This window comes from Sphingobium sp. MP9-4 (assembly GCF_005281675.1).
Taxonomy (GTDB): domain Bacteria; phylum Pseudomonadota; class Alphaproteobacteria; order Sphingomonadales; family Sphingomonadaceae; genus Sphingobium; species Sphingobium yanoikuyae.
In genome coordinates this window covers 1-55,827 of the sequence record NZ_LUFI01000029.1, presented here as the reverse complement: position 1 = coordinate 55,827, position 55,827 = coordinate 1, and the positions used below count along the sequence as shown (strand labels likewise).

The window sequence follows — 55,827 nt, the reverse complement described above, 5'->3', positions numbered from 1 at the left end:
AGTTTGAGCCCATTATTGCGTTACTGATTTTAGAGCGGCCATTCCGATCATTCGTTACTTTTAATCACGAATGATGATCGATCCGCTGCATCAGTGTGAGTGGAGAGATGGATGTGACTCTCCGCTCGCATTATGCGATAATGATTTGCATGAGCAAAATTGAAGCTGCCATCGGTGTGCCAATCCGACAGATAGTCCACCCGCTGCAGCTGGCAATCGGTGGCGCCATCACCCTGTCGGGCATCGGGATTTTGCTGGCGCAGGCCGTCCGCCTGCTCTGACGGGCAACAGGGGCGACCAGCGGCCACCCCTGCGGATCGAAACTTAGTTGGCCAGTTCGGCCTTCGCGAAGTCGCGAATATGGGCGCCGATATCCTCGCGCTCCAGCGCCAGGGCGAGGTTCGCCTCGATATAGCCGGCCTTGGAGCCGCAGTCGAAACGGCGACCGTCGAAGGTGACACCGTGGAAGGGCTGCTTGCCGATCAGCGAGGCCATGGCATCGGTCAGCTGGATCTCGCCGCCCGCGCCCTTTTCCTGGGTTTCCAGGATCGTCATGACGTCGGGCTGCAGGATATAGCGGCCGGGCAGGATGAGGTTGGAGGGGGCGGTGCCGAGCTTGGGCTTTTCCACCAGACCCTTCACTTCGGTCAGGGCACCGTCGCGCGCGCCCGGATCGATCACGCCATAGCTGGGCGTCTGGTCCATCGGGATTTCGAGCGCGCAGACCAGATTGCCATCGACCTTTTCATAGGCCTCGACCATCTGCTTCATGCAGCCATTGCCGGGCGCACCCTTCATGAACTCGTCGGGCAGGATGATGGCGAACGGCTCGTCGCCGACGATGTCGCGGGCACACCAGATGGCGTGGCCCAGGCCCAGCGGCTCCTGCTGGCGCAGGAACACCGCGTCGCCGGGCGCTAGGCGCGTCCCTTCGAGCGCCGAAAGATCCTTGCCGCGCTCGCGCTGGGTGATCTCGCATTCGAAGGCGATGTCGAAATAATCCTCGATCGCGCCCTTGCCGCGTCCGGTGACGAAGATCATCTGCTCGATCCCGGCCTCGCGCGCTTCATCCACGGCATATTGGATCAACGGACGGTCGACCACGGGCAGCAATTCCTTGGGCACCGACTTGGTGGCGGGCAGAAAGCGCGTGCCAAGTCCGGCGACAGGAAAGACGGCTTTGCGAATCGGCTTGTTCGACATGGGACTCCGTTCTCGATGGATACCGGTCCGCTGGGGATCGCGAACCGGGAGGAAAAGGTCAAGTGGTGCGACTACTTGTCTTTTATCTGTCAGATATTCAGCAGACGCTGCGCCACTTGTTCAAGCGCAGCGATTTCTTCGTCCAAATGTTCCAGACTGACATGCTGAGCATTATTACGTAGGTCGCGGCAGAGAAAGCCGTCGGGCGCCGGTTGCTGAAAGCCGCCGATGATCAAGGAGCGAAACCGGTCGATACGCTGGAGATCGCGTTCGACCTCTGCAATCTCGGTCAATGCGGCCGCATTGCGACGATCCCGCATCGCGACGGTGGTGCGTAACTCGGTCATCAGCTTCGTCATGGTCGGCCGCGTGCGGGCGCCCATGGTACGCACGTCGCCCATGGTTTCCCGCAATTCGGCCAGCCGCGCCTCCAGACTGTGCTCCAACATCGTCCAGGCACAAACCAATCGTCCGATGCCGCACAATAATGCCGCATCTTCCGGCGCATAGGCCGCAACCGGCTTCGTCACCTTGTCGTCCTGCGCCAATTCCGCGCTCACGCCCCGCATACTCCTCATGCCCCTGAATCTGCGCAGACCCGGCCGGAAAGGCCAGAGCATGGGGTCGCGCTCGCCCGCTAGCCGGGCACGGGCCAGCGGAATATGTGCTGAAACGTCGGCAAGCCGAACAAGTTGCGTTCAGCGGTGGCCGATCGGAAGTCGCCAAATCAGAAATCTATGGCGATGCCCTTGCGCTCCCAGTCGCCATAGCGGACCGGGCTGAGTTCCTCGTCCAGCACCGGCTGCTGGTCGACCGGATCGGGCTGGGGCACGGGCGGGCTCTTGGAGAGATGCTCGGGGGCCTTCACATGCGCCGGGCGCTTGCCGTTGAAATGTCCCATGTCGGGCCTTTCGATTGCGGAGCGCGCGCGGCAACCCCATATTCAGTAGAAGGCCCGCTATCTGGGCCGCAAAGGAGCGATGTGCAAGTGAGTGGTTTTCGCACGGTGATGCTGTTGTCGGCGCTGACGGCGCTGTTCATGGCGCTGGGTTATACGCTGGGCGGCAGCGGCGGCGCGGTGATCGCCCTGCTGGTGGCGGCGGGCATGAACCTGTTCACCTTCTGGAATGCCGACAAGATCGTGCTGTCCATGCACAATGCGCGCGAGGTGGATGCCCGGAGCGCGCCCGAATTTTACGGCCTGGTCCAGGCGCTGAGCCAGCGCGCCGGCCTGCCGATGCCGCGCGTCTATGTGATCGACCAGGATGCGCCCAACGCCTTTGCCACCGGCCGCAATCCTGAAAATGCCGCCGTCGCGGCGACCACCGGCCTGCTCAACATGCTGACCCGCGATGAGGTGGCCGGCGTGATGGCGCATGAACTGGGCCATGTGAAGAATCGCGATACCCTCATCATGACGATGGTGGCGACCATTGCCGGTGCCATTTCGATGCTGGCCAATTTCGGCCTCTTCTTCCGCGGCGGCAATGAGGAGAATGGCCATAGCAACATGATCGCGACCTTGCTGGCGGTGATCGTCGCCCCCTTTGCCGCGATGATCGTGCAGATGGCGATCAGCCGCACCCGCGAATATGGCGCCGACCAGGCAGGGGCGGAGATCAGCGGCAATCCGCGCGCACTTGCCTCCGCCCTGGCCAAGATTTCCGGCCGGGCCGAGCTGATCCCCAACCCGGTGGCCGAGCGCAATCCCGCCGCTGCGCAGCTCTATATCGTACCGGTGCATGTGAGCGAGTTGTTCTCGACCCACCCGGCGACCGAGAAGCGTATCGCCGCGCTGGAGGAAATCGCGCAGGATATGGGGCAGAAGGACGGCCCGCCGCCCATGACTATGCCGTCGCAAACTTCGACGCGCGCATCGGCCCTTTCTCCGGTGGCGTCGCCAGTGGCAGCGCCCAAGCGTCGGCGCAGCGCCCTTGATCCACACGGGCGCTGATGCCGGTCGACGAGATTGGCGAGATCGCCTTCCGCGCCGCCGGGTTCGTGGCGCGCGAGGCGGCCGGACTGGTCGTCGACATCGCCGTCGACTATATCTTTTCCCGCCACACGCCGCGCCTGTTCCATGCGATCGGCCGGCGGACGATCGCGATCGCTACGCTGGGTCGCAAACGCATCCCCTCTTCCTTGCGGGTCGTACCGAAGCGGATGGTGCCGCGCCCGCGCCGGTCGGACTGGTTGGCGCTGTGGGTCGGCGTCGCCACCAGCATCGCCCTGGTTGCGGCAGCGATCTACACGGCCGTCTGCTTCGTTTGAAGATGACCCCAGGGCCAAAAGCGCGTAGGGGCCGCTGATGTCCCGTCGTCCCAACGCCCGTTCCGGTGCCCCGCGCGCCGATGATGTCCCCGGCCTGCCCGCGCGCCGCGCGGCCCTGAAGCTGCTGGACGCCGTCTTGCGTCGGGGCGATCCGCTGGAAATCGCGCTGCATGGCGCGACCCAGGGGCTGGCCGACCGGGCCGACCGCGCACTGGTTCATGCCATCGTCGCCGAGACGCTGCGCCATTTGCCCGATCTCGACGCGCTGATCGACGGCGCCACCAAGCAGCCCCTGCCCGACGATGCCAAGGCGCGCATGGTGCTGCGCATCGCGCTGATCCAGGTGCTGGCGCTGGGCACCGCGCCCCATGCGGCGATCGCCACCGCACTGCCGCTGGTCGATGGCGGGCCGCGCAAACTGGTCCATGGCGTGTTCGGCACGGTGACCCGCGCCGAGCCGAGCCTGCCCGTGCCGCCCACCCTGCCCGCCGACGTCGCCGAACGCTGGACCGGGCAATGGGGCGAGGCGATGCCGCTGGCCGCCGCCCATGCCTATGCCGTGCGCCCGCCGGTCGATGTCAGCCTGCACGATCCGGCCGAGACCGGCAAATGGGTCGAGGCGCTGGGCGGCAGCAGCTTTGCGCCCGGCCATGTCCGTCTGCCCGAGGGGGCGGTCGTGCCCGACCTGCCCGGCTTTGCCGAGGGCGCCTGGTGGGTGCAGGATCTGGCCGCCTCCTGCCCGGCCCGACTGCTCGGTGCGGGCGAAGGCCGGACCGTGCTGGACCTGTGCGCAGCGCCGGGCGGCAAGACGATGCAACTGGCGGCCGCCGGCTGGACCGTGACCGCGGTCGACCAGTCGAAAAAGCGGCTGGAGCGGCTCAGCGAAAATCTGGCCCGCACCGGACTGTCGGCCGATGTCGTGCAGGCGGATTTGCGCCAATGGGCACCCGAGGCGCCGGTCGATGCGCTGCTGCTCGACGCGCCCTGCACCGCCACCGGCATCTATCGCCGTCATCCCGACGTGCTGCACCGCATCGGCCCGCGCCAGATCGCGGAACTGGCCGAACTGCAGGGCGAACTGCTGGCCCGTGTCGCCGACTGGGTGAAGCCGGGCGGGACGCTGATCTACGCCACCTGCTCGCTGGAACAGGCCGAGGGCGAGGCGCAGCTGGCGCGCTTCCTGGCGGTGCGCCCCGATTTTCAGCTCCGGCCAGTGCAGGCAGGCGAACTGCCCGACGGCATGGCGCCCAGCGCCGACGGCTGGCTGCGCACCCTGCCCGACACGCTGGCGGAGCAGGGCGGCACCGACGGCTTTTTCGTTGCAAGGATCGTGCGCATCGGGAACTAAGGCTTAACCATGAGGGGCTTAAGGTGAGGCCCTTCGCTGGAAAGGCCCGTCTTGCGTCCGACCGAACCCCTGCCCCTGCATCATAGCTGGCCACTCTACGACCTGCGCGAGCATCTCGCGCCGGTGGTTCTGGACCAGGATATTGCGGGGAATGAGGCGGCGCTGGCGGACCGGGGGCTGGGCCTGTGGCATTGCAATCTGGCCGACAACAGCATCAGCTGGACCCAGGGCGTCTATGACATATTCGGGCTGGAGCCGGGCAGCATCGTGCCCCGGCCACTGTCGGTGTCGCTCTATGCGCATGACAGCCGCGAAGCGATGGAACGGCTGCGCGCCTATGCCATCCGCCACCAGCGCGGCTTCACGCTGGACGTCGACATTCGCCGCCCGGACGGCAGCGACTGCGCGATGCGGCTGATCGCCGCGCCGGTGCTACTGGACGGCGAGACGGTGGCGCTGCACGGGGTCAAGCAATGGCTGCCGAAGGATGTCGGCGCGCCGGTCCGACTGGAACCCACGACCTTCTTCATCCCCTGACGCGACTCATCGCCGCACCGCGCAAATCATGCGTTGCCCTCGCCCCAAGGGAGGGCTAATGCGAGCGGTCAAATGACCCATCCCATTCTCATCTCTCCGTCCATCCTGTCCGCCGATTTCGCACGGCTGGGCGAGGAAGTCCGCGCCATCGACGAAGCCGGTTGCGACTGGATCCATATCGACGTGATGGACGGCCATTTCGTGCCCAACATCACCATCGGTCCGGCCGTGGTGAAGGCGCTGCGCCCGCACACGAAAAAACCGTTCGACGTGCATCTGATGATCTCGCCGGTGGACCAGTATCTCGACGCCTTCGCCCAGGCCGGCGCCGACATCATCACCGTCCACCCCGAGGCCGGCCCACACATCCACCGCACCGTGCAGCATATCAAGTCGCTGGGCGTGAAGGCCGGCGTGGTGCTGAACCCCGGCACCCCGGCCAAGATGCTGGACTATCTGATCGACGATATTGACCTGATCCTGGTGATGAGCGTCAATCCCGGTTTCGGCGGCCAGAGCTTCATCGAGAATCAGCTGCGCAAGATCGAGGCGTGCCGCAAGATGATCGAGAAGAGCGGCCGTGACATCCGCCTGCAGGTGGATGGCGGCATCGACATCAACACCGCGCCCAAGGCGATCGCGGCGGGCGCCGACGTGCTGGTCGCCGGCACCGCGACCTTCCGCGGCGGCCCGGCCGCCTATGCCGACAATATCAGGACGCTGCGGGGCGGGTGACGAACCAGCGGCGCCAGTCCTCCCCTGTCGCGGTCGAGGCCGGTCATGACCCGGCCGACGACGGCATCGAACAGGGCAAGCGGCTCATCCGCGTCGCGGATGACAAGGGTCTGTCGCTGGCCGAGCGGATCGCCAATCATTTCTATCGGCTGAGCTGGAAGACGCCGCTGCACAGCCGGCGGCTGAAGGGCAAATATCCGCTCAAGTTGTTGGCGGTGCCGGACGATGTCGTGCCCGGCGACCCGCGCGCCGGCCAGGCGATTCGTGCCGGCTATTTCCTGTTCCGGGGCCAGAAGCTGGCGATCGACACGATCGATTTCGGCAAATTGGCGGTCGGCCCGGCCTTCACCGACTATCTGCACAGCTTCCGCTGGCTGCGCGACCTGTCGACCGCCGCGACGCGCGAGCAGGGCGCGCCGGTGGCCGAGGCGCTGATGCGCAAATGGCTGGCCGCCCATGCCGAAACGCCGAGCGACCCGGCCTGGCGCGCCGACAATGCGGCCTGGCGGCTGCTGTTCTGGACCGCCCATGCGCCGCTGATCCTGTCGTCGAGCGACCTGGTCTATCGGTCGCTGGTGCTCAACTGCATCGCCCGCACCGCGCGCCATCTGGACCAGAGCGCGGACAAAGCCGCGCCGGGCCTGCCGCGCCTGGTCGCCTGGGGCGGGATCGTCGCGGCGTCGATGCTGATGCCCGGCGGCAATCCGCGCAAGCTGTTCGGCGAAGCGGGCCTGAAGCGCGCGATCGACAGCGCCTTCCATGGCGATGGCGGCATCATTTCCCGGTCGCCGCTGGCGCAGCTGGAAGGCGTGATGCTGCTGGCGATGGTGGTCGCGGTCTATGAGGTGCGGCGCGAGCAGGTGCCCGGCTTCCTGATCGACGGGCTGAGCCGCGCGGTGCCGGCCTTGCTGGGCCTGACCCATGGCGATGGGGGGCTGGGCAACTGGCAGGGCGCGGGCGCGGTCGACCCCGACATGGTCGAGGCGCTGGTGCAGGCCAGCCGGGTGCGGACCCGGCCGCTGCGCCAGGCGCGCGACTGGGGCTATCAGCGGATCAGCGCGGGCAATACGGTGGTGCAGATCGATGCGGCGCCGCCGCCGGTCGCACGCCTGGCCGCAGCCGGCTGCGCCTCCACCGGCGCGATCGAGATCAGCGACGGGCGGCTGCGGCTGGTGATCAATTGCGGCGGCGCAGCGCTGGAAGGCGCCTATATCCCGCGCGATCTGGCCCAGGCGCTGCGCTCCACCGCGGCGCACAGCACGCTGGTGCTGGACGACAGCAATTCGACCGCGCTGATGCCCGACGGCACGCTGGGCAAGGGCGTGACCGAGGTCGAGCTGAACCGGCAGGAGCTGGACAATGGCAGCCGCGTGGAACTGAGCCATGACGGCTATGTCCGCCGCATGGGCTATGTCCACCGCCGGCTGCTGATGATGAGCGGCGATGGCAAGGAAGTGCGCGGCGAGGATATGCTGACCCCGGCGACGCGCGGCAAGAAGCCGGTCAAGCGGCCGGTGCAGCTGCGCTTCCATCTGGCGCCGGGCGTGGAACCGACCCTGACCGCCGACAGCCAGGGCGCGTTGCTGCGGATCGAGCTGGGCGCGCTGTGGCAGTTCCGGACCGGCGCCGGCGTGCTGAGCGTCGAGGATAGCCTGTGGGTCGATGGCGACGGCCGCCCCCACCCCACAAGGCAGTTGGTGGTCACGAGCGAAGCACTGCCGGGCGGCTCCAGTATCGGCTGGCTGTTCAAGCGGGTCGGCTGACCCGCATCGCATTGGCCATCACGCGGGCGCTATTGTTCAGCCGGCTATCGATGTCCGTTTTTTCCTATGAACGGCCCGGACAAGGGCGCATGCAAGAGGGGCGACCCGAGGCCCGTTTGCTACCAATCAACGACCTCGCTCTCAGGCCCGGCCACTTTCAGCGGCCGGGCCGCTAGCGCCTCCCTCCCTTAAGCCTAATCCGATCTTCATTCTTTCATCCTAGGCAGTCCGCATGATGGCGGGGCTTTACGACCGGATGGGATCGATCCCGACCGCGCAGTTGCGACGGATTGCGCATATATGGTGCGTGGTCGCGGGCACACTGTTCCTGGCCTATCTGGCGCGGCAGCTACGCCAGGGCATGACCGATGGCGCCGGCCATCCCTTTGGCGAGGATTTCCTGAATTTCTGGTCCGGCGCGCATCTGGCGGTGACGGGACAGGCCGGCATCATCTATGATCTGGCCGCTTTCCATGCGTTCGAGATCGGAATCGCCGGCGCGCCCATCGACCTCTATCATTACAGCTATCCGCCGGTGATGTGGCTGATCTCCGCCCCGTTCGGCCTACTGCCCTATCCGCTGGCCTGGGCCGCCTGGCAATTGCTGGGATGGGGCGCCTTCGCGCTGGCGGTGCGGCGACTGGCGGTTTGGCAACTGGCGCCGGCGCAGTGGCTGCTGGTCGCGCTGGCGGTGCCGGCGGTGTTCATCAATGCGATGGGCGGTCAGAATGGCTGCTGGACGGCGGCCATAATCGGCTGGGGCCTGATCCTGTTGCGCGAGCGGCCAGCGATGGCGGGCATGATCCTGGCCCTGTTCGTGGTGAAGCCGCAACTGGGCTGGCTGACCCCGCTCGCCTTGCTCGCCGGGCGGCAATATTGGGCGCTGGCCGCGTTCATCGGGACGGCGCTGGCGCTGATCCTCATCACCCTGCCGCTGTTCGGGATCGATGCCTGGATCGCCTATGTGCAACAAGGCAGTCTGCTCAAGAGCGTGATCCTGGAATATGGCGACGGCACATGGCACCGGATGCTGTCCATCTTCGTGCTGGTCCGGCATGTCGGCGCACCGATCCCGCTGGCCTATGCCGCGCAGGCGATCGCCAGCCTGACCGTCGCCCTGCTGGTGCTGCGGGTCTGGCACCGGGAGGGACCGACGGCGCGAGCCAAGGCGCTGCTGGTACTGGGTGTGCTGGCAGGGTCGCTCTATGTCAGCGACTATGATTGCGTGATGGCGCTGCTCGCTGCGCTATGGCTGGGGCCACAGGCAACGGCAGGGCTGCGTGGGCGGATGGTGTTGCTGCTGGCGATGCCCTTGTTCGCCGCGCCGCTGGCACTGATGAGCGGGGTCGCGCTGGGCGCTTTGGCCTTGTGGCCGGCGCTGCTAGGCGCCAGCCTGCAGCGCGCGCCCTATCTGGCAGGCGACGGCCTGAGATAGGTATCGAACCAGGCGACGGTGCGGGTCAGCGAGTCGAGCTGATTCTCCTTCTTCTGGAAGCCATGGCCCTCGGCCGGATAGAAGATCGTTTCCACCACATTGCCCTTGGCCTTGAGGATATCATGCACCTCCTGCGCCTGGCCGCGCGGCACGCGAATGTCGTTTTCGCCCTGGATGGTAAGCAGGGGCGCCCTGGCGGCGCGGATATAGGTGAGCGGCGAGGCGGCGTCATAGACCTGGGGATCGCTGTCGGGCGTGCCCAGCAGGCTGCGCTGATAGGCCTTTAGTTCCTCATCCTGATCGCGATACATGGTGCGCCAGTTGATGATGCCGAACCACTGGACGGCGGCGGCGAACTCGTCGGGCGCCCGGCCGATCGCCATCAGGGTCATGAAGCCGCCATAACTGCCGCCGAAGATGCCGACCCGCTTGGCATCGACATAGCCGCTATCGACCAGGAAATGCTTGGCCGCGACCGTGTCCTTGAGGTCGGCGCCGCCCAGATCCTTGACGTTGCCGTCCTGGAATGCCTTGCCATAGCCGGTCGAGCCGCGGAAATTGGGCTGGATCACGACATAGCCGCGGCTGGCAAAGGCGGTGGCGTAGCGGCTGTAACCATCCTGCGCCTGACCGGTGGGACCGCCATGGGGCAGGACGATGGCGGGGTTGCTGCCGTCGCGCTTCAGATTAGCGGGCATGGTCACGATCGCGCTGATCAGCGTACCGTCGAAGCTCTTGTAGGTGACGACATCGGACTTGGGCAGCGCGGCGGGCTGGAGGCTGGCGATGGCGAGCAGTGTCGCGGGACGCGCGGTGCCGGCCGCGAGGTCATAGAGATAGAGGTTGGCCGGCGAGTCGGCGCCCGAATGGTTGAGCATCAGCATGGCGCCGTCGGGCGAGCGCGGCTCGCTGCCGACCAGATAATTGACACCCGGCGGGATGGCGAGCGGTGTTTCCGCGCCGCTCGCCAGGTCGAAGCGATAGAGGCTACTGCGCGCGTCGGCGTTGATACGGAAGATGAGCGCCCTGCCGTCGCGGGTGAAGCTGGCCGGCACCTGTTCCCAGGGCGTGGATTTGAGCCAGCGCCATTTGCCGGTGGCGGCTTCGAGCAGGCCGCCATGAATCTGGCCGCTGCCTTCATCCGTGGAGACGGCGATCCATTTGCCGTCGGCGGTCGCATCGGTCGCGGCATAGACGGTGTCGGCCTTGCCGAGCAATTTCGCCGCCTTGCCGCTGGCGACGTCGATGCGCCAGATTTCGCTGACCTTGGAATCGATCCGCATGCGGTTGGCGATCAGTGCCTTGCCATCCGCGATCCAGGCGACCGGTGACCAGCCGAACTGCGGGTCGGCCTCCTGCGTGAGGTCGCGCACCCTGCCCGCGCCGTCCATCACCGCGACATTGGACTGGCCCTGGGTCTTGTGCTTGGTGACGAGCGCGACCAGCCCGCCGCTGGGGCCGACCAGCAAGTCGCTTTCGCGCCGGTCGGGGGTGTTGGTGAGATTTTCGACCGCGCCGCCGTTCACCGGCACGCGGTAGATGTCGCTATATTCATTGCCGCCGACATCCTGCTGGAACAGCAGGTAGCGTCCGTCAGCCGAGGCGGCGAGGCCGGTCTGGGCATCATCCGACTGGGTCAGTTGCACCGGCCAGCTGCCGGCGGTGTCGGTGCGCCAGATATTGGTGCGGCCGGTGAGGTTGGTGGCGACGAAGATCTGTTTGCCGTCGGCACTCCACGCCGCGCTCGACAGGCTGCGCGAGGCCCCGATATCGGCGAGCGGCACGGCGCGGGCGTCGGGATTGACCGGCGAGGTCAGGCTTTTGGGATCGGTAACTGCCCGTTCCGGCGCCGGAATTTGCGCCAGCACCGGAAAGGCGGCGAACAAGGGCAAGGCGGTGGCGGCGAGCAGATAGCGCATGTCAGATCCCCCAACTGTTATGCAATCACAATACAGTAGCGGCAAAGGCCCGCAAGATCGGGAAATTCCCTGCGCTTGAGGACTGTATTTTTGCGCCGCGCGCGACTAGAGGGCTGCGGCAAGCCTGAAGCGGCATCCCGAACAGCAGGAAGCATCCCCATGACCACCGACGTCACCATCAAGCGCGCCCTCCTTTCCGTATCGGACAAGACCGGCCTCATCGAACTGGGCCAGGCACTGGGCCAGCATGGCGTCGAACTGGTGTCCACCGGCGGCACCGCCAAGGCGCTGCGCGAGGCGGGCCTGGCCGTGAAGGATATTTCCGAGCTGACCGGCTTTCCCGAAATGATGGACGGCCGCGTCAAGACGCTGCACCCCAAGGTCCATGGCGGCCTGCTGGCGGTGCGGGGCAATCCCGAGCATGTCGCGTCGATGGACGAGCATGCAATCGGCGCGATCGCCCTGGTGATCGTCAACCTCTATCCCTTCGCCGCGACCGTGGCCAAGGGCGCCGACCGCGACGAGATCATCGAGAATATCGACATTGGCGGCCCGTCGATGGTCCGTTCGGCCGCGAAGAATCATGAGAGCGTCGCGATCGTCACCGATCCGGCCGACTATGCCCGCCTGATCGCCGAAATGGCCGAGAAGGGCGGCGCCACCAGCTATGATTTCCGCCGGATGCTGGCGGCCAAGGCCTATGCCGCCACCGCCGCCTATGATTCGATGATCGCCAGCTGGTTCGCCTTTGCCGACCAGGGCGTCGCCTTCCCCGAAAGCCTGTCACTGTCGAGCAAGCTCAGCACCACGCTGCGCTATGGCGAGAACCCGCACCAGTCGGCGGCGCTCTACCTGCCCAACGGCCCGACCGCGAATGGCATCGCCCAGGCCAAGCAGATCCAGGGCAAGGAACTGAGCTACAATAATTATAACGACGCCGATGCGGCGCTGGAGCTGGTCAGCGAATTCCGCGACGGCCCGCCGACCGTGGTGATCGTGAAGCACGCCAATCCGTGCGGCGTCGCCACCGGCGATACGCTGATCGAAGCCTATGAAGCGGCGCTGGCCTGCGACAGCGTGTCGGCATTCGGCGGCATCATCGCCGTCAACCGTCCGCTCGACGGCCCGACCGCCGAAGCGATCAGCGGCATCTTCACCGAAGTCGTCGCCGCGCCCGACGCCGATGACGAAGCCAAGGCGATCTTTGCCAAGAAGAAGAATCTGCGCCTGCTGCTGACCGGCGAACTGCCCGATCCGGCCCGCCCCGGCCTGATGGTCAAGAGCATTGCCGGCGGCCTGCTGGTCCAGAGCCGCGACAATGGCAAGGTCGATCTGGATGCGCTCAAGGTCGTGACCAAGCGCGCGCCTACCGAGCAGGAGTTGAAGGATTGCCTGTTCGCCTGGACCGTGGCCAAGCATGTGAAGTCGAACGCGATCGTCTATGCCAAGGGCGGCAGCACCGCCGGCGTCGGCGCGGGCCAGATGAACCGTCTGGAATCGGCGCGCATCGCCGCCTGGAAGGCGAAGGACGCGGCCGAGAAGGCCGGCTGGAGCGAACCGCGTACCATCGGTTCGGCGGTCGCCTCCGACGCCTTCTTCCCCTTCGCTGACGGCCTGCTGGCGGCAGTGGAAGCCGGCGCGACGGCGGTGATCCAGCCGGGCGGCTCGATCCGTGACGAGGAAGTCATTGCTGCAGCAGATGAAGCGGGCCTGGCGATGGTCTTCACCGGCATGCGTCACTTCCGCCATTAAGGCTTGTTTCCCAACGCGCTAGATGGCGCGTTGGGACGATATCGCGATCAGGTTTATGCGGGTGCGAAACGATCCTGTTCGCACCCGCAAAATCGCAGAAAACTGCCATTTTTTGGCAATTGGCCTCTTTTCAATGTCACCGGGCAATCCTATTTAGGATGACGACCCCGCACCCACGTCAGGCGTTGGGCACGACATAAGAAAAAGCATGTTCGACAGGAGAATAGGATGACCAAGAAGACGCTGGTGGCGATGGCCGCCACCCTGGCCCTTGCGCTGCCTGGCATGGCTATCGCCGGCAACAGCAGCAACGAAGTCGTCGTTGACGGCACCACCGGCCTCACCACCCGCACCATCGCCGTATCGGTGGCCGACCTGAACCTGGCCAGCAACAATGGCCTGCGCCGCGCCGATTATCGCATCAGCCGCGCCGCCAAGCAGGTGTGCGGCTGGGTCAACGGATCGATCCTGCCGGCGACGCCCGACTATCGCGACTGTGTCGGCAGCGCTCTGGACGGCGCACGCAGCGACCTCAACGCGCTGGCCCAGCGCCAGGGCTGATCTTCACCCATCCCGCAAGGGAAGCCTTCCCCGTCACGGGGACTGCAGGGGGCCGTTCCGCACATGCGGGGCGGCCCTTTCCTGTCGGCGGCTCATTCATGCTTACCGGCGATTAACCACTCCTTAGAGGATTTCCTTCACTCAGCGTGACACGAAGGACCATCCAGGGGATATAGAGCATGTCGCGTGTCGACCAGAGTGTGGACGTCGCCATCATCGGGGCAGGCCCGGCCGGCCTGACCGCCGCCTATCTGCTGACGAAGAAAGGCTTTTCCGTCACCGTCATCGAGAAAGACCCGGTCTATGTCGGCGGCATCAGCCGCACGGTCGAACTGGATGGCTATCGATTCGATATTGGCGGCCACCGCTTCTTTTCCAAGTCGAAGGAAGTGGTCGACCTGTGGAACGAAATCCTGCCGGACGATTTCATCCAGCGCCCGCGCATGAGCCGCATCTATTATGAGGGGAAATTCTACTCCTATCCCCTGCGCGCGTTCGAGGCGCTGTGGAATCTGGGTGTGTGGCGCTCGACCCTGTGCATGGCGAGCTTCGCCAAGGCCAAGCTGTTCCCCAACCGCAATGTCCGTTCCTTCCAGGACTGGACCGTCAACGCGTTCGGCCACAAGCTGTTCTCGATCTTCTTCAAGACCTATACGGAAAAGGTCTGGGGCATGCCGTGCGACGAGATGTCGGCCGACTGGGCGGCGCAGCGGATCAAGGGCCTGTCGCTCTGGGGGGCGGTGGTCGATGGGCTGAAGCGCTCGCTGGGCCTCAACAAGAAGCCCAATGACGGCATGGCGACCAAGACGTTGCTCGAAACCTTCCGCTATCCGCGCCTTGGCCCCGGCATGATGTGGGAAGCCGCGCGCGACCGGGTGATCGAGGGCGGCAACCAGATATTGATGGCGCACAGCCTGAAGCAGCTGGCGCAGGATCAGGGCACGGAGCGCTGGCGCGTGGTGGCGGACGGCCCGGACGGCGATGTCATCATCAACGCCGCCCATGTGATTTCGTCCGCGCCGATGCGTGAGCTGGCCGCGCGCATCCATCCGCTGCCCGAAACCCTGCCCGAGGCGATGGAGCTCAAATATCGCGATTTCCTGACCGTGACGCTGATGATCAAGTCGGAGGATCTGTTCCCCGACAACTGGATCTATATCCACGACAGCAAGGTACAGGTCGGCCGCATCCAGAATTTCCGCAGCTGGTCGCCCGAAATGGTGCCCGATGAATCGGTCGCCTGTGTGGGCCTGGAATATTTCTGCTTCGAGGGCGACGGGCTGTGGGCGTCGGCCGACGCCGACCTGATCGACCTGGCCAAGAAGGAAATGGCCATATTGGGCCTGTGCAATCCCGACGATGTCGTCGGCGGCGCGGTGGTGCGGCAGGAAAAGGCCTATCCGGTCTATGACGATGCCTATGCCGACCATGTGCTGGCGATGCGCACCGAGCTGGAAGCCGTCGCCCCGACGCTCCATCTGGTCGGCCGCAACGGCATGCACCGCTATAACAACCAGGATCATGCGATGATGACGGCGATGTTGACAGTGCGCAACATCGAGGCCGGCACCCGCGTCTATGACGTCTGGGGCGTCAACGAGGATGCCGAATATCATGAATCGGGCGAGGAGGGACAGGATGTCGAAGGACAGCGCGCCGCCCTTGCCAGCGAACGACTGTTGCCTTCCCGCCTGAAGGCCGCATGAGCCGATGGGCGAACCGTTGCGCGCCCTGACCGCCCGGCTGGGCGCCATCGCCACGCGCTTCATGTTCGCCCGCTACCTGCTGGCCAGCATCTGCGCGCTGTCGAGCGACATGGCGGCCTTCCTGATGCTGAGCCGAGCCGGTACAACGCCGATGCTGGCAGCCTTTGGCGGCTATGCGATCGGCCTGGTCGTGCATTGGGTGATCAGCATCCGCTTCGTGTTCGACACGGGCGCCGGCCCCAGTCACGCCCAGCGGTTCGGCTTCGTGGCCAGTGCGCTGGTTGGCATGGAGATCACCATGGCCATGGTTGGCGGGCTGAGCGCCGTCGGCATTGCCCCGGCGATCGCCAAGCTGATATCGGTCCCCGCCAGTTTCCTGAGCGTCTATGCGATCCGCAAATATGGCATTTTCGCGCGCAGTTGAGCGTCATGGCCGCTGGCTGATCCTGCTCGCCTGGCTGGCGTGCAGCGCGGTCATGCTGTGGCTGTTCCATGGCGATTTCGCCGCGCTGGGCTTTCGCGACCCCGACGATGCGATGCGGCTGGTGCAGGTGCGTGACTGGATCGGCGGACAGAACTTCTGGGATGTCAGCCAGCATCGGGTGAACCCGCCACTGGGCGGACCGATGCACTGGTCGCGCATCGTCGACATGCCGGTGGCAGGGCTGATCCTGCTGGCACGGCTACTGCTGGGGCCTGCGACCGCAGAACTGGTCGCCTGCATCACCGTGCCGCTGCTGTTGCTGGGCGGGTTGGCCGGCACCGTGCATCTGGCGGCCCGGCGGCTTGGCGATCCTGTTCTGGCCCTGATGACCGTGGCCTTGCTGCTGACGGCACCGTCGATCCTGGTGCAATTCACGCCGCTGCGGATCGACCATCATGGCTGGCAGATCTGGATGGCGACGATCGCGCTGGCCGGCGCACTGGATAGCAGCCGGGTGCGTGGCGGCGTGACGAGCGCGCTGGCGCTGGCAGTCTGGTTGCAGATTTCGAGTGAAGCCCTGCCCTATGTCGCGCTGTTCGCCGGACTGTTTGCGCTGCGCCAATGGCTTGATGGCCGGGAAGCGCCGCGCTTCATGGCCTTTGCGGCGACGCTGGGCGGGGCGGCGCTTGCGCTGCTGGCCTTGCTGCGCGGAAAGGCGGCCTTGCTGCATGACCAATGCGACGCGCTGTCGGCCGCCTATGTCTGGCCGCTGGTGGCAATGGCGGTGCTGGTGCCGCTGGCCGGCAAGCTGATCGGCACGGCCAGCATGTCCCGGCGCTTCCTGATCGCCGCGATCGGCGGCGGGGCCGCCATTGCGATCCTGCTGGCGATCGGTGGTCCCTGCCTGTCAGGCGATCCGTTCCAGGCGCTCGGGCCGCTGGCCTATAAATATTGGTATTTGCAGGTGATGGAGGGCCGGCCGATCTGGGTGCAGAGCCTGTCGCTGCGCGGCGTGATCCTGTTGCCCGCACTGGTTGGGCTGGCCGGCGCAATGGTCGCCGCGCGGCAAACCGTAAACCGCGATGCGCGCATGCGCTGGTTGGCGCTGGGCCTGTTGCTGCTGGGGGCGATGGCGGTATCGCTGCTGGTTATGCGCGCCGTGTCGGTCGCCCATGTCTATGCTCTGCCCGGTGTCGCCTGGTTGCTGATCGCCCTGTTCCGCAAGGTACAGGCATCATCGCAGGCGCTGGTGCGCGTCCTGGGATCGGTGGCGCTGATCCTGCTGACCCCCGCCGGGATCAGCGCATTGTGGATTGCCCTGATCCCCAACGCCCCGTCGGCCAAGACCAGCGCCGTCAATTGCCGGGCCGCCGCCACGCTGGCGCCGCTGCACACCCTGCCCCCGTCCACCCTGTTCGCGCCGCTGGACCTTGGCCCCGACATATTGGTGCAGACGCCGCACCGCGTGATCGGCACTGCCCATCACCGCAACGCCGCCGGCATTACCGCCGTGATCGAAGGATTCATGGCGACGCCGGAAAAGGCGCGCGCGGTGATCCAGTCGGTCAATGGCGGGCGTGGCGCCGACTATGTCGTGACCTGCGCGGGCCTGACCGAATATGCGCTCTATGCCAAGGATCATCCCCAGAGCCTGTCGGCGCACCTGATGCGGAGCAATGTGCCCGACTGGCTGCAACCGCTGCCCACCAAGGGACCGCTGCGCATCTACAAGGTCAGGCGGGACTGAAGGCCAGGGCCACGCCGTTCATGCAGTAACGCAGGCCCGTGGGCTTTGGCCCGTCGTCGAACATATGGCCGAGATGCCCGCCGCAGCGGGCGCAATGGACTTCGGTCCGGGGCACGCCCAGGCTGAAGTCGCGCGACGTGCCGACGGCGCGGGGCAAGGGCGCATAGAAGCTGGGCCAGCCGGTGCCGCTGTCGAACTTCGTCTTCGAACTGAACAGATTCTGTGCACAGCCCGCGCAGGTGAAAATGCCGGCGCGATGTTCGCGGTTGAGCGGGCTGCTGTCGGGAAACTCGGTCGCGCCCTGACGCAGCACCTTATAGGCCCAGGGGCTGAGCTTGCTGCGCCATTGCGCGTCGGTCAGGCGATAGGGATAGGCGGCTTCCGCCGCGTCGGGGCGGAATTGCCACAAGGCCAGTGCAGAGGCGCCGGTCGCGACGCCATAGAGAAAATGCCGCCGGTTCATTCCATCTCCCTAGCCTGCTCAGCCTGTCGAGCTCCTGAACAACTGCTTCCACCAGCGACCGCCCGATTTGAGCACATGGCGACGGAACAGCAGCACGCCGATGCGGATGATGAGGGCGACCCACGCGCCCTGCCACAGGATCGCCACCAGATGCGGCCAGAGCGCCGCATCCTGCGCCGCCCGCGCGATCATCGCGAAGGGCGACGAGAAGGGAAAGACCACCGACGCCACTTCCAGCGGCGATCCCATATGGTCGACCGTGTAGGAGACGAAGAAGAAGATCATCATCTGCCCCATGGTGATCGGCATGTTGAGCGTCTGCACCTCGCGCACGGTCGCCGCCTGTGCGCCGATGCCCAGGAACAGCGAGCCGAGCAGCGTATAAGCCATGGCGAAATAGATGATGCCGAGCGCGATGAAGGCAGGCCAGCCCACCGCCGGATCGGGCAGGGCCGTGCCGGGCGCCTTCAACGCCATGAAGATGGTGAAGGCGGTGGCGCCCCAGAAGGCGATGCCGACGAAGCTCATCCCCAGCATGGCGATCAGCTTGCCGAGGAAGATCGCGTCGACCGGCACGGCAGCGGCCAATATCTCGATAATCTTGTTCGTCTTTTCCTCGACCAGATTGGACAGGATCATGCCCGCCAGCAAGATGGTAAGGAAGAAGATGACGATCTGGCCGGTGCGACCGATCAGCAGACGGGCCTGAGACTGGGCGCCGAGACTGGTCGCCACTTCCTGTCGCTCGACCTTGACCATGTGCAGCACCTTTTCGGCCTGCGCCGCGCTGGCGATCAGGCTGAGATCGCCCTGCAGCCGGTCCAGGTCCTCGGGCTTGCCGGTCAGGACCGGGCGGGAGACCGTGCCCGAGAGAATGGCGACGACGTCCGATTCCGGTCGGGCCAGCAAGATGCGCGGCGGGGTATCAGGAGAAACGGCGTGAAGCCGCGGCAGCGCCTGTGGCCCCATGCGTTCGGTCAGGCGCTTGTGCGCCCGTTCGAGCGCGCCGACATCGGCGGGCGCCATGGCGATGCCGACAACCGGGCGCAGGTCGGTGCTGGAAATCTTCTGGGTGAAACCGGCAAAGACCATGCCGATGACGATCGGCACCAACGGCCCGATCAGGAACAGGATGAAGGTGCGGGACAGGACGACGGCAGTGAAATCCCGCCGGGCGATCACGCTGGCGGCGCGCAGCAATTCCTTCATGCCCCGGCCTCCTGCGTGGCGTCATCGCGCATCTGGCGGGCGGTAGCCTCCCCCGCGATCGCGACGAAGGCGTCATGCAGGCCCGGCCGTTCGATCGACAGGCTTTCGATCCCGGCCTGACCGTCGAGCAGGGCCCGCAGCAGCGGTTCTATGCCGTCATCGGGCAGCGCGAAATGCCAGGCGCCATCCTGCGCCAGTGTGTCGGTCGGCAAGGCGCGGCGCCAGGCACCGTCGCTCAGCCGTGTGCGCAATGTCACCTGGGGCGGCAGCCGGTCGCGCGCATCGCCGACCGATCCTTCGAACCGGATGCGGCCGCCCGCGACAATGGCGATGCGTTCGCACAATCGTTCGGCATGGGCGATGACATGGGTGGAAAAGAGGATGGTGACGCCCTTGCGCGCCTGATCACGGATCAGCGCCTCCAGCTTTTCCTGATTCATCGCGTCGAGGCCGGAGAAGGGCTCGTCGAGGACGATGAGGCGCGGTTCATGGACGATGGTGCCGAACAATTGCACCGTCTGGGCCATGCCCTTGGAGAGCTGGCGGATCGGCTTTTCGACCGAGGCACCCATGCCATAGTCCTGGAGCATGGCGCGCGCCCGTTCGCGCCCGACATGGAGCGGCAGGCCGCGTAGCGCCCCCATGAAGGCGATCGCCTCATAGGCCTTCATCGACGGGTAAAGGCCGCGCTCCTCGGGCAGATAGCCGACCTGCTTGGCCATGCGCAGCGGCGCCGGATCGCCCAGCAGGGTGCGGTGGCCCTCGTCAGGGTCGATGATGCCGAGCAGGGTGCGCAGCAAGGTCGTCTTGCCCGCGCCGTTCGGCCCCAAAATGCCATAGATGGTGCCGGCGGGCACGGCGATGTCGACGCCATCCACCGCGCGAAAATCGCCGAACGCCTTGACAAGAGCATGGCCTTCGACGGCATAGGGGGCGGCAGGAGCCGGAGTGTCACCGATCATCCGCCCCTGATAATCCCGGACCATGCCAGTGCAAAACGAAACATTGGAGCAGCGCCTGAAAGCGCAGGCCGCGCAGTTGGGCTTTGCCGCCTGTGCGATCGCGCGCGCCGATGCCGCGCCGCGCACGGCCGAGCGGCTGCGCCAATGGCTGGAGGCCGGCCATCATGGCGACATGTTGTGGATGGAGGAGCGGGCCGAGCAGCGCGGATCGCCCACGGGCCTGTGGCCCGAGGCGCGCAGCGTCATCATGCTGGGGATGAGCTATGCCCCTGGTCGTGATCCGCTGGCGCTGGCCGAGGTCGGCGATCGGGGCCGCATTTCCGTCTATGCGCAGGGTCGCGACTATCATGATGTGGTGAAGAAGGCGCTGAAGGCGTTGGCCCGCTGGCTGGTCGATCAGCAGCCGACCGCGCTGAAAGTGTTCGTCGATACCGCACCCGTGATGGAAAAGCCGCTGGCGCAGGGCGCGGGGCTGGGCTGGCAGGGCAAGCACAGCAATCTGGTGAGCCGTCAGCATGGCAGCTGGCTGTTCCTGGGCGCCATCTATACCGAGATCGCATTGGAACCCGACGCGCCGGAGGTGGACCATTGCGGCAGTTGCACGGCCTGCCTGTCATCCTGCCCGACCGATGCCTTTCCCGCGCCCTATATCGTCGATGCGCGGCGCTGCATCTCGTACCTGACGATCGAGCATAAGGGACCGATCCCGGAAGAGTTCCGGGCACGGATGGGCAATCGCATCTATGGCTGCGACGATTGCCTTGCGGCCTGCCCCTGGAACAAGTTTGCGCAGGGGGCAGCGGCCAACCGCGCCTTCATCGGCCGGGCGGAGCTGGCGGCACCGGCGCTGGGCGACCTGCTCGACCTGGACGATGCGGGCTTTCGCGAGATTTTCTCCGGGTCGCCGATCAAGCGGATCGGGCGCGACCGGATGGTGCGCAATGCGGCGATCGCGGCCGGCAATAGCGGCGACCTGGGGCTGGTCGACCGGCTGCGGCCGCTGACCTCCGATCCCGATCCAGTCGTGGCGGAAGCGGCCGAATGGGCGCTAGGCCAATTGCTCAGCGCTGCTGGAGCGTAGCCGCGCAGGAAGCGTGGTCGACGTCTGTGCCGGCGGGCGTGCGGGCATCGACATGGGTCACCACCGGCTCCTTCCCCTTGCCGGGCGAATAAAGATAGGCGTCGAGCACGCAGCGACCATTGGCGAATTGCAGCTTGCGCACGGTCGTTTCGCGAATGTCGAGGCGCGGCGTGCCGAACATCTGGGTCAGGCGTTTGGCATCCATGCCCATCAGCGGTCCGGTCTTGGTGAAGGCGCTGGCCGGCGGACCGGCGGGCGGCGGGGTGTAGCTGGTGGCGGGCGGGACGACGCCGCCACAGGCCGCAAGCGGCAGCGACAGGAGCGCGGCGAGCGCGAAACGGGGCGACATCAGACCGGCTTCCTCTTGGACCCTAGCAACATGTGGACCGCCATAGCCGCGCTCCAGATCGGCGCAAGCAGGTTGACCAGGGGAATGAGGAAGAGAAGCGCCGAAACGAGGCCCATGAGCCACCGGTTGCCACGGCCAATCGGCGGCAGGCCGGGATGGCGCGGCTCGACCATGTCGGCAAGGTCGCGGCCGAGCAGATAGGCGTTCACCGCGAGGAACAGCCCGATTGTGCCGAACCCTGTGACCAGCAGCAGCACATAGCCGGGGAGCGCCAGCAGGTTCCAGCCGAGCGTTCGGCCGACCGAGCGCAGTGCATAATGGAAACTGCGCGCATAGCCCACCGGCCGGCCTACAGCCTGTGGATAAGTATCGCGCTCCACCGCCTCGATCACATCATCGGCGAACAGGCCCATGACCAGCATGGCAATGGTGCGGAACAGCAGCCAGCTGGCCGCGATCATGGCAAGGCCGGTCGCTGCCGCCTCCGCCATACCGCCCCAACCGTCGCCCTCGCCCCAGCCGAAATGCAGGCGCGTGGCGTGAAAGGCCGCCCATAGCCCGACGCCCAGCAGGGCGAAGAGCAACAGGGTCAGCGCCAGCGTCTTGACCAGCAGCCGGCGGGCGGCGGCGTGGAAGATCAGGGGGAAGGCGCGCAGCGCCGCGGTGATGATCATGGCCCGATATCCTGCGCGCCGGCGGCTCCGTCAATCAGCAGCGTTGCGCCAGCGCCCCCGGACCGGTAGAGACGGCCCAATTTACCGCTATTTTCCTATCATCTTTCACAGGAGCCCGCGTGACTTCTTCCCCCACGCTTGACGTTGTCGCGATCGGCAATGCCATTGTCGATGTTCTGGCCCGCAGCGACGACGCATTTCTGGCGCAGCATGCGCTGACCAAGGGCGGCATGCAGCTGATCGACGCCGAAATGGCCGAGACCCTTTATGCCGACATGCCCCAGGCCAAGGAAATCAGCGGCGGTTCGGCCGCCAACACGCTGGCCGGCCTCGCCGCGCTGGGCGCCAAGTGCGGCTTCATCGGCCAGGTCAATGACGACCAGCTGGGTGCGGTGTTCGCCCATGACGTGCGCGCGCTGGGCATCAAGTTCGACACGCCGGTGATGCAGGGCGACATTCCGACCGCCCGCTGCCTGATCCTGGTGACGCCGGACGCGCAGCGCACCATGAACACCTTCCTGGGCGCCTCGCAGTTCCTGCCCGAAGCGGCGCTGGACCTGGAACTGATCCAGTCGGCCCGCATCCTGTATCTGGAAGGCTATCTGTGGGATCCCGAGCAGCCGCGCGCCGCGATGCGCGCCGCGATCGACGCCGCCCGCAATGCCGGCCGCAAGGTCGCCTTCACCCTGTCCGACAATTTCGTGATCGACCGCCATCGCGCCGACTTCATCGACCTGATCGAACAGGGGCTGATCGACATCCTCTTCTCGAACGAGGGCGAGATCCAGTCGCTGGCGCAGGTCGATGATTTCGATGCAGCGCTGGCCCGCTTCGCCGACAAGGTGCCGGTGCTGGTGTCGACCCGCAGCGAAAAGGGCGCGGTCGCCATCGTCGATGGCGTGCGTCACGAGGCCCCGGCTGCGCCCGTCAGCCAGATCATCGACACGACCGGCGCGGGCGACCTGTTCGCCGCCGGCTATCTGGCCGCACATCTGGAAGCGCGCAGCGTCGAGGATTGCCTGGCGCTGGGCGCGGCGGCCGCCGCCGAAGTGATCTCGCACTGGGGCGCGCGTCCCGAGGAAGATCTGAACCTGATCCGCGCCAAGCTGTTCGCCTGATCGCGACAGACACTGACAAAAAAGCCCGCCTCTCCGGTCGAGAGGCGGGCTTTTTTATTGGGTGGATCAGGCCGGGTTCTTTTGCTTGCGGAACAGGGCACGGTCGTCCGGGCCGAAGCCCCAGCGCCAGATGACGAAGCCATAGGCGCCCAGGATCGCCCAGACGCCGACCGCCAGTTCGACCCATTCGAAGCGCGCAGGCAGGGCGACGAAGGCCGCACCAACGATGCAGGCGACGCCCGAGGCACTGAGCAGGGGCCAGCGCCAGGCATTGACGCGGGCGTGGAGCAGGCTGGAGAGCAGCCGCGCCTTGACGAAAGCGCCAGCGCCGAGCGCGATGCAGAGGCCCAGAGCAGGTGCGGCGGCCAGTTCCTGCGGTGTGAGGCCGAAGCGCTTGCCGAGTAGGATCAAACCGAAGCTGAGCGCCGCCTGCAACGCGATCATGCTGAGCGAGATCATCAGATTGCGGTGGCGGGCGATATAGACCAGCGCGGATTCGCTGACCACGGCGGTCGCCGCGACCACTTCGGCCAGCAGCAGGAAGGCGAGCGCGCCGGTGCCGCCGACGAAATGCGGACCAACCAGGCCCATGACGGCCTCACCCGGAATGCCGAGCGCCAGCGCGATGCCGGCCTGCGCGGCGATGATCCAGAAGCCGACCTGGCTGACCTGGCGCGCGATCGCCGCCAGATTGCCCTCGGCCAGGTTGCGGGTGATGACCGGGCCCAGGATGGGGTCGAAGCTGGTCTTCAATTTCTGCGGCAGCGAGGCGACCTGCTGCGCGACATAATAGATGCCGACGATCGCCGGGCTGACGAACAGGCCCAGGATCGCCATGTCGAGCCGGCGCGAGCCCCATTCGACGCCGTCCGCAGCGGCGAGCGGCAGGTTGCGGCGCGCCAGACGCCAGAGCCGCCCGGCATCGGGACGCCAGCCATGCGGCCGGCCATAATGACGCCACATCGGGATGATCGAGGCGATCATCGCCGCGACCATCGACACGACATAGGAGAGGATCAGACCGTCGCGCAGCGAATAATAAGCGAAACCGAAGGCGCCGATGCTGATCGCCCAGGGTTCGATGATCGAGCGCGCGCGGACCGTCGCGCCGATGTCGAAGCGATAGGCGCAGGCGGCCAGCGCAACGTCGGAGGTGGCCACGGCGATGACGATCAGCGCCAGCAACCGGTCCAGCCCGTTGATGCCGCTGTTGGGGAACATCGCCTGGGGGAAGGCAATCAACAGGCCGGCCCCCAGCAGCGACGCGATCAGCGTCACCACCATCGCGTCGGTCACGACATGGCTGTGCGGCCGTTCGGTCTGGGCGAGCGCGCCGGCAAGACCGCGCTTGAGACCCAGCGTCGCGATCTGGGCGACGAATTCCACCACCAGCACGGCATAGGCGAAGCGCCCCAGCGCATCGGCGCCATACCAGCGGCCGGCGATGAACAGGAAAGGCAGGCGCGCAGCCAGGCGCAGCAGGAAGCCGAAGACGTTGGTCCGTCCGCCCTTGGCCAGGGCGGCGATGTCATCCTTCTGTTCGGCAGGGGTCGCCTGCGCGGTCACAGGACCCTGGTCCCCCTCGATTGTCATGCTCATGTCTATAGGCGATCTATTGTGTCGCGGCGATGCTTATTCAGGCCGCAGCGGACGCGCCAGCAGCGCGTCGATGACCTGTGCCAATGGTGCGGCGTCGCCGAGCAGGGCGCAGACGGCTTCCACCACCGGCATTTCGACGCCGGCCGCGCGGGCTGCATCGCGCAGCACCGGCGCGGTATGCGCGCCTTCGGCCACGGTGCGACGGTTGGAGAGAAGCTCGGCTGCGCTCTGCCCCTCGCCCAGCCCCTTGCCGAGCGAGAAGTTGCGCGAATTGGTGGAGGAACAGGTGAGGACGAGGTCGCCCAGGCCCGACAGGCCGCCCAGCGTTTCGGCGCGGGCGCCACGCGCCAGGCCGAAGCGGGTCATTTCGGCAAAACCCCGGCTGATCAGCGAGGCGCGCGCATTGAGGCCGAGGCCGGCCCCTTCCGACACGCCGCAGGCGATGGCGAGCACATTCTTGACCGCGCCGCCGATTTCCGCGCCGACGACATCGTCCGACAGATAAGGGCGGAAGGTTGGGCGGGCGATGCGCGCCGCCAGCTTTTCGGCCAGCGCCTGGTCGGCGCAAGCGAAGGTGACGGCGGTCGGCAAGCCCTTTGCCACTTCATGGGCGAAGGTGGGGCCGGAGAGGACGGCGATCGGCGAGCTTGGCTGCGCCTGCGCCGCGACTTCCGACATCAACAGACCGGTGCCCGCCTCTATCCCCTTGGAACAGAGAACCAGCGGCACGCCGGCCGGCGCCTGCGCGACGACGCTGCGCAGATGCTGGGCCGGGCTGACCACCAGAATCAGGTCGCGATCAGCCAGGTCCGACAGGACGCCGGTCGCCCGGATCGAGGGCGAAAGCGGCAGGCCGGGCAGATAGAGCGGATTTTCATGGGCGCCGTTGATCGCGTCGACCACGTCGGCTTCCAGCGCCCAGAGGCGCACATCCTGCCCGTCGGCCGCCAGCAATTGCGCCAGCGCGGTGCCCCAGGCGCCTGCTCCGATGACTCCCGCCTTCATGCCTTCACTCCTGCTCCACGCGCCTTTTCCGCCGTCGGATCGAGCGGCCAGCGCGGCCGGGCGGGGATGGTGAGATCGTCGGTCATGCCCGCAGCATAGCGCTCCGCGCCGGCCCAGGCGATCATCGCCGCATTATCGGTGCAGAGCCACAAGGGCGGCGCGACGAAGGGCAGGCCATGATCCTGCGCCAGCGTGGTCAATGCTCCACGCACCGACTGATTGGCGGCGACGCCGCCAGCCACGACCAGTGCGGTCACGCCTTCGCTCGCGGCGAGCGCGCGGCGAGTGCGGTCGAGCAGGCAGTCGATCACCGCCTGCTGGAAGCTCGCGGCGATATCCTCGACCGCATATTGGCCCGACTGCGCGGCGCGCATCACCGCGCTCTTGAGGCCGGCGAAGGAGAAATGGGGTTCATCGGTGCCGACCAGCGGGCGCGGCAGCGGCACGGCGCGCGGATTGCCCTGCGCTGCCGCCTTTTCCACCGCCGGGCCGCCGGGGAAGCCGAGGCCGAGCAGCTTGGCAGTCTTGTCGAAGGCTTCGCCAGCAGCGTCGTCGATCGTGGTGGCAAGGCGGCGATACTGGCCGACGCCCTCCACCCTGAGCAACTGACAATGGCCGCCTGACACCAGCAGCAGCAGATAGGGGAATTGCAGATTCTGGTCGGCGAGGCGCGGCGAGAGCGCATGCCCCTCCAGATGATTGACCGCGACCAGCGGCTTGCCGCTGGCATGGGCGAGCGCCTTGCCGGTGACGAGGCCGACCATCACGCCGCCGATCAGGCCGGGGCCGGCGGTGGCGGCGATGACATCGACATCGGCCAGCGTCATCTTTGCGTCGGCCAGGGCCGCTTCGACCAGCGGGGCCAATGCCTCGACATGGGCGCGGGCCGCAATTTCGGGCACGACGCCGCCATAGGGACGGTGCGCGTCTTCCTGCGTGGCGAGGCGATGGGCCAATATCTGCCCGTCGGCCGTCACCAGCGCCGCCGCGGTTTCGTCGCAGCTTGATTCCAGGCCGAGGATGATGGTCATTGCCGCTTCCATCTAGTGCCCGTGGCCATTAGAGCAAGCCGCTTATGAAAAGACCCGAACGACCGTTGCGCCTTGGCACCAGGGGATCGCCGCTTGCGCTGGCCCAGGCCCATATGACCGCGCAGGCGCTGCGCGACGCCCATGGCTGGGATCAGGACGCCATCACCACCGTCATCGTCCAGACCAGCGGCGACCGGATCCAGGACCGGGCGCTGGCGGAAATCGGCGGAAAAGCGCTGTGGACCAAGGAACTGGACCGGGCGCTGGCGGAGGGCGAGATCGATTGCGCCGTCCACAGCATGAAGGATGTCGAGACGATCCGGCCCGATGCGATCCGCATTGCCGCGATGCTGCCGCGCGCCGATGTGCGCGACCGGCTGGTCGGCGTGGAAAATTTTGCCGCGCTGCCGCCGCAGCCGATCGTCGGCACCAGTTCGCCGCGCCGTGCCGCGCAGGTGAAGCGGTTACGCCCCGACGCGCAGATCATATTGTTCCGCGGCAATGTCGCCACCCGGCTGGCCAAGCTCGAATCCGGCGAAGCCCATGCAACGTTGCTCGCCGCCGCCGGGCTCGACCGGCTGGGGCAGGCGGACATTGGCGCCACGGTCGAAATCGACACCATGTTGCCGGCGCCGTCGCAGGGGGCCGTCGGCATCGAGACGCTGGCCGACAATGACGACATGCTGGGCTGGCTGGCGGCGATCAACCATCGCGACACGTTCGATTGCGTGATGGCTGAACGCGCGGTGCTGCGGGGCCTGGGCGGCACATGCCATTCGCCGATCGCCGCGCTCGCGCTGCTGGAGGGCGAACAGATTCATCTGCGCGCCGAGATCATCAGCCCGGAAGGGGACGAGACGGTGCGGGACGAGGCACGGCTGGCGCGCGGCGATTTCGACGCAGCCGAGGCGAGCGGCCGGAGCCTGCTGGAACGGGCAAGCCCGGCGCTGCGCAGCCTGTTCGAGGGGTGAGACCGCTTATCATCCTGCGGCCCGCGCCCGGCGCCGGCAGGACGGCGGACAAGGCGATGGCCATGGGGCTGGCGGTGCGGCTGTGTCCGCTGTTCGCGGCCGAGGCGATGACCTGGACGCCGCCACCCGCCGGGGATTTCGATGCGCTGCTGGTGACGAGCGCGCAGACGGTGCGATTCGGCGGGGCCGCGCTGCAGGCCTATCGCGCCTTGCCGACCTATGCCGTGGGCGCGGCGACCGCCGAGGCGCTGCGGGCGGCGGGATTTGCCGATCCGGTCGCGGGGGATGGCGATGCCAGCGCGATCGCCGCGCGGATCGGGGCCGACGGGCTCCGGGCGTTGCTGCATCTGTCGGGCGAGGCGGTGGCGCCGATGGACGCGGGGCCGCTGCGGGTGACGCGCATCCCGGTCTATCGGATGATGCCCCTGCCCTGCGATCCGCTGGACCTGAGCGGCGGCGTGCTGCTGGTCCATTCTGCGGCGGCCGGCGCCCGGCTGGCGGAGATATTAGCCGAAAATCAGCGCGCAACCAGCGACGTGGTGGCGATAAGTCCGGCGGCGCTTGCCGCCTGCGGCAGCGGATGGCGCAGCGCGCAGGCCGCCGATGCGCCCAATGATGCGGCGGTACTGGCCCTCGCCCGTCGATTGTGCGAATGAAACCGCGGTCGCAAACGAGAGAGACTTGATGAACGAGCAGGAGAGTGTGGAAATTCAGCAGGAAACGCCGCCGCCCGCGCGCCGACGCACATCCTGGCTGACGCCCGTGCTGCTGCTGTTCGCGTTTCTGATCGGCATCGGCGTCACCATCTGGGCGATGCCGCAGATCGAACGGCGCTGGGGCAAGGACGAGGCGGCGACGCCCGCCCTGCCTGCGCCGCTGCTGGGCAGCAACGCCATCCCGTCGGGCCGTCCGCTGACGGCGGATGCCGCGCAGATGCTCGACGCCCGCGTGATCCAGCTGGAGGAGCGGCTCAACCGCATCACCGTCGAGGCACAGGCCGCGTCGGGCAATGCCGCGCGCGCCGAAGGGCTGCTGGTCGCCTTTGCCGCCCGCCGCGCGCTCGATACCGGCGCCCCGCTCGGCTATGTCGAGGGGCAGTTGCGGCTGCGTTTCGGCCAGGCCCAGCCCCGCGCCGTCGCCACCATCATCAACGCCGCGCGCGAGCCGGTGACGCTGGCCGACCTGCGCGCCGGCCTGGTCGATGTCGCCGACCGCGTCACATCGCCGCCGGCCGATGCCAGCTGGTGGGACAGTTTCGAGCATGAGGCGCGCGAGCTGATCATCATCCGCAAATCCTCCACCCCCTCGCCGCGGCCGCAAATGGCGATGCAGCGGGCGCTGCGCTACATCGACGCCAGCCGGGTCGGCGCGGCGCTGGCCGAGGTAGAGCGCATGCCCGATCGCGCTGCGGCCGATCGCTGGATGCAATATGCCCGCCGCTATCTGGAGGCGCGCCGGGCGCTCGACCTGATTGAGACGGCGGCGATATTGGAGCCGCGCCAGCTGCGCACGACCGAGGGCGCCAGCGTCGCCCAGACATCGCCCCTCGCCCCCTGAGCTTCATTTCCTGAGACACACCGTTCATCGCTTGCGATGAAACCCATGGACGCACCCTGCGTTTGTCACGAGAATGTCACCTTTCCCGCCCGGTTCAGGACAATATCTCTCGTGCCACCCTATGCCGATGCCATTGCCAGCTTCTGGAAGGGCCGCCTTGCCAGCGGTCCGCGTGCGTCCGCGCGTCCGTCGCTGTCGCATCTGCTGGGCAATGCCTCGGTGCCGTTCGACATCAACCGGACCAAGGCCCAGGCCGAACAACTGAGCCGCGCGATTCGCGGCGACGGGCGGCATATATTGCTGGTGCCCGGCCTGATGGCGTCGGAACATCGGATGGAGCCGCTGCGCGCGATCCTGAACGCCGCCGGCTATCAGGCGCATGGCTGGGACATGGGGCGCAATTTCGGGCCGCGCGCCGATACGCTGGAGAAGATCGACGCCCGCGTCGATGCGATCCGCCGGACAAGCGGCAAGCCGGTGACTTTGGTCGGCTGGAGCCTGGGCGGCCTTTATGCGCGCGAATATGCCAAGTTCGCGCGATCCAAGGTCGGCGGCGTGGTGACGATGGGCACGCCCTTTTCCGGCGATCCGCGCGCCAACCATGCCTGGCGCCTCTATCAACTGGTGTCGGGCTTCCCGGTCGACACGCCGCCCTTCCCCTGCACCCGCGAGGAGAAGCCGCCGGTGCCGACCGTCGCGCTCTGGTCGCAGCGTGACGGCGTGATCCTGCCCGAATGCGCAAGGGGCCGAGCGGGCGAGCGCGACCGCGCGATCGAGGTCGACTGCACCCATATGGGCTTCGCCGCCGCGCCGGAGGGGATCTTGGCCGTCGGCAAGGCGCTGGAGATGATGGCCGCCTGAGCGGTCAGTAACGGACTGGTTCACCCTCCACCGTCAGCAGGCTGGGATCGGTCAGCCGCACATGGGTTTGATAATAATATTTGTCGGTTGGCCGGCCATCCGCCAGAAAATGAATTTTCACCCGCTTCGCTTCGCCGCGGACCGCGATGGTCTTGCCCGTCAGATATTGATCGAGTTCCGCGCCGAAACGCTGTGCCAGTGCATCGGCCATGGCACCGGGAATGGCGATCGTCAGGTTGCGGGGATCGCGATAATCCTGCTGAGAATTAAGATAGAACCAGCCGCCCTGGCGCCCAGTGGCGCGGACAGGCAGTTCGAACACCCCCTTCACCCCATCGGGGGCGACAGCCGCGGCATTCATCACCGCCTGTTCGGGAAAGATATTATAGGAAGCAGACGGCGCTGCGGCTCCCATGAGCAGCAGGCCGGACGACAGGATGAGAGCATAACGCATCAGGCTGGCCTCCAGAATGGTCCGGTCCGGCCAGCCTAACCCGATCAATCGGCCACCGCCAGCCTCTTCAACGCTTCTTCCCGGCCGATCAGCGGCAGGAGCTGGCCCATGTCGGGGCCGTGGTCCAGGCCCGTGAGGGCGCGGCGCAGGGGTTGGAACAGGGTCTTGCCCTTGCGGCCGGTTTCTTCCTTGAGCGCGCCGGTCAGCGTGCGCCAGATGTCGGCGTCGAAGGGGACGGCGGACAGGATGCGATGGGCGGCGGCGAGGAAATCGTGGTCCTCTTCCGCCGCTTCGGGTGCCGCGATCGGGCCGGTGACGATCTGCCACCAAGCGGTGGCGCCCGCCACCGTCTCCAGATTGGGGCGGATCGCGGCCCAGGCGGCGGCGTCCATGCCCGCGGGCAGGCGGTCGGCAACCGCTTCATAAGGAAGCGCGTGGACGATCTTCTGGTTGAGGCTGGCCAGTTCGGCTTCATCGAAGCGCGCGGGGGCACGGCCGAAATGGGCGAAGTCGAACGTCTCGATCAGCGGCGTACGATCCGCAAAGGGCTCGATCGGCTGCGAGCTGCCGAGGCGGGCGAGCAGTGAGGCGATCGCGGCCGGCTCCAGCCCGATCTCGCGAAAATGGGCGACGCCGAGCGAGCCGAGGCGCTTGGACAGCTTGCCCTCGCTGCCGGTCAGCAGCGCTTCATGCGCGAAGGCGGGGAGCAGTGCGCCGAGCGCGGTGAACATCTGGATCTGGGTCGCGGTGTTGGAGACATGGTCCTCGCCGCGCAGCACATGGGTGACGCCCATGTCGACATCGTCGATGACCGAGGGGAGCATGTAGAGCCATGAGCCGTCGGCGCGGCGGATCACCGGGTCGGACAGCAATTTGGGGTCGAAGCGCTGCTCGCCCCGGATCAGGTCGGTCCAGACGATCGGCTGGTCATGGTCGAGCTTGAAGCGCCAGTGCGGCGTGCGCCCTTCGGCCTCATAGGCAGCGATCTGGTCCGGGGTCAGCGACAGGGCGGCGCGATCATAGACCGGCGGCAGGCCGCGGCCCAGCAGCACCTTGCGGCGCAGCTCCAGCTCCTGCTGGGTTTCATAGGCGGGGTAGACATGGCCCGAGGCCTTGAGCGCCGCGAACCGCGCTTCATAGAGAGCGAAGCGTTCGGACTGTTTTTCCTCGCCGTCCCAGTCGAGGCCGAGCCAACGCAGATCAGCCTTGATCGATTCCGCATATTCGGGGCGCGAGCGCTCCAGGTCGGTGTCGTCGAGGCGCAGCAGGAATTGGCCACCGGACTTGCGCGCCCACAGCCAATTGTGGAGCGCGGCGCGGATATTGCCGACATGGAGATGGCCGGTCGGCGATGGTGCGAAGCGGGTGATGACAGTCATATCTTTATTTCCAAACCCGTGCGCCCCGAACGAAGGGGCTTCGCCATGCTCAGCCTGCCCTTCGACTTCGCTCAGGGCGAACGGATGTTACTTATACGCTGCGGAAGGCGTTGGTGATCGGGTAGCGGCGGTCGCGGCCGAAATTGCGGATGCCCAGCTTCACACCGGGCGGCGACTGGCGACGCTTATATTCGGCGATGTAGAGCAGATGCTCGATCCGGGTGACGACCACCTTGTCGAAGCCGCGCTCGACCAGCTGGGCCACCGACAATTCCTCTTCGACCAGGCCATAGAGGATCGGGTCCAGCACCTCATAGGGCGGCAGGCTGTCATCATCCTTCTGATTGTCGCGCAGTTCGGCGCTGGGCGGCTTGGTGATGACGCGTTCGGGCATCACCGGGCCGGCCGGGCCAAAGCCTTCGCCGAGCGAGGGCATATTGTCGTTGCGCCAGCGGCAGAGGTCGAACACCGTCGTCTTGTAGGCGTCCTTCAGCACCGAATAGCCGCCCGCCATGTCGCCATAGATGGTGGCATAGCCGACCGACATCTCGCTCTTGTTGCCGGTGGTCAGCAGCATATGGCCGAACTTGTTGGAGAGCGCCATCAGCGTGAGGCCGCGAATGCGCGACTGGATATTCTCTTCGGTGAGGTCGCGCGCCTTGCCCTCGAACACCGGGGCCAGCATGGTGTCGAAGGCGGCAACCGCCGGCTCGATCGGGATGGTGTCATAGCGAACGCCGAGCAGGCGGGCGCATTCGACCGCATCGTCCAGGCTTTCCTGGCTGGTGAAGCGCGAGGGCATCATCACGCACCAGACCCGGTCGGCGCCCAACGCATCGACCGCGACGGCGGCGGACAAAGCGGAATCGATGCCGCCCGACAGGCCCAGCACGACGCCGGGGAAGCGGTTGCGGTTCACATAGTCGCGCAGGCCCAAGACCATCGCATTATAGATGTCGGCCGGGCGCGGATCGAGTGCATGACGCTCGCCGGGCAGGCAGACCCACTGGCCGTCCCATTTCTCCCACTGGGTCAGCACCAGCTTTTCTTCCCAGTCGGGCAGTTGCTGGGCGATGGAGAGGTCGCCGTTCATGACGAAGGAGGCGCCGTCGAACACCAGTTCGTCCTGGCCGCCGACACGGTTGAGATAGACGAGCGGCAGGCCGGTTTCGCGCACGCGGGTGCCGGCGACGACGTTCAGGCGGCGATCATCCTTGTCGACCTCGAACGGGCTGCCATTGGGGCTGATGAGGATTTCCGCGCCCTCGGCCCGCAAATGGGCAGTGACGAAGGGGAACCAGATATCCTCGCAGATCGGCACGCCGATCTTCACGCCGCGAAACGTGATCGGCGCGGGCAGCGGGCCGGGGGCGAACAGGCGCTTTTCGTCGAAGGTGCCGTAATTGGGCAGTTCGCGCTTCTGGCGGATCGCGGTGACGGCGCCATTTTCGATCAGGGCGACGACGTTGAACAGCACGCCCTGCGACGCGACGACGGTGCCGACCAGCATCGCCGGGCCGCCATCGGCGCTTTCCTGCGCCAGCCGGTCGAGATGATAATTGGCCTGGTCAAGCAGCGCGGGCTTGAGCACCAGATCCTCGGGCGGATAGCCGATCAGTTGCAGTTCGGGAAAGACGATCAGGTCCGCGCCCCTGGCGCGGGCGCGCCATTCCAGCATGGCGTCGGCATTGGCCCGCGGGTCGCCCATGGTCTGGGTCATCTGGGCGAGCGCGATCACGAGTTTGTCGGTCATGCACCGCGCCCTAGAGCATTTTGCCTATTTGCGAAAATGCTCTGTTTTCCGATGCCGCATTTTCGAACCGAACACCCGCTTCGCGCGTGTTCTGAAAATGCGGGGGCCATTTTGTCGCAGGGCGCAAAAGCGCCTTTCCACATGGGACATGCGCCGCTAAAGGGGCCGCGTTTCGCGCATCGTCATCAATTCGTCACGCCAATTAGCCTGGGGATTTTCGCCATGAAACTCATGACCGGCAATTCGAACAAGCCGCTCGCGGCCGCCATCGCCGACTATATCGAAATCCCCCTGACCGAGGCCAGCGTCCGCCGCTTTGCCGACGAAGAAGTTTTCGTGGAAATTCATGAGAATGTCCGCGGCGAAGACGTGTTCGTGATCCAGTCGACGGCCTATCCGACCAACGACAATCTGATGGAATTGCTGATCATGATCGATGCGCTCAAGCGCGCGTCGGCCAAGCGAATCACTGCCGTCGTTCCCTATTTCGGCTATGCCCGCCAGGACCGTAAGCCCGGCCCGCGCACGCCGATCAGCGCCAAGCTAGTCGCCAACCTGATCACCACCGCCGGCGCCGATCGCGTCCTGTCGGTCGATCTTCATGCCGGCCAGATCCAGGGCTTCTTCGACATCCCGACCGACAATCTGTTCGGCGCCCCGGTGATGTCGGCCGATATCCAGGCGCGTTTCGGCGACAAGAATATCATGGTCGTGTCGCCCGACGTCGGCGGCGTGGTGCGCGCCCGTGCGCTCGCCAAGCGGCTCGACAACGCGCCGCTGGCGATCGTCGACAAGCGTCGTGAACGCGCCGGCGAGTCGGAAGTGATGAACATCATCGGCGACGTGAAGGGCCGTTTCTGCATCCTGATCGACGATATCGTCGATTCGGCCGGCACGCTGTGCAACGCCGCCGCCGCGCTGAAGGCGCAGGGCGCCGAGGAAGTCGTCGCCTATGTCAGCCATGGCGTGCTGTCGGGCGGCGCAGTCGCCCGCGTCGAGGCATCGGAACTGCTGGAACTGGTCATCACCGACTCGATCCAGGGCACCGACGCGGTGAACGATGCCAAGCGCATCCGCCACCTGCCGATCGCCCCGCTGCTGGGCGAAGCGATCAAGCGCATCGCGGACGAAAGCTCCGTTTCTAGCCTGTTCGACTAAGACGCGCATGCGCGTCCTGCTGGTTGGGGCCTATGGCTTCATCGGCAGCGGGATTGCGCGCGCGCTGATCGCGGCGGGGCATGAGGTCATCGGCCTGGGCCGGTCCGAACGGACCGCCCGCCGCCTCTTCCCCGCCCTGTCCTGGCATTTCGCCGACCTCAACCACATGACCCAGCCGGCCGACTGGGCCACGGCGCTGCACGGCGTCGACGCCGTGGTCAATGCCAGCGGCGCGTTGCAGAGCGGCGGCGGCGAACGGCTGGAGGCGATCCAGGGCGCCAGCATCGCCGCGCTGATCGACGCCTGCGCCGCGCAGGGCATTGCCCGCTTCATCCAAATTTCCGCGCCCGGCGCCACGGCAAAGGACGCCAGCCCCTTCCTGTCGACCAAGGCGGTGGCCGACGATCATCTGCGCGCGTCCGCGCTGCACTGGGCGATCCTGCGCCCCGGTCTGGTGATCGGCCGCAATGCCTATGGCGGCACGTTGCTGATCCGGGCGCTGGCGGCGATGCCGCTGCGGCTGTTCAGCGTCCATGGCGACAGCCGCATCCAGAGCGTCGCGCTGGACGATGTGGCGCAGGCGGTGGTCTGCTGCCTGGCGCCCGACGCGCCGCGCGCAATCGACATCGACCTGGTCGAGCGTGAGGCATCGACGCTGGACGCCATTATCGTCGCCCATCGCCGCTGGCTGGGGATTGCGCCCGTTCCGGTTATCGCCCTGCCCGGCCGGATCGCCACGCCGGTCAGCGCGGTCGCCGACCTGCTTGGCCATCTGGGCTGGCGATCGCCGCTGCGCAGCACCGCCATGGCCATGATCGCGCGCGACGTGACCGGCGCGCCGGAAGGCGGCGAGGCGCTGCTGGGCCGGCCGCTGCTGACGCTGGACCAGATATTGGCGCGCCACCCATCGGGGCTGCAGGATCGCTCGCAGGCGCGGCTGATGCTGCTGATGCCGTGCCTAGTGGCGGCGCTGTCGCTGCTGTTCCTGCTGTCGGGGCTGGTCGGCCTCGCCCGGCTGGACACGGTGGCCGGCGAATTGCAGGGGACGCCGGTCGCAGGAGTCGCCATGGCGCTGAGTATCGCCGGCAGCGTCGCCGACCTACTGCTGGGCGCGGCAATCCTGGTGCGGCGTTGGGCGCAGCGCGCGGTGCTGGGCATGGCTGGACTGACTGCCGCCTATCTGGTCATGGGCAGCTGGGTGCGGCCGGACATGTGGGTCGATCCGCTGGCGCCGCTGGCCAAGGCACTGGTGGTGATGATCGCCGCGCTGATCACCCATATACTGCTGGAGGAACGATGAGCGATGTCCTGATCCTGGCGCTGCGCTGGGCCCATGTGCTGGGCGCCTGCGTACTGATCGGCACCGGGGCGGGCATCGCCTTCTTCATGCTGATGGCACACCGCACCGGCGACGCGCGGGTGATCGCGGCGGTCGCACGGATCGTGGTGATCGCCGACATGCTCTTCACCGCCAGCGCAGTGGTGGTGCAGCCGATTACCGGGCTGGCGCTGGCCCACGGGCTCGGCTGGCCGCTCGACACGCCCTGGCTGCTGCTGTCGGTTGCGCTCTATCTGCTGATCGGCGCCTTCTGGCTGCCGGTGCTGTGGATGCAGGCGCGGATGCGCGACCTGGCGGCAGCCGCCGTCGCCGGCGGTGATTCGCTACCATCCGCCTATCATCGACTTTTCCGCTGGTGGTTCGCCTTCGGCTTTCCCGCCTTTGGCGCGATTCTGGCGATCGTCTGGCTGATGCTGGCGCGCCCGGCGCTTTAATGCGTCGGGAACAGGATGATCGGCAGGGCGAAGACCAGCGCCAGGCCGGAGACGATGCGCTGGCCGCGCGAGACGCCCAGCGGCAGTTCGCGCCATACCATCGGGCAGGCGAGCAGGGCGAAGACGACGAGGATGTTGGAGATCGTCACCGATCCGCCGATCGGCATGTCCTGCCGCAGCGCGAGGCCCGCGAACAGGCAGATGAAGCTCAAGATCCAGCCAACCAGCGCCATGACGGCCCCCTTTCTTCCGGGAGGCTAGAACGGCACGGTTTCCAAAAGCTTAATCGCCCTCTTCGGGGATCGGCTTCCAGGGGTCATAGCTGCCGAAGCTCCAGACATTTCCTTCAGGGTCGAGCGCGGTATAGCCGCGCCCCGGATAGCCCGGATTGTCATGCGGTTCGTCGACCACCACCGCGCCTTCGTTGCGGGCATGGAGGCAATGGGCATCGACATCGGGCACGACCATATAGACGCAGGCGGTGATGCCGCCGAGGTCGCGCACCGTCGACCAAGTGTAGAGCGACTCGCCCTCCATATCCTTGACGCTGCCCAGCATCACCATGCCCTCGCCCAGGACAAGCTGGGCATGATGGATGATGCCGTTGTCGAGATCGTCGGGATAGACGGCGTGCCGCTCGAAACCGAAGGCGGCGCACAGGAAATCGATGGCGGCGGGCGCATCGGCATAGCGCAGGCACGGGATGACGGGTGAACCGGGCATCTTTCCTCTCCCCTTCGGTGAATCGGGTCGCTCCTGTCTAGCCTATCGCGCCCCGACCGGCTAGGCGAAGGGGCATGACGACCCGCGATGACCTGGCCCTTGCCAACCGCCTTGCCGACGCCGCCGGCGCCGCCATCCGTCCCTTTTTCCGCGCGCGCTACGATCTGGAGATCAAGGCCGACAAGTCGCCGGTGACGGAGGCCGACCGCGCCGCCGAAGCCGCGATCCGCGCGATCCTGGAAAAGGAACGGCCGGACGACGGCATCATCGGCGAGGAATATGGTTCGGTTCGCACCGATGCCGAGCGGGTGTGGATTCTCGATCCGATCGACGGCACGCGCAGCTTCATCGCCGGGCGGCCGATCTTCGGCACGCTGATCGCGCTGACGCAGGCGGGTTGGCCGACGATCGGCATCATCGACCAGCCGATCGCGCAGGAACGCTGGGCCGGGATGAGTGGTCAGCCCACAACCTTCAACGGCAAGCCGGTGCGCACCCGCGCGTGCAAGGCGCTGGAGGGCGCCGGCATCGCCACCACCAGCCCGCATCTGTTCGCCGAGGGCGACGTGCCCCATTATATGGCGCTGGTCGGCGCAGTATCGGGCGGGGCGCCGCGCCAGGGGCCGGTCTATGGCGGCGACTGCTATAATTACGGCCTGCTGGCGTCGGGCTTCCTCGACATCGTCATCGAATCCGGGCTGCAAAGCTATGACTTCGCCGCTTTGGTGCCGGTGGTCGAGGGCGCGGGCGGCCTGATGTGCGACTGGAATGGCGAACCGCTGACCGCCGACAGCGAAGGCCATGTGCTGGCACTGGGCGATCCCGCGCGGCTGGAGGATGTGCTGGAAGCGATCCACGGCGCGGGTGATGGGCATGACCATGGGCATCATCACGATCATTGAGGCGCCTGCAAGCGACCAAGAGCGGTCGTTCCTCCCCGGCACGGGGAGTTCAATGGAGACACGCGTCTCCATTGAACAGGCGCGGAGCGCCTGACGGAGGGGCAAGTGTCTATTGGTACTACGCTATCCGGCCTGTGCCCCTCCACCACTCGCTACGCGAGCGGTCCCCCTCCCCGTGCCGGGGAGGAATGTCTTGTTCACACCCTAATCCCCCGCCACAGCATCCCTGACAGCGGCGTCGTAGAGAGCGCGATTGTCTTCGTCGAAGCAGACGAAGAGGATATGGTCGAAGGCATCGGGATCGCGGCGCAGCGCTTCCGCCACGGCGCGGGCGGCAACCTTGGCGGCTTGCGCCCTGGGATAGCCATAGACGCCGGTCGAGATCGCCGGGAAGGCGACCCTGCGTAGGCCATGATGGCGGGCGAGCGACAGGCTGTGGCTGTAGCAGCTGGCGAGCAGGTCGCGCTCGCCCTGATTGCCGCCCTGCCAGACCGGGCCGACGGTGTGGATGATATAGCGGGCCGGCAACCGGTAGCAGCGCGTGATCCGCGCCTCCCCGGTCGGGCAGCAGCCAATGCCCCTACATTCCTCCAGCAGCTCCGGCCCGGCGGCGCGGTGGATCGCGCCATCCACGCCGCCACCGCCGAGCAGGCTGTTATTGGCGGCGTTGACGATCGCGTCGACCGCGCAACGGGTGATGTCGCCCGTCACCACGTCCCAGCGCGTCGTCCCGACCATCATAGCCTCAGTCCCTGATCGGCCCGCCGATCGACCAGACATGGCCGAAGGGGTCGGTGACCTGCCCATAGCGGGCGCCCCAGAACTGATTGTCGATCGGGAAGCGGATCGACGCGCCGGCGGCCACCGCGCGATCCCACCAGCGATCGGCATCGTCCACTTCCAGATGCAGCGTCACCGCCGCCGGCTTTTCCGCCGGGCCGCCGCCGCACATTTCGGGGAAATGATCGTTCAGCATCAGCCCGCCATCATTGATCGTCAGATGAGCGTGCATGATCCGCGTGCCATCCTCTTCCAGATGGCGGCTCTGTTCGGTCGCGCCGAAGGCAGCGGTGTAGAAGGCAATGGCGTCGGCGGCCTTGCCGTCGGCGATGGTCAGATGGGGCGTGACCCCCGGCAGGACGAACGGCGTGTCGCTCATGATCCTCTCCTTCGCGCCGACCCATGGATCGAGTCGGCCGGGCCACAGAATAGGCCCGGCGCACGCCGTTCAGAAGATGCCGAGGAACTTCTTGTCCTGCGCCTTCTTCTCGGCCTTGCTGCCCTTGCCCGCTTCATCCTTTGCGGTGGTGCCGCGGCCGACATCGTCGCGCGGCTTGCCGCCACGGGTGCGCTGGGCAGCGGCATCGGCGCCGGCCAGCACCGGGCCGCAGGCCGCTGCCTTGGCGTCACCCACATCGACAAAGGCCAGTGTCGCGGCGATCGGCGTGGCGACGATGCCCAGCGCCGCCGCCGCGCCACCGCGCGCGATCAGATCCGGGCTGATGACGTTGATCGACGGCCGGGCGAAATAGCCGCCAACGCCGACCGGCGACTGGCCGGAGAAGAGGCTGATCTTCTTGCCGTCAGCGCGGAAGGCGAGGTCGAGGCTTTCATTCCTGAACGAGAAGCCGCCCCGGCCGATCATCACATTCTTGCGCGTGTCGATGAGGATCGGGTCGGCCGCCGCCACGCCGTCGCGCACGGTGAAGGCGATGAGGCCGCAATTGATCTGCACCGGATCCTTCAGCTTCTTTTCGAACATCTTGGTGATGAAGGTGCCGACATCGATTTCGGAAAGCTGGACATTGCGCGCCCACATGCTGCCCGCCGGCAGGATGACGGCGATGCGGCCATTGGCGGTGGCGAGCGAGTCATGGACGGTATCGCCCAGACCCGTCATCTGCATCCGCCCCTTGACCATGCCGGTGGTGCCCGATTGCTCGACGCCCCAGCGGGCGAGCAGCGTGCCCATCGGCGTGGGGGCCAGGCGGACGTCATAGGCGGTGCGCACCGGCTGGTTGCGGGCGTTGATCGCGATATCCGACGCGACATGGCCGCCCGCCATGTCGAAGGTCAAAGGCGAGAGCGTCAGCAGGCTATGGTCGAGCTTCAGCGTCATAGCGGCGTTGGCAATCGGCACGTTGGGCGCGCGGATGGTCTTCACGCTGTAGCGGACATTGGCGTCGAAATTGCGGATCGCCTCGATCCGCAGCGGTGCGTCGGGCAGCAGGCGGGGCGTGCCCTGCACGGTCGTGATGGCGCCCGCCCCGCCCTGCGCATCCAGCCTCTGCGGATCATAGCCGATGAAGGGGCCGACATCGATAATGTCGAGCCGCTGCGTCGCCAGATCGGCGTCGAGCTGCAGCCGGTTGTTGGGCAGCGACACGGTGAAGCGGCCAGCCAGGTCGGACGCGCCGAACCGGCCCTGCAAATGCGTGAAGCGCCACTCCTCGCCCGCCTTGGTCAAGGCCGCGGTGAAACGATACTGGCGGGTGCCGGGAATGGCGACGCCCAGGAAATCGAACAAATGACTGAGATTGGGGCCTTGCGCCACGACGCGCAGGTCGCTGCCCTCCAGCTCGGTCGCACCGGGCAGCGTGCCGGTCACCTCCAGCACGGTCGCGCCCGCCTGTGCCCGCAGCGCCAGGCTGTTCTTGCCGCCGGTGACGGTGGCGTTGGGCGACAGCAGACCGCCCTTGAGGGTGAAGGGCTTGCCGCGCATCGTGCCGGTGCCGGACAGGCGCACGTCGCTGGCAAAGCGAGTGTCCTGCGCCTTCACCGTCTCGAAGCCGATATCGGTCGAGAGCATGAGCACCGGATCGCGATAGCGCATGGTCGTGCCAGCGAGCAGCGCGCGGCGGACGAGCGGCAGGGTCATCGGCTCGCCCTTCCGGTCGGGGTCGCCCAGCGTCCATGTATTATGCTGCCGGTCGCGCGACCATTCGAGGTCGGCGGCGGCGCCCCGCAGTTCCAGCCAGGGGATGCGATATCTGCTGCCGAAGATCAGGCTCAAGGGCGCGATCCGTGCATCGATCAGGTCGGCGCGCAGCAGGTCAGGCCGGCTGGCCCAGGGCAGGTTGGCGATGCGCATGCCCTCCGCCCGGAACTTGATCGCGATCGGCGCGAAATAGAGCTGGAAGTCGCCGCCGACCTGCACCTGCCGCTCCAGCCGGGCGGACAGGATGCGCTCGAACGGTCCCTTGAGGAAGCGCCCCTTGGTGATGAAGAGGATCAGCCAGACAGCGAAGAGGATGCCAATGATCCATAGCAGGATGCGCGCCGGCAGCGGCAGGGCGCGCCAGCGGTCGCGCGCGCGGCGCAGATACACAGCCGCGCCGCCGGGCTGGGCGGGCTTGGACGCGCTGGGCGGCACAGGTTCGACTTCGGCCATGGCGGGGTCAACGCGGGCATGCCGCCTTTGGGTCCGAATCGCTTGCTTTTGCGGGCGCGGCCGACTATGGGCCGCCCTTCGCGATATTCAGTGAGACCGCCCGGCTAACTAGGGCTGCCGTGGCTGTCTGTAATCGTCGCGCCAAACAAGGAGACGAAAATGCCCAAGCTCAAGACCAAGAGCGGTGTGAAGAAGCGCTTCAAGTTCACCGCTTCCGGCAAGGTCAAGCACGGCGTCGCTGGCAAGCGTCACCGCCTGATCTCGCACAACGCCAAGTATATTCGCCAGAACCGTGGCACTTCCGTGCTGTCCGATGCCGACGTGGCTCACGTCCGCCTCTGGGCACCCTACGGCCTGAAGTAAGGAGTAGAGGACAATGGCACGCGTAAAACGTGGTGTAACCACCAAGGCGAAGCATAAGAGGATTTTGGTTCAGGCGAAGGGCTATTATGGCCGTCGCAAGAACACGATCCGCGTCGCTCGCCAGGCTGTCGAAAAGGCCGGCCAGTACGCTTATCGCGACCGCAAGGTCAAGAAGCGCACCTTCCGTGGCCTGTGGATCCAGCGCATCAACGCGGGTGTCCGCGCTGAAGGCCTGACCTATTCGCAGTTCATGCACGGCCTGAAGCTGGCCGGCGTCGAGCTGGACCGCAAGGTCCTGGCCGACATCGCGATGCACGAAGGCGAGGCGTTCAGCGCCATCATCGCCCAGGCCAAGGCTGCGCTGCCCGCAGCCTGAAGCTGATCGATCGCAAGATCGTCAAAAGGGGCGCCGGGGCAGATGCCTTCGGCGCCCTTTTTGTTTTTCCGGTTTTACCCCGTTCGTCCTGAGCGAAGTCGAAGGACATCACTGAGCGCCAGCGAAGTGCCTTCGCTGCGCTCTGGCGGGGGCTTCGACAGGCTCAGCCCGAACGGATTTTTGGGGACGGCCTGACATTTGAGGAACCATCCCATGTCGCTGCATCTCTGGTGGTTATATGTCACGGCGGTCTTCCTGATCTCGGCCACGCCCGGCCCCAACATGCTGCATGTGATGACACAGAGCATCGCCCATGGTCCGCGCAAGGCGCTGGTGACGATGGCGGGGCTGATGAGCGCCGTGCTGCTGTGCCTGATCGCGTCGGCGCTGGGCCTTGGCGCGCTGCTGAAAGCCTCGCCGCGCCTGTTCGACATATTGCGCTATGCCGGCGTCGCCTATCTCATCTGGCTGGGGATCAAGGCCTGGCGCGCGCCGGTCGGCAATGCGGACGGCGGCGATGCCGGCCCGGTCCGCTCGGCCCGTGCGCTGTATGCGACCGGCCTGCTGACGGGCCTGTCCAACCCCAAGCTCATCATCTTCGCCGCAGCGCTCTTCCCCCAATTCATCGACCTGGCCCGCCCCTTCTGGCTTCAGCTCGCGATCCTGATCGTCAGTTTCGTGGTGATCGAGAGCTTCTGGTATTCGGTCTATGCGCTCGGCGGCCTGCGCCTTGCCCGCTGGCTGGCGCCCGCCAACCGGCAGAAGCTGTTCAACCGCGGCACCGGCCTGATGTTCATCGGCTTTGGCGGCGCGCTGCTGGGCGCGCGCGCCTAACCCTTTCCTTGATCGACATGCCCCGCTAAGGCCGCGGGCATGTTTCCGCCACCACAGGCTCTGGAAGAAGAATGACCGAAATTAGCGCACTGAAAGCCGGCCTGATCGCCGACATCGAGGCTGCCGACACGCTGGACGCGCTGGAAGGGCTGCGCGTGGGCGCGCTGGGCAAGAATGGGGTCGTCACCGGCCTATTGAAGACGCTGGGCGGCATGTCGCCCGAGGAGCGTCTCGAGAAAGGCCCGCCGATCCAGGATCTGCGCGAAAGCGTGACCGCCGCGATCGCCGACCGCAAGGCCGCGCTGGAGCAGGCCGCGCTCGACGCCCGCCTCGCCTCGGAAAAGGTCGACATGACCCTGCCCGCCGATCTGGGCCCGCAGGGCAGCGTCCACGCCGTTTCGCAGGTGATGGACGAACTGGCGGAAATCTTCGCCGACCTCGGCTTCTCGGTCGCGACCGGTCCGGAGATCGAGGACGACTGGCATAATTTCACCGCGCTCAACATCCCCGAGACGCACCCGGCGCGCGCGATGCACGACACCTTCTACTTCCCGGACGAGGAAGGGCAGAAGAAGATGCTGCTGCGCACCCATACGTCGCCGGTGCAGATCCGCACGATGGAGTCTTTTGTTGCGTCTGGGCAGGAACCGCCGATCCGCATCATCGCGCCCGGCCGCGTCTATCGCAGCGACTCCGACGCGACCCACACGCCGATGTTCCACCAGATCGAAGGTCTGGTGATCGACAAGGGTATCACCCTGGGTCATTTGAAGTGGACGCTGGAAACCTTCCTCAAGGCCTTCTTCGAGCGCGAGGACATCGTCCTGCGCCTGCGCCCGAGCTATTTCCCCTTCACCGAACCGTCGGTGGAAGTCGATGTCGGCTACACGCTGACCAATGGCCAGCGCGTGATCGGCGGCGACGGCGATGCGCCCGGTGGCGGCTGGCTGGAAGTGCTGGGCAGCGGCATGGTCAACCGCCGCGTGATCGAGGCCTGCGGTCTTGATCCCGACGAATGGCAGGGCTTTGCCTTCGGCACGGGTGTCGATCGCCTCGCCATGCTGAAATATGGCATGAACGACCTGCGCGCCTTCTTCGACGGCGACCTGCGCTGGCTGAAACATTATGGATTCTCGGCACTCGACGTGCCCACGCTGTCGGGAGGAGTCGGCGCATGAAGTTCACCCTGAGCTGGCTCAAGACGCACCTCAAGACCGATGCCGATCTGGCCACCATCCTCAAGACGCTGAACGCCATCGGGCTGGAGGTCGAGGATGTGGAGAACCCGGCCGAGAAGCTGGGCGCGTTCAAGATCGCCAAGATCCTGACCGCCGAGCGTCATCCGCAGGCCGACAAGCTGCAGGTGCTGAGCGTCGACCATGGCGACGGCAATCCGTTGCAGGTCGTGTGCGGCGCGCCCAATGCCCGCGCTGGCCTGATCGGCGTGTTCGGGGTCGAGGGCGCGGTGGTGCCGGTCAACGGCATGGTGCTCAAGAAGACCGCCATTCGCGGCGTCGAATCCAACGGCATGATGTGCTCCACCCGCGAACTGGAGCTGGGCGACGATCATGACGGCATCATCGAACTGGCCGGCGACGCGCCGGTCGGTGAGGTCTATGCGAACTGGGCCGGCCTCAACGACCCGGTCATCGACGTGTCGATCACGCCCAATCGCCAGGACTGCATGGGCGTGCGCGGCATCGCCCGCGATCTCGCGGCGGCAGGCCTTGGCACGCTCAACGCCATCATCGTGCCCGAGATTGCCGGCGTGGGCCCCGCCCCCGACGTGCGCACGGACGATGTGGACGGTTGCCCCGCCTTCTTCGCCCGTTCGGTCAAGGGCGTGACCAACGGCGCCTCGCCCGAATGGATGGCGCGCCGGCTCAAGGCGATCGGCCAGAAGCCGATCAGCGCGCTGGTGGACATCACCAACTATATCATGTTCGACCTTGGCCGGCCGCTGCATGTCTATGACATGGCGACGCTCAAGGGCGGACTGGTCGCGCGCAAGGGCAAGGCCGGCGAGGAAGTGCTGGCACTCAATGGCAAGACCTATGCCATTGACGAGACGATGACCGTGATCGCCGACGACGAGGCCGTGCATGACATTGGGGGCATCATGGGCGGCGAACATTCCGGCGCGCAGGACGGCACCACGGACGTGCTGATCGAATGCGCCTATTTCACGCCCGAGCGGATCGCGGTGACCGGCCAGAAGCTGGCACTGACCTCAGATGCGCGCGGCCGGTTCGAGCGCGGCGTCGACCCCGCCTTCCTGGACGATGGCCTGTCAATCGCCACCAGCCTGGTCATGACCCTGTGCGGCGGCACTGCATCGGAAGCGACCCGCGCCGGCACCCCGCCCGCGACGCCCAAGACGGTCGCCTATGCGCCCGACCAGTGCCTGGCGCTGGCCGGTGTCGATGTACCGCATGATGTACAGATGCGCATTCTGGAGAGCCTGGGCTTCGGCGTCAGCGGCGAAGCCGGCAGCATCGAATATCAGGACGGCGTGCCGGTGAGCGTGCCGGGCCACTGGACCATCAGCGTGCCGACCTGGCGCCGCGACGTCGATGGCTGGCCCGACATTGTCGAGGAAGTGGTGCGCATCGTCGGTCTGGACCATGTGCCGTCCACCCCGTTGCCGCGTGTGCCGGGCGTCGCCCGCCCGACCGCCACGGCCGAGCAGCTGGTCGAGCGCCGCGTGCGCCGCACCGCCGCCGCGCGGGGCCTGGCTGAAGCGATCAACTGGTCTTTCATTTCCGAGAAGGAAGCCGCGAGCGTTGGCGGTGGCGACTGGATGCTAGCCAATCCGATTTCGGAAGAGCTGAAGGTCATGCGGCCCTCACTGCTGCCCGGCCTGTTGTCGGCGACGAAGCGCAATGTCGATCGCAGCGCCACGTCGATCCGACTGTTTGAACTCGGCCGGCGCTATTTCAAGCAGGGCGAACGCGCCACCGTCGGCTTCGTGCTGGCGGGGGAGAAGACCGCGCGCAGCTGGCAGGGCGGCAAGGCCCAGCCCTTCGACGCGTTCGACGCCAAGGGTGAAGTGATCGCGCTGCTGGCGGCCGCCGGTGCGCCGGTCGGCAACCTGCAGAGCATGGGCGAGGCATCGGCAGCCTATCATCCCGGCCAGTCGGGCACGCTGCGCCTCGGCCCCAAGGTGGTGCTGGCTGAATATGGCGTGCTGCACCCGAGCCTCGCCAAGCAGTTCGGCCTGTCCGGCACGGTGGTCGCAGGCGAGATCTTCCTCGATGCGATCCCGGCCAAGCGCAAGAGTGGCTTCATGCGCGCGCCCTATGCGCCGCCGGCCTTGCAGGCGGTGAAGCGCGATTTCGCCTTCCTGGTGCCGGAAGCGGTCGAGGCGGATGCGCTGGTGCGCGCGGTCAAGGGCGCGGACAAGAAGGCGATCGTCGACGCCCGTCTGTTCGACGTCTTCACCGGCCCCGGCGTGGATGAAGGCCACAAGTCGCTGGCGGTAGAAATCACGCTGCAGCCGGGCGAGAAGAGCTTCGCCCAGGAAGAGCTGGACGCGATCAGCGCCGCCGTGGTCAAGGCCGCCCAGAAGCTGGGCGCGAGCCTGCGCGGCTAAAGCGAGAAAGGCCGGCGATGGACGGGAAGGCTGAACGACTTCAGGCCCGCCTCGCCGGCCTCTTCTACATCGGCACCATTGGCTGCGGCATGTTTGCCGAGGCGGTGGTGCGCGCGGCCCTGATCGTGCCGGGCAACGGGCGCGAGACGATGCGCAACATCGCCGACTATCCCTGGCTCTACCGGGCCGGCGGGGCGAGCGATGTCGCCATGCTCTGCTGCTATCTGGCGGTCACCGCCCTGCTCTATGGCCTGTTCGCGCCGACCGGGCGGGTGCTGGCCCGCACCGCCGCCCTGTTCAGCCTGACCGGCATTGCCGTGCTGGCGGGCAACAGTCTGCTCCATCTGCTGCCGCTTGCGCTGATTGATGGTGCGCCACATCCCGGCATCCCGATGGCGGAGGTGCAGTCGCTTGTGCGGATCAGCCTCAGCCTCCACAATGATCTCTACGGCATCAGCCTCATCTTCTTCGGCATTTATTGCCTGCTGACCGGCTGGCTGGCGATCCGATCGCGCCGGTTGCCGGTGGCGGTCGGTGCGCTGCTGATGGCGGGCGGCGCGGTCCATCTGGTCGCGCGCAGCCTGGCGCTGCTGTCGCCGGCAATCGGTGAGGCGATCCCCGGCCAGCTCGATTTCGTGCCACTTCTGGGCGAAGGCGCCTTCGCCATCTGGCTGCTGCTGTTCGGGACGCCGCGCCCGGCGGCGCCGGAGGTCAGCCCGTAATCTTGCAGCCCTTGGCCGATGCCATGCCGCGCAGATAGCCACGCCGGGCGAGACCGGCGGCAATCGCGGCGCGCAGGCGACGTTCCGCCGGGGCGGCGCCGCTGATTTCCCGCACCACGCCGCGGAACGGGATCAGCGAATTGACCAGCGACTTGCCCACACCCTCGGCGATCTTGCTGGTGCGATCCTCATTGGCTTCGCGGCCGATGGTGAAATCGGGACCAAGCACCTTGTTGAGCGCCGCCATGTCGCCATTCAGCGCCTTGCAGCTCTTGCCCGATGGCGCGGCATAGGGATTTTCCTCGGCCGCGACGAGGATCGGCGGCACCTGCGTCTTTTCAATGCCGACATCGCGGGCCGGCTGGGACGCGATTTCGCCCGCCTTGTCGAGCGTGTCGTCCCTCTTCTTGCCCTCTACCTGGGCGAGCGCCGACGTGCCGAGCAGCAACAGGATGGTGGCGGTCGATACGGCAATTTTCATCATTGGTCCTCCCGCTGGCTCAACCCGCCAGCCCCCATGTCGGTTCCGCAACGTAACGATTGCGCGGCGGGCGAGACAGTCGGGATTTGCCGCATCGGACCTTGGAATAGAGCCTGATTCACGTCATCTGCGGAAGCCCAAGGTGCTTCCACAGATGACGATCCGGTTCTATGCCGCTGGGCAAACAGGAGTGTTTCGCCATGAACGACCGCATCGCCATCGCCTCCGACAATCTGTCCGCCAGCATATCGCCGCTAGGCGCCGAACTCTGGTCGCTGACCGATGCGCAGGGCCGCGAGCTGATGACCGATGCCGACCCGCAATGGTGGACCGGCCATGCCCCCCTGCTCTTCCCGTTCGTCGGCCGATCGCGCGGCGACGTCTATCGGCTGAACGATGTCGACTATCCGATCGGCCAGCATGGCTTTGCCCGGACCAGCCCCTTCACCCTGGTCCATCGCAATGAGGAAGCCGTGCTATTCCGGCTGGAAGCGGATCGGGAGACGCGCGCCGTCTATCCGTTCGACTTCCGCCTCGACATGGGGTTCGTGCTGGAGGGGCCGAGCCTGCGCATGACCGCCACCGTCATGAACCGGGGCGAGACGGCGATGCCCTTCTGCTTTGGCTATCACCCCGCCTTCGCCTGGCCGCTGCCCTATGGCGGCAGCGTCGAGGACCACCGCATCCACTTCGAGCAGGCCGAACCCGCGCCGATCCGCAAGGTCGGCAGCGAGCCGGGGCTGATCGCGCTGGAGAGCGTGCCCTCGCCGGTCGAGGGGAAGGAACTGGCGCCGACCCATGCCATGTTCGCCGGCGATGCCCTCATCTGGGACGATCTCAACAGTCGATCGCTGAGCTGGGGCGTGCCCGGCAAGCCGCACCTGAAGATCGATTTCCCCGACACGCCCTGGCTCGGCCTGTGGCAGAAGCCGGGCGCCCATTATCTGTGCGTCGAACCCTGGGCCGGCATGGCCGACCCGGTCGGCTTCACCGGCGATGTCTGGGACAAGCAGGGTGTCATGACCCTGCTGCCGGGTGACAGCCGATCCTTCCGCATGGACGTGACGCTGGTCGGGGCTGAGGGCGAGGCCTAACGCGCGACTCGCTTTGGGCGCAAAAATCCCTATATGGGCGCCCCATGAGCATCCCATCCCGCCGCACCTTCGCGATCATTTCCCACCCGGACGCCGGTAAGACCACGCTGACCGAAAAGCTGCTGCTGGAAGGCGGCGCGATCCATCTGGCCGGCGAAGTCAAGGCGCGCGGCGCGAACCGGCGCGCCCGGTCGGACTGGATGAAGATCGAGCAGCAGCGCGGCATCTCCGTCACATCCTCGGTCATGACGTTCGAACGGACGCGCGATGGCGAGACCATCACCTTCAACCTGCTCGACACGCCGGGTCACGAGGATTTCAGCGAGGATACCTATCGCACCCTGACCGCGGTGGACTCGGCCGTAATGGTGATCGACGCGGCCAAGGGCATCGAGCCGCAGACGCGCAAGCTGTTCGAGGTCTGCCGCCTGCGCAACGTGCCGATCATCACCTTCGTCAACAAGGTCGACCGCGAGGGCCGCGAGCTGTTCGGCCTGCTCGACGAGGTGGCGGACCAGTTGCAGCTCGACGTCTGCCCGATGAGCTGGCCGGTCGGCATGGGTGGCGAGTTCGAGGGCATTTACGACTTCGCCACCAACCGGCTGATGCAGCCCACTGGCCCGTCCAAGGAATTTGACGGCACCCGTCACCAGTTCAGCGGTCTGGATGATCCCAAGCTCGCGGATTATCTGTCCGAGCGGGGCCTGGAAAAGCTGCGCGAGGAAGCCGAGCTGGCCCAGGGCGGCTATGCCGAGTTCGACCTGGAACGTTACCGCCATGGCGACCTGACCCCGGTCTATTTCGGGTCGGCGCTGAAGCTGTTCGGCGTGACCGAGCTGATCGACGCGCTGTCCGCCCATGCGCCGCCGCCGCGCGCCCAGCCGGCCGAGCCGGCCCCGGTCGAGCCCGAGGGCAGCGAAGTCACCGGCTTCATCTTCAAGGTGCAGGCCAATATGGACCCGATGCACCGCGACCGCATCGCCTTCATGCGGCTGGTGTCGGGCAAGTTCCGCCGCGGCATGAAGCTGACGCCGAGCGGCAGCGGCAAGGCACTGGCCGTCCATTCGCCGATCCTGTTCTTCGCGCAGGACCGCGAGCTGGCGGACGAAGCCTTCCCCGGTGACATCATCGGCATCCCCAATCATGGCGCGCTGCGCGTGGGCGACACGCTGAGCGAGAAGCCGGGCCTGCGCTTTACCGGCCTGCCCAATTTCGCGCCGGAAATCCTGCGCCGCGTGCAGCTGAAAGACCCGACCAAGACCAAGCAGCTGCGCAAGGCGCTGGACGACCTGTCCGAAGAGGGCGTGATCCAGGTCTTCTATCCCGAGATCGGCAGCAACTGGATTGTCGGCGTCGTCGGCCAGCTGCAGCTGGAAGTGCTGATCAGCCGGCTGGAGGCGGAATATAAGGTCGCGGCGGTGCTGGAGCCGTCGCCGTTCGACACAGCGCGCTGGATCAGCGGCGACGATCAGGCGATCAAGGATCTGGTCGCCTATAATGGCGCCAACATGGCCAAGGACCGCGACGGCAATCTGGTGTTCATGGCGCGCAGTGCCTGGGACATCGGCTATCAGCAGGAACGCCATCCCAAGGTGAAGTTCAGCGCCACCAAGGAGCGCTAAGCCGACAGCGAAAGTGACAGGGCCATGCCCTGTCACCTCACGCGTCAGGCCGTCACCCAATCCTTGCGCAGCGCCTTGCCGGCGAGCGCCATGAACAGGCCGGCGAGCAGGTAGAAGCCTAGCGCCGCGACGATGGCGTATCTCAGCGCTTCGTTGCCATAAGTCGGCGTCAACGCATCGGACAGGGCGCCGACGCTCCAGCTGCCAAGGCCAAGGCCCACCAGGTTGTTGATGAGCAGGAAGGTCGCCGAGGCGCTGGCGCGCATGTGCGGCGGCACCAGATGCTGCACGGCGGTCAGCACCGGGCCGAGCCAGACATAGACCAAAGCCTGCGGTATCAGGAACAGGGCGAAGGCGAAGCCGACGCTGGACGAGAGCACCCCGACCACGAATAAAGGCATGCCGATCACATAGCTGATCGCGGGCACCCAGGCGAACCAGGCCTTGTCCCTATTGCCCATGGCATCGCCCAGGAAACCGCCGAGCAGCACGCCCGCGACCCCGCCCAAAAGCAGCAGTCCGCCCAGGAACTGACCCGCGCCCATAAGGTCGAGGCCGAAGCTGCGCATCAACAGGCTGGGCAGCCAGAAGGCGACGCCATAGCCACACATCGAGCTGCACGCGGCACCCAATGCCAGGAACCAGAAGCTGCGCTTGGCCGCGAGAATGCCGAACACGGCGCTGACCGGCACGGGTGTGCCCGCCTGCACCGGCCGGGCCGGTTCGCGCACCACCAGGCGGAAGAGCGGTGCGATGAGGATGCCCATGATGCCGACCGCGATGAAGGCGGTGCGCCATTCGACGGTCTGGGCGATATAGCCGCCCAGCAGCACGCCGCCGGCCGACCCCAGCGGAATACCGAGCGAATAGATGGAGAGGGCGCGGGCACGCTGATGCTGCGGGAAATAGTCGGAAATGACGGCATAGGAGGGGGCGACGCCGCCCGCCTCCCCCACGCCGACGCCGATGCGGAACAGGAACATCTGCATGAAATTGCCGGCCATGCCGCACAGCGCGGTGAAGCCGCTCCACACCGCCAGACTGACGGTGATGACCCAGGTGCGGCTGGTCCGGTCGGCCAGCAGCGCCAGCGGGATCGCCAGCGTCGAATAGAGAAGCGCGAAGGCGATGCCACCCAGCGCGCCGAGCTGGGTATCGGTCAGCCCCAGCTCCGCCTTGATCGGCCCGGCGAGGATGCCCAGGATCTGTCGGTCGAGGAAGTTGAAGGTATAGACCAGCAGCAGCATCGCCAGCACGACGCCACGATAGGCGGGGGAAGAGGTTCGGTCGGTCATGCGGGTCTGATACCAAATTTTCCGTTCGCTTCGAGCCAAGTCGAGAAGCCGGTTATGCAATGGTTCTCGACAGGCTCGAACCGAACGGATGGGGTGGAGAGGATCAGAACTTGACCGACCCGGTCACGAACACCTGGCGCGGGTTGCCGTAGAAGGCGGTCAGCGTACCTTCCTTGCCCAGCGAGGGGGTGGGATAGCCGGCCGCATTGTTGATGATCGCGCCAGTCACCGGATTGGCCGCGACGAAGGTATAGCCCGAGGTCTTATATTCCTTGTCGAGCAGGTTCTTGCCATGGACGCCGATGCTCCAGCGATCGCTGGGGGCGGTATAGACCAGGCTGGCGTCCCACAGCGCATAGCCCTTCTGATCGATATAGGGGTTGGGGATTTCGAACTGATAGGTCTTGGAGCGCCAGGAGACGGTGCTGCCGAAATAGAGGCTGCCATCCCCCACCGGGACATTGTAGCTGAGTGTGCCGCTGGCGGTCCATTTCGGCGTGTTCTGGACCCGGCGATAGTCGGCGACATCGGTCGGCACGCTGGCGATATTGGCGATATATTCGCGATAATCGGCGTCGATGAAGCCGATCGCGGTCTGCAGGTTCAGACGGTCGCCGCCGCTGAAGATGTCGCGGCCAAGACGCGCATTGCTTTCGAACTCCAGCCCCTTGAAGCGCGCCTTGCCGGCGTTGGACACGACACCGCAGAAGGAGGGCGTCGCCACGCCGCCGACATTGACGGTGCAGGCGACCGAACCGGGAATCTGCACATCCTTGTAATCGGCATAGAAGCCGGCGACCGCGACATAGAGGGCGCCATCCATCAGATTGCCCTTGTAGCCGACTTCATAGCTGTCGACCTGTTCGGGCGCGAAGCTGAGGAAGGAGGCAATTTCGCTGTCCTGACGGATGCCATCGCCATTGAGGTCGGGCGCGTTGGTGCCGACCCCGCGCGGGTCGAAGCCGCCGCCCTTGAAGCCCTTGGAATAGCTGGCGTAGATATTGTGATCGGCGGTCGGCTTGTAGCTGACCGAGAAGCGCGGCGTGAACTTCTTGAACTCGCGCTCGCCACGGAAATTGGTGCTGGGCGCACCGAAGGGAATGCCCGCCCCGTCGAACACCGGCGAGCCGCCACCCAGATAGCTTTGCCGCAGGATATTGGCCCGGCGCGTGTCCCAGGTATAGCGACCACCGGCCGACAGGCTGAGCTGATCGGTCAGGTCGAAGCTCATGTCGCCGAACACGGCATAGGTTTCGGTGTCGACATTGGCCTGGGTGAAGGCGGTCAGCCCGGCCACGGTGGTGAAGATGCGGGTGTCGAACTGGGTGTCGGCGCTGGCATCGAGATAATAGAAGCCGACCATGCCGTGCAGCCGGCCCTTGTCATAGAGAAGCTGGAATTCCTGGCTGAGCTGTTCATTCTTGTAATAGGCCGGCACGTCGACATCGACGGCGGGCAGCGCGTCAAAGTCGATCGGCGAGGCGCTGTCATCCTTGCGCCAGGCGCTGATCGAGCGCAGCGTCACCGCATCATTGAGTTCGGCCGTCAGGTTCATCGAGAGGCCGTAGGACTTCACATATTGCTTGGGGTCGACCAGCCCGCCGCGGGTGTCGAACACATCGTCCAGCACCGGCGCGCCCGATGCCTGGCCCGGAATCAGGCGGTGGCCGCCACGCGGGTTGCTGTTATCCTTGGTATAGTCGCCGGTGATGCGCATCAGCACCGGGGCGCCATAGCCGCCCATTTCGAAGGTGGCGCGGCCGGCCCAGATATCCTTGTTATAATTATCCTGCCCGGTGGTGAGATTCTTGCCGAAGCCGCCGCGCGACAGGCGGGCGAAGGCGCCACCGACGCGCATCAGGTCGCCGATCGGCGCCGACACGCTGATGATGCCATCGGCCTGATCATAGCTGCCATAGCTGCCCTTGAGCTTGAGCGAGAAGTCCTGCGGCAACATCCTGGTCACATATTTGACCGCGCCGCCGATCGTGTTGCGGCCATAGAGCGTGCCCTGCGGCCCGCGCAGCACCTCGATCCGTTCGACGTCATAGATGTCGAGCAGCGCACCCTGCGGCCGGTTGAGATAGACATCGTCGAGATAGATGCCGACGCCCTGTTCGAAGCCGGAAACCGGATCCTGCTGGCCCACGCCGCGGATGAAGGCGGTCAGCGTCGAATTGGTGCCGCGCGACGCCTCCAGCGTGGTGTTGGGGGTCACATTGGCAAGGTCGCTGATGTCGATCGCCCCGCCCCGTTCCAGATCAGCGCCAGAGAAGGCGCTGACCGCGATCGGCACCGACACCAGCGTTTCCTCACGCCGGCGGGCGGTGACGATAATGCCGGCCTCTTCGGTGTCGGCGACGGGCGCCGACGCGTCCTGCGCGAAGGCGGGGAATGCCATCGCGCCGGTCCAGGCGGCGGATGCGAGGGCAAGGGCACGAATGCTGTGATGGGCCTTCATCGGCGTTTCCTCTCCTGAAGCGGCCCCCGGTCATCCGGGTAGCCAATCTGCTTGCCCTTTGAATAATGAAAGTTGAACCATCTTTCAACTTCAAATATGAGGGACGGCGAACAAGGCCACCAGACGTCCTCAAATGATTGAAAAGGCACGTATTGGCAGGCAGAGGGAGAGAGCATGACCGATCCGGCTTCCCCACGGGATGAGAGACGCGACGACAAGGCGCCACGCACCGCGCGGGGCGAACGCACGCTTCGCGCGCTGCTGTCGGCGGCGGCCGAGGAGTTTGGCGAGAAGGGTTTTCACGACGGGTCGGTGAGCGGCATCACCCGCCGGGCCGGCTGTGCGCTGGGCAGTTTCTACACCTATTTCGACAGCAAGGACGACATTTTCCGCGCGCTGGTCAACGACATGTCGGGCCAGGTGCGCGACTATGTCTCGCCGCGCATCGCCGATGCGAGTAACGGGATCGAGGCGGAGCGGATCGGCCTCTTAAGCTTCCTGGAGTTCGCCCGCGCCCACAAGGAAATCTACCGCATCATCGACGAGGCCGAGTTCGTCGACCAGGCCGCCTATCGCGCCCATTATGAGAATACCGCCACCCGCATGGCCGCGCGCCTGAAGAAGGCCGCGCAGCAGGGCGACGTGCGCACAGACGTGGAAGAGGTCCATGCCTGGGCGATCATGGGGATGAATGTGTTCCTGGGCCTGCGCTATGGCGTGTGGGACGACAGCCGCCCGGCGCAGGAGATTGCCGACATCGCCAACGCGTTGATCGAGAAGGGGATCGGCAAGCGCGCTTGAGGGTTGCACCGCGGCCGCCTATCGGGACAAGCACCGATGGTCGCGCCCTGCCCCTGCTGATAGGGCCGGGCGTCAGGCCCCAAAGCAAAAGGCGGACAGGCGATGCGCACACTCCAAAAACAGACATTCCTTCTGGCATCGATCCTGCTGGTCAGCGGCTGTGCGACCACCGCCACGCCGCCGTCGGCCAGCGCCCCGGTGCCGCCGACCACGATCGAGGCGGTCGGGCAGCTGACCAAGGCCATCCCCTTCCCGCGCGGCTATCTCGACCCCGCCGCGCTGCCCAACAGCCTGACCCTGCTGCCGCCCCCGCCCGCCCCCGGCACCGCCGCCAAGGCGGCCGACGAGGAAGCCTATCGCGCCGCGCTCGCC

General features: G+C 66.4%; 55 protein-coding genes and 1 pseudogene. 33 read left to right on the top strand and 23 right to left on the bottom strand.

All coding sequences use genetic code 11. From position 1 onward, the window contains the following. The first annotated feature begins 149 nt into the window (after positions 1-149). Positions 150-281: a hypothetical protein gene (locus A0U87_RS27010; protein ID WP_268934311.1), complete on the top strand. Its 132-nt coding sequence runs from the start codon at positions 150-152 to the stop codon at positions 279-281. 43 nt (positions 282-324) lie between these two features. Here the strand turns inward: A0U87_RS27010 and A0U87_RS09365 are convergent, their stop codons facing one another. From A0U87_RS09365 to A0U87_RS09355, 3 genes are all read right to left on the bottom strand, one after another. Continuing rightward, entirely contained in the window at positions 325-1,203 is an 879-nt protein-coding gene (locus tag A0U87_RS09365; RefSeq protein ID WP_048938124.1) for a UTP--glucose-1-phosphate uridylyltransferase, read from the bottom strand. An 89-nt stretch (positions 1,204-1,292) separates the two neighbouring features. After that, complete coding sequence (locus A0U87_RS09360; protein WP_137405458.1) at positions 1,293-1,772, bottom strand: hypothetical protein; 480 nt, start codon at positions 1,770-1,772, stop codon at positions 1,293-1,295. Between the two features lie 158 nt (positions 1,773-1,930). Next, complete coding sequence (locus A0U87_RS09355) at positions 1,931-2,104, bottom strand: DUF1674 domain-containing protein (protein WP_010338697.1); 174 nt, start codon at positions 2,102-2,104, stop codon at positions 1,931-1,933. 87 nt (positions 2,105-2,191) lie between these two features. Between A0U87_RS09355 and htpX the strand changes: the two genes are divergently transcribed. The 7 genes from htpX to A0U87_RS09320 all read left to right on the top strand — a co-directional run bounded on the left by htpX (position 2,192) and on the right by A0U87_RS09320 (position 9,292). Then, a complete protein-coding gene (gene htpX / locus A0U87_RS09350; RefSeq protein ID WP_170978380.1) occupies positions 2,192-3,157 on the top strand; it encodes a zinc metalloprotease HtpX in 966 nt (321 codons plus the stop codon). Further along, positions 3,157-3,474: a hypothetical protein gene (locus A0U87_RS09345; RefSeq protein ID WP_048938127.1), complete on the top strand. Its 318-nt coding sequence runs from the start codon at positions 3,157-3,159 to the stop codon at positions 3,472-3,474. The genes htpX and A0U87_RS09345 overlap by 1 nt, the downstream gene beginning before the upstream one ends. Positions 3,475-3,511: 37 nt before the next feature. After that, complete coding sequence (locus tag A0U87_RS09340; RefSeq protein WP_048938128.1) at positions 3,512-4,822, top strand: transcription antitermination factor NusB; 1,311 nt, start codon at positions 3,512-3,514, stop codon at positions 4,820-4,822. A gap of 51 nt (positions 4,823-4,873) precedes the next feature. After that, positions 4,874-5,359 carry a hypothetical protein gene (locus A0U87_RS09335; RefSeq protein WP_004208871.1) on the top strand — a complete coding sequence of 162 codons (486 nt, stop codon included), beginning with the start codon at positions 4,874-4,876 and terminating at the stop codon, positions 5,357-5,359. A gap of 72 nt (positions 5,360-5,431) precedes the next feature. Beyond that, positions 5,432-6,094, top strand: coding sequence for a ribulose-phosphate 3-epimerase (gene rpe, locus A0U87_RS09330; RefSeq protein ID WP_017501091.1), 663 nt, complete (start codon positions 5,432-5,434; stop codon positions 6,092-6,094). Beyond that, positions 6,091-7,857, top strand: a complete 1,767-nt coding sequence (locus A0U87_RS09325; RefSeq protein ID WP_122928391.1) for a heparinase II/III family protein — start codon at positions 6,091-6,093, stop codon at positions 7,855-7,857. The genes rpe and A0U87_RS09325 overlap by 4 nt, the downstream gene beginning before the upstream one ends. A gap of 232 nt (positions 7,858-8,089) precedes the next feature. Next, positions 8,090-9,292, top strand: coding sequence for a glycosyltransferase family 87 protein (locus A0U87_RS09320; RefSeq protein ID WP_048938130.1), 1,203 nt, complete (start codon positions 8,090-8,092; stop codon positions 9,290-9,292). Here A0U87_RS09320 and A0U87_RS09315 read toward each other — a convergent pair. After that, entirely contained in the window at positions 9,265-11,211 is a 1,947-nt protein-coding gene (locus tag A0U87_RS09315; protein ID WP_048938131.1) for a S9 family peptidase, read from the bottom strand. The genes A0U87_RS09320 and A0U87_RS09315 overlap by 28 nt on opposite strands. Positions 11,212-11,370: 159 nt before the next feature. Between A0U87_RS09315 and purH the strand changes: the two genes are divergently transcribed. The 5 genes from purH (at position 11,371) to A0U87_RS09290 (ending at position 17,401) form a co-directional block, all read left to right on the top strand. After that, on the top strand, positions 11,371-12,963 hold the full coding sequence (gene purH / locus A0U87_RS09310) for a bifunctional phosphoribosylaminoimidazolecarboxamide formyltransferase/IMP cyclohydrolase (RefSeq protein ID WP_137405457.1): 1,593 nt from the start codon (positions 11,371-11,373) through the stop codon (positions 12,961-12,963). A 228-nt stretch (positions 12,964-13,191) separates the two neighbouring features. Further along, entirely contained in the window at positions 13,192-13,524 is a 333-nt protein-coding gene (locus tag A0U87_RS09305) for a UrcA family protein (protein ID WP_004208877.1), read from the top strand. Between the two features lie 179 nt (positions 13,525-13,703). After that, positions 13,704-15,230, top strand: a complete 1,527-nt coding sequence (locus tag A0U87_RS09300) for an NAD(P)/FAD-dependent oxidoreductase (protein WP_048938133.1) — start codon at positions 13,704-13,706, stop codon at positions 15,228-15,230. Positions 15,231-15,234: 4 nt separating this feature from the next. After that, positions 15,235-15,654 (top strand): GtrA family protein, encoded by a 420-nt coding sequence (locus A0U87_RS09295; RefSeq protein ID WP_048938134.1) that lies wholly within the window; start codon positions 15,235-15,237, stop codon positions 15,652-15,654. Next, the gene (locus A0U87_RS09290; RefSeq protein ID WP_048938135.1) at positions 15,632-17,401 is read left to right on the top strand and encodes a hypothetical protein; all 1,770 of its coding nucleotides are present in this window, start codon (positions 15,632-15,634) and stop codon (positions 17,399-17,401) included. Before A0U87_RS09295 ends, A0U87_RS09290 begins: the two co-directional genes overlap by 23 nt. Here A0U87_RS09290 and msrB read toward each other — a convergent pair. Genes msrB through A0U87_RS09275 form a run of 3 tightly spaced genes read right to left on the bottom strand, consistent with a single transcriptional unit; the run spans position 17,388 to position 20,035 of the window. After that, positions 17,388-17,864 carry a peptide-methionine (R)-S-oxide reductase MsrB gene (gene msrB / locus A0U87_RS09285; RefSeq protein WP_048938136.1) on the bottom strand — a complete coding sequence of 159 codons (477 nt, stop codon included), beginning with the start codon at positions 17,862-17,864 and terminating at the stop codon, positions 17,388-17,390. The two genes, A0U87_RS09290 and msrB, sit on opposite strands and share 14 nt — an antisense overlap. Positions 17,865-17,882: 18 nt before the next feature. Continuing rightward, entirely contained in the window at positions 17,883-19,073 is a 1,191-nt protein-coding gene (locus A0U87_RS09280; protein ID WP_048938137.1) for an ABC transporter permease, read from the bottom strand. Further along, the gene (locus A0U87_RS09275; RefSeq protein ID WP_048938167.1) at positions 19,070-20,035 is read right to left on the bottom strand and encodes an ATP-binding cassette domain-containing protein; all 966 of its coding nucleotides are present in this window, start codon (positions 20,033-20,035) and stop codon (positions 19,070-19,072) included. Before A0U87_RS09275 ends, A0U87_RS09280 begins: the two co-directional genes overlap by 4 nt. A 22-nt stretch (positions 20,036-20,057) precedes the next feature. Between A0U87_RS09275 and queG the strand changes: the two genes are divergently transcribed. Beyond that, the gene (queG, locus tag A0U87_RS09270) at positions 20,058-21,116 is read left to right on the top strand and encodes a tRNA epoxyqueuosine(34) reductase QueG (RefSeq protein WP_048938138.1); all 1,059 of its coding nucleotides are present in this window, start codon (positions 20,058-20,060) and stop codon (positions 21,114-21,116) included. On the opposite strand, the gene A0U87_RS09265 is transcribed toward queG, so the two are convergent. Both A0U87_RS09265 and A0U87_RS09260 read right to left on the bottom strand, forming a co-directional pair. Continuing rightward, positions 21,097-21,465: a hypothetical protein gene (locus A0U87_RS09265; RefSeq protein ID WP_004208885.1), complete on the bottom strand. Its 369-nt coding sequence runs from the start codon at positions 21,463-21,465 to the stop codon at positions 21,097-21,099. The genes queG and A0U87_RS09265 overlap by 20 nt on opposite strands. After that, a complete protein-coding gene (locus tag A0U87_RS09260) occupies positions 21,465-22,139 on the bottom strand; it encodes an EI24 domain-containing protein (protein WP_048938139.1) in 675 nt (224 codons plus the stop codon). The genes A0U87_RS09265 and A0U87_RS09260 overlap by 1 nt, the downstream gene beginning before the upstream one ends. 119 nt (positions 22,140-22,258) lie before the next feature. Here A0U87_RS09260 and A0U87_RS09255 point away from each other — a divergent pair, with 119 nt between their 5' ends. Then, positions 22,259-23,257, top strand: coding sequence for an adenosine kinase (locus A0U87_RS09255; RefSeq protein WP_048938140.1), 999 nt, complete (start codon positions 22,259-22,261; stop codon positions 23,255-23,257). A gap of 66 nt (positions 23,258-23,323) precedes the next feature. On the opposite strand, the gene A0U87_RS09250 is transcribed toward A0U87_RS09255, so the two are convergent. From A0U87_RS09250 to tsaD, 3 genes are read right to left on the bottom strand one after another with little or no spacing between them, the layout of a single operon-like run. Then, on the bottom strand, positions 23,324-24,856 hold the full coding sequence (locus tag A0U87_RS09250; protein ID WP_010338681.1) for a lipopolysaccharide biosynthesis protein: 1,533 nt from the start codon (positions 24,854-24,856) through the stop codon (positions 23,324-23,326). 33 nt (positions 24,857-24,889) lie between these two features. Next, positions 24,890-25,861 carry an NAD(P)H-dependent glycerol-3-phosphate dehydrogenase gene (locus tag A0U87_RS09245; protein WP_048938141.1) on the bottom strand — a complete coding sequence of 324 codons (972 nt, stop codon included), beginning with the start codon at positions 25,859-25,861 and terminating at the stop codon, positions 24,890-24,892. Beyond that, entirely contained in the window at positions 25,858-26,892 is a 1,035-nt protein-coding gene (tsaD, locus tag A0U87_RS09240) for a tRNA (adenosine(37)-N6)-threonylcarbamoyltransferase complex transferase subunit TsaD (RefSeq protein ID WP_048938168.1), read from the bottom strand. The genes A0U87_RS09245 and tsaD overlap by 4 nt, the downstream gene beginning before the upstream one ends. Positions 26,893-26,936: 44 nt before the next feature. On the opposite strand from tsaD, the gene hemC reads away from it, so the two are divergent. From hemC to A0U87_RS09220, 4 genes are all read left to right on the top strand, one after another. Further along, a complete protein-coding gene (gene hemC, locus A0U87_RS09235) occupies positions 26,937-27,863 on the top strand; it encodes a hydroxymethylbilane synthase (RefSeq protein WP_048938142.1) in 927 nt (308 codons plus the stop codon). Next, entirely contained in the window at positions 27,860-28,519 is a 660-nt protein-coding gene (locus tag A0U87_RS09230) for a uroporphyrinogen-III synthase (protein WP_048938143.1), read from the top strand. The genes hemC and A0U87_RS09230 overlap by 4 nt, the downstream gene beginning before the upstream one ends. 28 nt (positions 28,520-28,547) lie before the next feature. After that, complete coding sequence (locus A0U87_RS09225; RefSeq protein WP_010338675.1) at positions 28,548-29,420, top strand: hypothetical protein; 873 nt, start codon at positions 28,548-28,550, stop codon at positions 29,418-29,420. A 111-nt stretch (positions 29,421-29,531) separates the two neighbouring features. Continuing rightward, entirely contained in the window at positions 29,532-30,281 is a 750-nt protein-coding gene (locus tag A0U87_RS09220; RefSeq protein ID WP_048938144.1) for an alpha/beta fold hydrolase, read from the top strand. Between the two features lie 4 nt (positions 30,282-30,285). Here the strand turns inward: A0U87_RS09220 and A0U87_RS09215 are convergent, their stop codons facing one another. The 3 genes from A0U87_RS09215 to A0U87_RS09205 all read right to left on the bottom strand — a co-directional run bounded on the left by A0U87_RS09215 (position 30,286) and on the right by A0U87_RS09205 (position 33,867). After that, positions 30,286-30,735, bottom strand: coding sequence for a hypothetical protein (locus tag A0U87_RS09215; protein ID WP_037510002.1), 450 nt, complete (start codon positions 30,733-30,735; stop codon positions 30,286-30,288). A gap of 44 nt (positions 30,736-30,779) precedes the next feature. Continuing rightward, entirely contained in the window at positions 30,780-32,114 is a 1,335-nt protein-coding gene (gltX, locus tag A0U87_RS09210) for a glutamate--tRNA ligase (protein ID WP_137405456.1), read from the bottom strand. 91 nt (positions 32,115-32,205) lie between these two features. Then, positions 32,206-33,867 carry an NAD+ synthase gene (locus tag A0U87_RS09205; RefSeq protein WP_137405455.1) on the bottom strand — a complete coding sequence of 554 codons (1,662 nt, stop codon included), beginning with the start codon at positions 33,865-33,867 and terminating at the stop codon, positions 32,206-32,208. A gap of 222 nt (positions 33,868-34,089) precedes the next feature. Here A0U87_RS09205 and A0U87_RS09200 point away from each other — a divergent pair, with 222 nt between their 5' ends. From A0U87_RS09200 to A0U87_RS09190, 3 genes are read left to right on the top strand one after another with little or no spacing between them, the layout of a single operon-like run. Then, positions 34,090-35,025, top strand: a complete 936-nt coding sequence (locus A0U87_RS09200; RefSeq protein WP_010338670.1) for a ribose-phosphate pyrophosphokinase — start codon at positions 34,090-34,092, stop codon at positions 35,023-35,025. 7 nt (positions 35,026-35,032) lie between these two features. Next, the gene (locus A0U87_RS09195) at positions 35,033-36,325 is read left to right on the top strand and encodes an SDR family oxidoreductase (RefSeq protein WP_048938147.1); all 1,293 of its coding nucleotides are present in this window, start codon (positions 35,033-35,035) and stop codon (positions 36,323-36,325) included. Next, on the top strand, positions 36,322-36,798 hold the full coding sequence (locus tag A0U87_RS09190; RefSeq protein WP_048938148.1) for a DUF2269 domain-containing protein: 477 nt from the start codon (positions 36,322-36,324) through the stop codon (positions 36,796-36,798). The genes A0U87_RS09195 and A0U87_RS09190 overlap by 4 nt, the downstream gene beginning before the upstream one ends. Here A0U87_RS09190 and A0U87_RS09185 read toward each other — a convergent pair. Together A0U87_RS09185 and A0U87_RS09180 are read right to left on the bottom strand one after the other, a co-directional pair. After that, entirely contained in the window at positions 36,795-37,031 is a 237-nt protein-coding gene (locus A0U87_RS09185) for a hypothetical protein (protein ID WP_048938149.1), read from the bottom strand. The two genes, A0U87_RS09190 and A0U87_RS09185, sit on opposite strands and share 4 nt — an antisense overlap. 49 nt (positions 37,032-37,080) lie before the next feature. After that, a complete protein-coding gene (locus A0U87_RS09180) occupies positions 37,081-37,521 on the bottom strand; it encodes a VOC family protein (protein WP_048938150.1) in 441 nt (146 codons plus the stop codon). A 74-nt stretch (positions 37,522-37,595) separates the two neighbouring features. Here A0U87_RS09180 and hisN point away from each other — a divergent pair, with 74 nt between their 5' ends. Beyond that, positions 37,596-38,423, top strand: coding sequence for a histidinol-phosphatase (hisN, locus tag A0U87_RS09175; protein ID WP_048938151.1), 828 nt, complete (start codon positions 37,596-37,598; stop codon positions 38,421-38,423). A 204-nt stretch (positions 38,424-38,627) separates the two neighbouring features. On the opposite strand, the gene A0U87_RS09170 is transcribed toward hisN, so the two are convergent. From A0U87_RS09170 to A0U87_RS09160, 3 genes are all read right to left on the bottom strand, one after another. Further along, positions 38,628-39,164 (bottom strand): O-acetyl-ADP-ribose deacetylase, encoded by a 537-nt coding sequence (locus tag A0U87_RS09170; RefSeq protein ID WP_048938152.1) that lies wholly within the window; start codon positions 39,162-39,164, stop codon positions 38,628-38,630. A gap of 4 nt (positions 39,165-39,168) precedes the next feature. Beyond that, entirely contained in the window at positions 39,169-39,582 is a 414-nt protein-coding gene (locus A0U87_RS09165) for a VOC family protein (RefSeq protein ID WP_048938153.1), read from the bottom strand. A gap of 69 nt (positions 39,583-39,651) precedes the next feature. After that, positions 39,652-41,814, bottom strand: coding sequence for an AsmA family protein (locus tag A0U87_RS09160; protein WP_048938154.1), 2,163 nt, complete (start codon positions 41,812-41,814; stop codon positions 39,652-39,654). 159 nt (positions 41,815-41,973) lie between these two features. Between A0U87_RS09160 and rpmI the strand changes: the two genes are divergently transcribed. From rpmI to A0U87_RS09130, 6 genes are all read left to right on the top strand, one after another. Next, the gene (gene rpmI / locus A0U87_RS09155) at positions 41,974-42,177 is read left to right on the top strand and encodes a 50S ribosomal protein L35 (protein WP_004208916.1); all 204 of its coding nucleotides are present in this window, start codon (positions 41,974-41,976) and stop codon (positions 42,175-42,177) included. A 13-nt stretch (positions 42,178-42,190) separates the two neighbouring features. Beyond that, positions 42,191-42,553 (top strand): 50S ribosomal protein L20, encoded by a 363-nt coding sequence (gene rplT, locus A0U87_RS09150; protein ID WP_004208917.1) that lies wholly within the window; start codon positions 42,191-42,193, stop codon positions 42,551-42,553. A 213-nt stretch (positions 42,554-42,766) separates the two neighbouring features. Beyond that, positions 42,767-43,387: a LysE family translocator gene (locus tag A0U87_RS09145; protein WP_048938155.1), complete on the top strand. Its 621-nt coding sequence runs from the start codon at positions 42,767-42,769 to the stop codon at positions 43,385-43,387. Between the two features lie 71 nt (positions 43,388-43,458). After that, positions 43,459-44,565 carry a phenylalanine--tRNA ligase subunit alpha gene (gene pheS, locus A0U87_RS09140; protein ID WP_048938156.1) on the top strand — a complete coding sequence of 369 codons (1,107 nt, stop codon included), beginning with the start codon at positions 43,459-43,461 and terminating at the stop codon, positions 44,563-44,565. After that, positions 44,562-46,979: a phenylalanine--tRNA ligase subunit beta gene (gene pheT, locus A0U87_RS09135; protein WP_048938157.1), complete on the top strand. Its 2,418-nt coding sequence runs from the start codon at positions 44,562-44,564 to the stop codon at positions 46,977-46,979. The genes pheS and pheT overlap by 4 nt, the downstream gene beginning before the upstream one ends. Positions 46,980-46,996: 17 nt before the next feature. Continuing rightward, positions 46,997-47,701 (top strand): DUF4386 domain-containing protein, encoded by a 705-nt coding sequence (locus tag A0U87_RS09130; RefSeq protein WP_137405454.1) that lies wholly within the window; start codon positions 46,997-46,999, stop codon positions 47,699-47,701. On the opposite strand, the gene A0U87_RS09125 is transcribed toward A0U87_RS09130, so the two are convergent. After that, complete coding sequence (locus A0U87_RS09125) at positions 47,691-48,185, bottom strand: hypothetical protein (RefSeq protein WP_048938159.1); 495 nt, start codon at positions 48,183-48,185, stop codon at positions 47,691-47,693. The genes A0U87_RS09130 and A0U87_RS09125 overlap by 11 nt on opposite strands. Positions 48,186-48,382: 197 nt before the next feature. On the opposite strand from A0U87_RS09125, the gene A0U87_RS09120 reads away from it, so the two are divergent. Further along, positions 48,383-49,276, top strand: a complete 894-nt coding sequence (locus A0U87_RS09120; protein ID WP_048938169.1) for an aldose 1-epimerase family protein — start codon at positions 48,383-48,385, stop codon at positions 49,274-49,276. A 44-nt stretch (positions 49,277-49,320) separates the two neighbouring features. After that, positions 49,321-50,898 carry a peptide chain release factor 3 gene (locus A0U87_RS09115; protein WP_017502740.1) on the top strand — a complete coding sequence of 526 codons (1,578 nt, stop codon included), beginning with the start codon at positions 49,321-49,323 and terminating at the stop codon, positions 50,896-50,898. Positions 50,899-50,942: 44 nt separating this feature from the next. Here A0U87_RS09115 and A0U87_RS09110 read toward each other — a convergent pair whose 3' ends face one another. Continuing rightward, positions 50,943-52,193 carry an MFS transporter gene (locus A0U87_RS09110; RefSeq protein ID WP_048938160.1) on the bottom strand — a complete coding sequence of 417 codons (1,251 nt, stop codon included), beginning with the start codon at positions 52,191-52,193 and terminating at the stop codon, positions 50,943-50,945. Between the two features lie 103 nt (positions 52,194-52,296). Then, the gene (locus tag A0U87_RS09105) at positions 52,297-54,654 is read right to left on the bottom strand and encodes a TonB-dependent receptor (RefSeq protein WP_048938161.1); all 2,358 of its coding nucleotides are present in this window, start codon (positions 54,652-54,654) and stop codon (positions 52,297-52,299) included. A gap of 174 nt (positions 54,655-54,828) precedes the next feature. Here A0U87_RS09105 and A0U87_RS09100 point away from each other — a divergent pair, with 174 nt between their 5' ends. Next, on the top strand, positions 54,829-55,455 hold the full coding sequence (locus A0U87_RS09100) for a TetR/AcrR family transcriptional regulator (RefSeq protein WP_122928396.1): 627 nt from the start codon (positions 54,829-54,831) through the stop codon (positions 55,453-55,455). A gap of 102 nt (positions 55,456-55,557) precedes the next feature. Next, positions 55,558-55,827: pseudogene (locus A0U87_RS09095) on the top strand (acid phosphatase); the annotation flags it as partial.

Coding starts and splice junctions, on each gene's coding strand:
- A0U87_RS27010 (WP_268934311.1), top strand. CDS start 150: ATGAGCAAAATTGAAGCTGCCATCGGTGTGCCAATCCGACAGATAGTC.
- A0U87_RS09365 (WP_048938124.1), bottom strand. CDS start 1,203: ATGTCGAACAAGCCGATTCGCAAAGCCGTCTTTCCTGTCGCCGGACTT.
- A0U87_RS09360 (WP_137405458.1), bottom strand. CDS start 1,772: ATGCGGGGCGTGAGCGCGGAATTGGCGCAGGACGACAAGGTGACGAAG.
- A0U87_RS09355 (WP_010338697.1), bottom strand. CDS start 2,104: ATGGGACATTTCAACGGCAAGCGCCCGGCGCATGTGAAGGCCCCCGAG.
- A0U87_RS09345 (WP_048938127.1), top strand. CDS start 3,157: ATGCCGGTCGACGAGATTGGCGAGATCGCCTTCCGCGCCGCCGGGTTC.
- A0U87_RS09340 (WP_048938128.1), top strand. CDS start 3,512: ATGTCCCGTCGTCCCAACGCCCGTTCCGGTGCCCCGCGCGCCGATGAT.
- rpe (WP_017501091.1), top strand. CDS start 5,432: ATGACCCATCCCATTCTCATCTCTCCGTCCATCCTGTCCGCCGATTTC.
- A0U87_RS09320 (WP_048938130.1), top strand. CDS start 8,090: ATGATGGCGGGGCTTTACGACCGGATGGGATCGATCCCGACCGCGCAG.
- A0U87_RS09315 (WP_048938131.1), bottom strand. CDS start 11,211: ATGCGCTATCTGCTCGCCGCCACCGCCTTGCCCTTGTTCGCCGCCTTT.
- purH (WP_137405457.1), top strand. CDS start 11,371: ATGACCACCGACGTCACCATCAAGCGCGCCCTCCTTTCCGTATCGGAC.
- A0U87_RS09305 (WP_004208877.1), top strand. CDS start 13,192: ATGACCAAGAAGACGCTGGTGGCGATGGCCGCCACCCTGGCCCTTGCG.
- A0U87_RS09300 (WP_048938133.1), top strand. CDS start 13,704: ATGTCGCGTGTCGACCAGAGTGTGGACGTCGCCATCATCGGGGCAGGC.
- A0U87_RS09295 (WP_048938134.1), top strand. CDS start 15,235: ATGGGCGAACCGTTGCGCGCCCTGACCGCCCGGCTGGGCGCCATCGCC.
- A0U87_RS09290 (WP_048938135.1), top strand. CDS start 15,632: ATGGCATTTTCGCGCGCAGTTGAGCGTCATGGCCGCTGGCTGATCCTG.
- msrB (WP_048938136.1), bottom strand. CDS start 17,864: ATGAACCGGCGGCATTTTCTCTATGGCGTCGCGACCGGCGCCTCTGCA.
- A0U87_RS09280 (WP_048938137.1), bottom strand. CDS start 19,073: ATGAAGGAATTGCTGCGCGCCGCCAGCGTGATCGCCCGGCGGGATTTC.
- A0U87_RS09275 (WP_048938167.1), bottom strand. CDS start 20,035: ATGATCGGTGACACTCCGGCTCCTGCCGCCCCCTATGCCGTCGAAGGC.
- queG (WP_048938138.1), top strand. CDS start 20,058: ATGCCAGTGCAAAACGAAACATTGGAGCAGCGCCTGAAAGCGCAGGCC.
- A0U87_RS09265 (WP_004208885.1), bottom strand. CDS start 21,465: ATGTCGCCCCGTTTCGCGCTCGCCGCGCTCCTGTCGCTGCCGCTTGCG.
- A0U87_RS09260 (WP_048938139.1), bottom strand. CDS start 22,139: ATGATCATCACCGCGGCGCTGCGCGCCTTCCCCCTGATCTTCCACGCC.
- A0U87_RS09250 (WP_010338681.1), bottom strand. CDS start 24,856: ATGAGCATGACAATCGAGGGGGACCAGGGTCCTGTGACCGCGCAGGCG.
- A0U87_RS09245 (WP_048938141.1), bottom strand. CDS start 25,861: ATGAAGGCGGGAGTCATCGGAGCAGGCGCCTGGGGCACCGCGCTGGCG.
- tsaD (WP_048938168.1), bottom strand. CDS start 26,892: ATGACCATCATCCTCGGCCTGGAATCAAGCTGCGACGAAACCGCGGCG.
- hemC (WP_048938142.1), top strand. CDS start 26,937: ATGAAAAGACCCGAACGACCGTTGCGCCTTGGCACCAGGGGATCGCCG.
- A0U87_RS09225 (WP_010338675.1), top strand. CDS start 28,548: ATGAACGAGCAGGAGAGTGTGGAAATTCAGCAGGAAACGCCGCCGCCC.
- A0U87_RS09215 (WP_037510002.1), bottom strand. CDS start 30,735: ATGCGTTATGCTCTCATCCTGTCGTCCGGCCTGCTGCTCATGGGAGCC.
- gltX (WP_137405456.1), bottom strand. CDS start 32,114: ATGACTGTCATCACCCGCTTCGCACCATCGCCGACCGGCCATCTCCAT.
- A0U87_RS09205 (WP_137405455.1), bottom strand. CDS start 33,867: ATGACCGACAAACTCGTGATCGCGCTCGCCCAGATGACCCAGACCATG.
- A0U87_RS09200 (WP_010338670.1), top strand. CDS start 34,090: ATGAAACTCATGACCGGCAATTCGAACAAGCCGCTCGCGGCCGCCATC.
- A0U87_RS09195 (WP_048938147.1), top strand. CDS start 35,033: ATGCGCGTCCTGCTGGTTGGGGCCTATGGCTTCATCGGCAGCGGGATT.
- A0U87_RS09190 (WP_048938148.1), top strand. CDS start 36,322: ATGAGCGATGTCCTGATCCTGGCGCTGCGCTGGGCCCATGTGCTGGGC.
- A0U87_RS09185 (WP_048938149.1), bottom strand. CDS start 37,031: ATGGCGCTGGTTGGCTGGATCTTGAGCTTCATCTGCCTGTTCGCGGGC.
- A0U87_RS09180 (WP_048938150.1), bottom strand. CDS start 37,521: ATGCCCGGTTCACCCGTCATCCCGTGCCTGCGCTATGCCGATGCGCCC.
- hisN (WP_048938151.1), top strand. CDS start 37,596: ATGACGACCCGCGATGACCTGGCCCTTGCCAACCGCCTTGCCGACGCC.
- A0U87_RS09170 (WP_048938152.1), bottom strand. CDS start 39,164: ATGATGGTCGGGACGACGCGCTGGGACGTGGTGACGGGCGACATCACC.
- A0U87_RS09165 (WP_048938153.1), bottom strand. CDS start 39,582: ATGAGCGACACGCCGTTCGTCCTGCCGGGGGTCACGCCCCATCTGACC.
- A0U87_RS09160 (WP_048938154.1), bottom strand. CDS start 41,814: ATGGCCGAAGTCGAACCTGTGCCGCCCAGCGCGTCCAAGCCCGCCCAG.
- rpmI (WP_004208916.1), top strand. CDS start 41,974: ATGCCCAAGCTCAAGACCAAGAGCGGTGTGAAGAAGCGCTTCAAGTTC.
- rplT (WP_004208917.1), top strand. CDS start 42,191: ATGGCACGCGTAAAACGTGGTGTAACCACCAAGGCGAAGCATAAGAGG.
- A0U87_RS09145 (WP_048938155.1), top strand. CDS start 42,767: ATGTCGCTGCATCTCTGGTGGTTATATGTCACGGCGGTCTTCCTGATC.
- pheS (WP_048938156.1), top strand. CDS start 43,459: ATGACCGAAATTAGCGCACTGAAAGCCGGCCTGATCGCCGACATCGAG.
- pheT (WP_048938157.1), top strand. CDS start 44,562: ATGAAGTTCACCCTGAGCTGGCTCAAGACGCACCTCAAGACCGATGCC.
- A0U87_RS09130 (WP_137405454.1), top strand. CDS start 46,997: ATGGACGGGAAGGCTGAACGACTTCAGGCCCGCCTCGCCGGCCTCTTC.
- A0U87_RS09125 (WP_048938159.1), bottom strand. CDS start 48,185: ATGATGAAAATTGCCGTATCGACCGCCACCATCCTGTTGCTGCTCGGC.
- A0U87_RS09120 (WP_048938169.1), top strand. CDS start 48,383: ATGAACGACCGCATCGCCATCGCCTCCGACAATCTGTCCGCCAGCATA.
- A0U87_RS09115 (WP_017502740.1), top strand. CDS start 49,321: ATGAGCATCCCATCCCGCCGCACCTTCGCGATCATTTCCCACCCGGAC.
- A0U87_RS09110 (WP_048938160.1), bottom strand. CDS start 52,193: ATGACCGACCGAACCTCTTCCCCCGCCTATCGTGGCGTCGTGCTGGCG.
- A0U87_RS09105 (WP_048938161.1), bottom strand. CDS start 54,654: ATGAAGGCCCATCACAGCATTCGTGCCCTTGCCCTCGCATCCGCCGCC.
- A0U87_RS09100 (WP_122928396.1), top strand. CDS start 54,829: ATGACCGATCCGGCTTCCCCACGGGATGAGAGACGCGACGACAAGGCG.